Below are 55,000 nucleotides of genomic sequence, written 5' to 3' on the forward strand. Positions count from 1 at the left end.
CCGGAAATATCTTGGTGTAGGCCACCTGCGGAATGAAGGTCCAGTTGTTCAAACTGGGGTTGGCCATGTCGTCGGCGTTGTACTTGCCGGTGGGCGCCCAGATGTTCAGGCTGAGCGCCATGTGTGAGGTATCGGAAAAATGGTAGCCGGCGATGATGGGCGAGAAATACAGGTCGAAGAGACCCGACGCGGTGTCGCTATTGCCAACCGACCGGCCGCCCGGCCCCGTAAGGGTGGAATTCACCTTGGTCCAGACGTAGGGCAAGGTGAAGCTGGAGGCAAAGTTCCACGGCCCCGGGCCGGTATCCCAGGTTTTCAGGACAGTGGCCAACGTGAACGCTACCTTGCCGTTAAGCCCCAGCGACGTGCGCCCCGCCACCGGCACTTCGCGGCTACCGCCGATCTTGCCGTCCAGGTAGATCTGCGCAAAGTTCACGGCCCAGATCGGTTCGGGTGACACGATGCCCGCGTTGGGCTGCACATTGGTGCCGGTAACCTGCCGGCCCAGCGCGCCTTCCGTGGCAAAGGCGACGCCTGGCAAGGCCAGGGCCAGCAGCGAAGCTCCTACGCGCCGCATACCCGAACTTCCAACACGCCCACCCCAACCATCACACTGCCCATGCTGCTGTTCTCCACAAGGAATAACAAAAATGCAAAGACGCGCCGTCGATCTAGGAACAAACTTTAAACAAGCCGTGCTGGAAAATCAGGATAACTAAAAAGCCTTTCGCAATATTCTCACAGAGTTTTGCTTTGCCCAAGCTTGGCGTTACCAGGGAAAGTGCCCGCTATTATGCTTGCGTCCCCAGTTGGCTTTCCGGTCGGGCATGCACTTGATGAATACGCAGGCCGTCGCGGCGCGTGACCTCGAAATTCCATTCATGCAGGCGGATCGTGTCGCCGGCGTCGGGCAGTCGGCCCACCGCGCGCAACAGGCAGCCCGCCAGCGTGGCATCCGGGGAGTCCTCGACCAGACCAGGCTTGCCCAGCAAGCGCGCTGCCTCGCCCACCGACAAACCACCTTCCAGCAACCATGAACCGTCCGACAACTGCAACGCTTCGGGCTGGTCTTCGCTGTGTTCAGGCAGCTCGCCGCCCACGGCGGTCAACACGTCCATCGGCGTAACCAGGCCTTCGCAGACCCCGTGCTCGTCCACCACGATCAGCATGTGGTCGCGCGTGGCGCGCAGTTCTTCCAGCACCTTCAACACCGGCGTCGTCTCCATGACGTAGCGCGGTTCGCGCGCCAGCTCCACCAGGTCGATGGGGCCGGGGTTGCTCAATAGCGGCAACACATCCTTGAAGTGCAATACGCCCAGCACGTTGGAGGCATCGCCCGCGCAGAGCGGCAAGCGTGAATGGCCGCTGGCGAACTTGCGCACCACGGCCTCGGACGAATCCGCCACATCCAGCCAGACCATGTCGCCGCGCGGCACCATGATGGAACGGACATCGTGCCCGCCCACGGAAAGCACGCGCTCGATCATGGAGCTTTCTTCGGGCGCGAAGGCGGGCTCATCGCCCGCGCTGTCCACCAGCGCCACCATCTCGTCGGCCTGCTGGCCGGGTTGGCCGGCGCGGCCGGTATGCAGCAGGCGCAACACGGCTTGCGCGGTGCGCTGGCGGCGGCCCAGGGCATGCGTGCCCTTGGCGCGGTTACGCCGGGCCAACTGGTTGCACAGTTCGATCAGAATCGAAAAACCGATGGCGGCGTACAGGTAACCCTTGGGCACGTGGAAGCCCAGGCCTTCGGCAACCAGGCTGAAACCGATCATCAGCAGCAAGCCCAGGCACAGGATCACCACGGTGGGGTGACGACCCACGAACGCCATCAACGGACGGCTGGCCACCATCATGACGGCCATTGCCAGCACCACGGCAATCATCATGATGCTGAGTTCCTGCACCATGCCGACCGCGGTAATGACCGAGTCCAGCGAAAACACGGCGTCCAGCACGACGATCTGCAGGATGACCTGCCAGAAGATTGCGTGCTGCGGCTTCTGACCGGATTCGTGGCCAGCGCTGCCTTCCACGCGCTCATGCAGTTCCATCGTGCCCTTGAAGAGCAGGAACAGGCCACCCAGGATCAGGATCAGGTCGCGCCCGGATATCTCGCTGCCCCAGACGGTAAAGAGCGGCGCCGTCAGCGTGACCACCCAGGCAATACTGGCCAGCAGGCCCAAGCGCATCACCAGCGCCAGGCTCAGGCCGATCATCCGCGCCCGGTTGCGCTGCTCGGGCGGCAGCTTGTCCGCAAGAATGGCAATGAACACCAGGTTGTCGATGCCCAGAACAATTTCAAGAATCACCAGGGTCGCCAGGCCTAGCCAGGCGGTGGGGTCGTTCATCCAGTCAAAAATCATTATTCGTCCGCGGGTGTCGGGCGGACGCGCAACATGGCGCCGCCTTGCTGAAGGAGGAAAGCATGGAAATTCAAGGGGGAATGGGGAATGCGGGGCGGCGCGCGGCACGCAACTTGCGGCGGCGCGGCGGCGATGGAGTTTGAAGCCGCGCGACCTGTAGATGCCAGGGCGCGCTGGCGGATAGAAAGAAAAGGCGGGCGCCGGAGCGCCCTGCTAGGAGGGGGTTCTTGAGTCATAAAAGGCCGTGTTTACGGGGCTGCCTACGCAACCGCGGTACGCAAACACCGCCGGGCTCTCGTTCTTACAGGAAACTGAATAATACCTGAAACAGGTGTGCCCGCTGTCCACGGCCCGGCCCTGCCCGGCGCCTCAGCGTGTATCCGCACTGCCACCCGAGCCGGACGACGCGCCCGATCCAGGCATGCCGGTGCTGTCCGGCGCACCCGTCTTGCTGCCAGAACTTTTGCCGCCGCCGCGCGTATCCGCATCGGGGGCTTTCGGGCGCGGGCTGGCATCCCCCGGGCTGACATCCCCCTTGGGCGGAGCATTCGAGTCTTCGGACCGGGGCTTCGACGTTCCGGTCGTTTCTTCATTGGCAGGCATTTTCTTCTTGTCCGGGTTCAGCGTTCCTGGCACAGGCTCGCGAATGACGTTGGGCGGAGCCATCTTTTTGTCTGCCGTGGGCATGGGCATGGAAGGCGGCGGCGCGGCCTGCGCAACCAGTGTGGTCTGGGTGGTCTGCGCGGTGGTGGCATGCCAGGGCAATACCGCCAACATGGCGGATATCAGTAGCAGTTTGTGGCTTTTCATCGTTGTCTCCCAATTAAGAACAGTGACAAACTAAGCGCCAACGGATAACGAGTTGCTGCGGGGTCTCTATCAACTGCGGGGCAAGTGGCGTGCCTGCCCCAAAACTGGAGCGATGCATGGACGACCAATCCTCGAATGACGGTGCCGGGTCCGACCAGCCGGTCGCAAGCCGGCGTGGGCTGCTCAAGGCCCTGGCGGTGGGCGTGCCCGGCGCCGCCTGGGCCGCCCGCGCGGCAGGCGCACCCGCGGCGCCCGCCCCTGCCGCCGGCAACCCTGAAGGCCAGGCGGCCCTCTCGCCGTCCGCTGACCGCACCCTTCGGTTCTTCAACGCTCAGGAAGCCCAGGCGATGGACGCCATCGCGGCGCGCTTGATACCCGCCGACGATTTAGGCCCTGGCGCCAAAGAGGCCGGCGTCACCTATTTTCTTGATGGTCAGTTGGCAGGCGCCTGGGGCGCGGGCAGCCAGTTCTATCGACAAGGGCCGTTTGAAAAAGGCACACCCGAGCAGGGCTACCAGTTGTCATTCACGCCGGCCGAAATGATCCGACGGGGCTTGGCCGCGCTGGACGCGGCGACCCGCAAGCAAGACGGCAAACCCTTTGCGGAACTTGATGAAGCCAGGCAGGACGCCTGGCTTCATGACTTGCAACAAGGCAAAGTCGATTTTTCCCCCCTGCCGTCCGACATTTTTTTCCAGGCATTGCTGGATGGCACCGTCGAAGGCTTCTTTTCCGACCCGCTCTACGGCGGCAACATCGACATGGTGGGATGGAAGCTGGTGGGGTTTCCCGGCGCCTATGCCTCCTTTTCCAACGATATCGAACGCCACGGCGTGATCTGGGCGGGCAAGCCCGTATCCATCACCAACGCGGTAGGCCACAAGATGAAGTCGGGAGACGGACATGGCTAAAACGCTACCTCCCGTGGACGTAGCCATCATCGGCGGCGGCTGGACGGGTTCCATCATCGGCAAGGAGCTGGCTGCGGCCAAGCAACGCGTGGTGGTGCTGGAACGCGGCCAGGCGCGCTGGCCCTCGCCCGATTTCCAGGGCCCCAACGTGCATGACGAACTGAAGTACGCCCGCCGCCACGAACTGCACCAGGACGCCGCCACCGAAACGTTCACGTTCCGCAACAGTACGGACCAGAAGGCGCTGCCCATGCGCCGCTGGCAGTTTGCGTATCCGGGCACGCACCTGGGCGGCGCGGGCAACCACTGGTCGGGCGCGTACTACCGCTTCGACCCCACCGACTTCCGCATCCGCAGCCATTACACCGAGCGCTATGGCGCGAAAATTTTCGACAAGGAGCTGAGCTGCCAAGACTGGCCGGTCAGCTATGACGAGCTGGAGCCCTATTTCGACCGGTACGACTACTTGATCGGGGCCTCCGGCCAGGCCGGCAACATCAAGGGGCAAAAGCAGGAAGGTGGCAACCCCTTTGAACCCTGGCGCTCGCGGCCGTATCCGAATCCGCCCATGAAGGTGCCCTACGCGCCCGCGCTGTTCGGCGAAGCCGCGCGCAAACTGGGCTATCACCCCTACGTGCAGCCCTCGGCCCTCTGTACGCGCCCCTATGTGAATTCCGAGGGCCTGCACATGAGCGCCTGTGTGTACTGCGGGTTTTGTTCCAACTTCGGCTGTGAGCATTTCGCCAAGGCTTCGCCGCAGGTCTGCATCTTGCCAGTGGCCATGAAGATGGAGAATTTCGAGATCCGCACGGGCGCGCACGTGCTGCGCGTGGAACTGACGCCGGACAAGAAGCGCGCGCGCGGCGTGACCTATGTGGACGCGGCGGGTGAAGAGGTTTTCCAACCGGCCGAGATTGTGGTGCTGTGCGCCTTTGGCATCAACAACGTGCGCCTGCTGCTGCTTTCCGGCATCGGCAAGCCTTACGACCCCGCAACCGATACCGGTGTCGTGGGCCGCAACTACACCCACCAGACCACGTCGGGCGTGAACCTGTTTTTCGACGAGTCGATCAATATCAACCCGTTCATGGGCGCGGGCGCGGTCGCCGTGACCATGGACGATTTCAGTGCCGACAATTTCGACCACGGGCCGCTGGGCTTCGTGGGCGGCGGCTATTTGCAGATCCAGGTGGTCAGCGGCGCGCCCATCGGCTTTCACCCCACGCCCAAAGGCACCCCCACCTGGGGCGCCGACTGGAAAAAGGCCGTCAAGCGTTACTACAACCATTCGGCTTCCATCACCATCACCGGGTCCGCCCAACCCTGGCGCGGCGGCTACCTGAGCCTGGACCCCACCTACAAGGACGCCTGGGGCCTGCCGCTGCTGCGCATCACCTACGACTTTCCGGACAACGACATCCGCATGTCGGCGTTTCTTACCGACAAGGGCGACGAGATCGGCCGCGCCATGAAGGGCATCGTGCGCACCGAGCCCGGCCCACGCAAACGGCCATTTACCGCTACGGCCTACCAGTCCACCCACCTGACCGGCGGCGCGGCCATGGGTGACAACCCCGACACCAGCGTCGTCAATCGTTACGGGCAAAGCTGGGACGTGCCGAATGTGTTCGTGACCGGCGCGGCCTTATTCCCGCAGAACTCGGGCTACAACCCGACAGGCACCGTGGGCGCCACCGCCTACTGGATCGTCGAAAAAATCAAGGCGGACTATCTGCGTTCGCCGGGACCGCTGGTGTGATCATGATCGAACATCGCAAAGGCATATCCGTCGCCATCCTGCTGATCATGGCGCCGCCCTTGGTCACGTTGATCGCCACGGCGCACCAGATGATCGGCACGGGTGGCGATGGCCTGATCCGCGCCAGGGCCGTCACCGCATCGGCGCCGCCCGCGACACCGTCACCCGCCACGCCTGGCACGCCCGCTGCGCCCGCCACGCCTGCCACGCCTGCGGCGCCTGGCCCGGCGGCAGCCCCCCAGGCGGCGGCGCCACCATCCGCGCCGACAGCGTCCGCGCCACCCAAGCCCGCCACACCCGTGCCCGGCCGCAGCGCGCAAGATTTCAGCGCGTCGCGCCCCGAATGGGAGAAATTCCTGCGCGATGCCGACCCGCAAGCCGGCAAGCAGCTTGCCGCCAACGGCAAGCCCGCGGCGGGCGTGCAGGCTTGTGTGGCCTGTCATGGGCAAGCCGGCATCACGCCCACTGGCGGCATCTTCCCGAACCTGGCGGGCCTGAGCAGCGAATACCTGGCCAAGCAACTGGCCGACTTCCGCAGTGGCTCGCGGGTTCAACCGCTGATGAATACGGTGGCGCGCGCACTGACCGAGCAGGAAATCGGGCAGCTTGCGGCCTACTACGGCAGCCTGGCCGGCCCACCAATGCATGTGGGCGAATTCGGCGGCGAAGCGGCGCGCAAGCTGGATGTAGAAGGCGACGGCACGCGTGCCCTGCCCGCTTGCGCCAATTGCCATGGCCTGCGTGGCATGGGTGAAGGCCCGTTGCTGCCGCGCCTGGCCGGGCAGTCCCGGGAATACTTCATCGACCAGATGAACGCCTTTCGCAGCGGCTCGCGGCAGAACGATGATGTCGGCGTCATGCGCGCGTTTGCGCAGCGCCTGACCGCTGGCGAGATCGAAGCCTTGGCGGCCTACTACGCGGGGCCCGCGCCCAAGCCGCAATAAGCCGTTGACCTGGGTCGGGCCGCGTTCACCTGCATTCGCCGGGGTTCGCCCGTGTGCACACTCAGGCGGTGCGTCACTTGCCGGGGCTGGGGCTGAGCAGGTCCGACAATGCGTCGCCCAGTTCCTTGACGGCGCCGCTCACGCCCTCGGCGGCGCCCTCCGCGCCCACGCCGATGGCGCGTCCGAAGCCCTGCGCCACTTGTGCGGTGAAACCCCGGGTGACCGAGAATTTGGGGTTGTCCAGACTGCCGCGCAAGGCGAATTCGAACCGCAGCGCGCCGGTCTTGTCCTTCATGGCGGCCAGCACCGCCTTGCGGGGCAGCGAAAACACCGAACCGTCACCGCTGAACTTCAGGTCACGCAACGCCACGACGCCCGAGGCGCGCAGGTCACGCTTGGCGATGGCGGTGGTCATGTCCAGGTCCATCGCGCCGCCCGTCAGCGTGCCGGTGCCGTTTTCCGCCAGGTATGGCGCCGCGTGGCGGACATCCATATTGCGCACCGCGATTTTCATTTCTGAATCGGTACCGCCTATGGCTACCCAGCCTTGAGCGCGTACGGTTGACTCGCCGTTGCGGTTGTCTTCCACATCGCCGGCGAATTCGATATTGCTGCGCGCGCCGTCGCCGGGTATGACCACGGGACTCAATCGCGCCCGCACGTTCTTGAAAGGAATACGGTGCGCCGGCGCGGCCACGGCGGCATCCACGAAATCCAGGCGTCCGTCGCGCAGCACCAGCTCGGCGATTTCAATTGGCATGCGGCCGCGCGTTCGGCCCTCGCCCGCTTGCATCGCCGTCTTCAACGCCGGAGCAATCTGCATATCGCCGTCGTCGGTGCGCACCACGGCAAAGTCGAAGCCCTGGATGACGACGGTATGGAACACCGCCTCGTGCCGCAGGAAACCGCTCCACTTGGGTTCAAGGACGACCCGCTTGGCACGCGCTTCGGCTTGGCCCGCGGCGCCCGGCACCAACACGTCGGTCAATACCACCTGCCGGAATCCAACCTGAACATCGCCCACCTGGCTGCGCGGCCCCAACAAGCTAGAAATACGTTGTTCGACGATGCGAACGCCAGCAAATGCAAGAATCGCCGCCAGCGCAAGCAGCATCAACAGCACCGCCAGGGTGGTACCCAGGGCGGAGCGCTGGCGCGGTGCGGGGGCAGGCGAGTTCATGAGCAATCCTGGCTACGGTCAACATCGTCAGAGGGCATGGCCAATGCGCATGGTCAGAGCGCATGGTCCGAGATAAGGCAACATATTTCAATGGCCGAAAAGGATGATGGCAGCAAACCAGCGCCCCAAGCAAATGGCCCCGGCCGCGCCGTCAAAGGGCGAGGCCGGGGCCGTCGGGACGCGCGCTGCCGGTATGCGGTCTCAAGGCGCAATCAAGAGGCTAGCGTTGCGTCTTGTTTTGCTGGCCGGGGTTCTGGCCCTGCTGGCCTTGACCCTTGTCGATCTGCTGGCCGGGTTGTTGCCCCGACTGCTGACCCGGTTGCTGGCCCGATTGTTGGTTGCGGTCCTTGGGGTTTTCCTGGGCCTGTTGCTTTTGCGGCTGCTTTTGCTGATCGGGCTGGTTCTGATTGGACATTACAAGTCTCCTAGAGGGCGGAAGAGTTCCGCTGGACTTGCAGTCGCAACTGGCGTGCCCAAACGCCGAGCATGCACCGAAATAAGATCCCAATGAGAACGGGCTCGGCGTGGGCCAGCGTTCGTGTCGCAGCGGTTCGGGACGCGGCCGGTCCGGTAAGAATTACCGGGTTGGTCGGTTACTGCGTGGTCACGCGCACGGGCGGGCCGGGTTCAGCGTCAGCCCCGTCAAACGCCTCGATCCAGGACGACGCATAGCTGGCGGAGGCGGCCAGCGGCGCCCCGCCGTCGCGTTGCGTACGCAGCCGCAGCATCAGTTCGTCCAGCGTCATGGGTCGGCCCAGCGCAAAACCTTGGCCGTAGCGGCAACCCGCAGCCCGCAAGGCGGGGATGTCGGCCACGTTCTCGACCCCTTCGGCTACCACGCGCCACCCCATGCGCGTTGCCAACTCGGCGGCGCTGCGCAGCACTTCGAACGCCACCGCGCTACGCCGCATGCGCGTCACAAAGTACTGGTCGATCTTGACTTCTGAAAGCGGAATGGCCGACAGCAGCTTCAATGAGGCATGGCCCGTGCCGAAATCGTCCAGGCTGACTTCGCAGCCGGCGTCCTCTAGCTTCATGAGCGACGCGCGCAGAACATCAAGGTCCTTGATGGGCTGGTCTTCAGTTAGCTCGACACGCACCAGCGACGCCGGCAGCTCGGCCGCGCGGATACGGTCAAGCAGGAAGGCGACCGAGCGGTCATCGGCAAGCGTCGTGGCCGGCGCGTTGATCGCGATGGGCACCGCGACGCCCATCCGGCGCATGGTCAGCAGCACATCAATTACGCGCAGGCAAACGCGCTCGAACAGTTGCTTGTCCATGCCCATGCGATTGACGGCGGGAATGAACTCGGCCGGCATGACCAGCCCAAGGCGCGGATGCTGCCAGCGTGCCAGCGCCTCGGCCGACACGATCTTTCCGGTCAGCAAATCCATCTGGGGCTGCAACAACACACGCAGCCCATCTTTTCCTGCAATCATGGCGGCGATTTCATCATCGCTGACCACCGGGCCTGTGGAAGCCTCGTGATTCGGCGTCATGTCTACGCTCCTCGCATGTCCCTGGATAAGGCCTGCGCTGTCCGGGCGCAGATAGGGACACATTGGGACATGAGTTCACTCTTGGCTTGCCGCTATTGCGCCGCCGATATAACCGGTGACGCCGTCGCACCTGTTTTTTTATGCCATTTTGCGCAATTGTTCCAGGCAAATTTGCGTGCATTCGCCCGTTAATTCAGATTAATGTAACCAGCCGTATACGCCAACCGCCTTGTCGACATGCTAGGGTTTGCGTCCTGCGCATTCTCTGCCTGACTTCTGCCGTATTTCCAGCGTGACAAAACTGCTATCCCTCTGGCGCGCCTCGCTGCGCAACGTGCTGTGGCTGGATGCCCTGCAAGCCGCCGCCATCAGCGCGGCGCCCGTCATCCTGGCCGTGCTTGCGCATGAGCCCCGCCTGGGCTGGACCGCCATCGCCGCCTTCTGGGCCTGCTTCGGCGACCCCGGCGGGCCGCTACGCCAACGCGCCGGCTCCATGCTGGCGCTGGGACTGATCGGCGCCCTCTTCTGTTTCCTGGCCAGCGCCAGCGCCGACCACCTTTGGCTGCTGCTGCCGCTGACGTTCGCCTGCTGCACTTTCGGCGGGCTGCTGCGGGTACTGGGGCCCGCCGCGGCCATTGTCGGCACGCTGCTGTCGGCGGGTTTCGTGGTGGCGGCGGAACTGCCCGCGCCGACGCTGGCCGAAAGCCTGTCCTACACCCTGTTCTTCCTGGCCGGCGCGGTCTGGGCCATGTTGATGACAGCGCTGGTCTGGCGCAGGCGCCCCTGGAAAGACGCGACGCACGCCGTGGCGCACTGCTATCGCGGCCTGGCGGACTTTGCCGATGCCTTGGCGCGCATGTATTCAGGCCTGACGGTGTCGGGCGTGACCCCTGCCGGCGGGCCGCAAGCCTGGACGGCCGTTACCAAACCGCAGCGCAGCGCACAGCGGGCGGCGCTGGAAGCCGCCCGCGTGCGCATCCGTGAAGTGCAGGACACCCGACCGTCGCGCCGCGCACGGGCGCATCAATTGATGTATCTGCTGGACAGCGCCGAAGACAGTTTCATTGCGCTGGTCGCCGCGGCCGACCTGCTGGAATCCAACGCGCCGCGCTGGCTGGGCCGCAGCGCGGGCGCGCATCTGTCGCACGCACTGCACCGCTACGCGAGCGTCTGCAACGCCATCGCCAGCACGTCGGACGTCAGTGACGCCAAGCAGGCGCAATGCCTGCGGGAACGGCTGGCGCACTTCAGCGCGGGCCTGCACGACCTGCGCGGCGGCGCCATGGCCTATGCGCCTGATCTGGCCACGGTGGTGCCGGTGCTGGACCGCATGCTGCAGACGGCCCAATCCGTCATGCAGGCCCTGTTCGACCAAGGCGACGCGCCAACAGCGCCGATTCAGGCCCCAAGCCTGGCAAGCCGCGCCCGCCAGGCCGGACGCACCCTGCGCCAGAACCTGGGCGTGGAATCGGATGCCTTCCGCCATGCCTTGCGCGTGGGCGTGGGCGCGACGATCGCCGTGGCGCTGTCCAAAACCTTCGCCGTGAACCACGGCTATTGGATGTCGCTGACCCTGGTGTTCATTCTGCAGCCTTACTTCGCCACCACCTGGCAGCGCACCTTGGAACGGGTGATCGGCAGCGTGGCGGGCGCCATTGGCGCGTCATTGCTGGGCTTGTTGCTCACCACACCGCTGTCCGTGGCCCTGGCGGTGCTGCCCATCGCGCTGGGCACCTTCGCCGCCCGCACCATCCATTACGCCCTGTTCACCTTCTTCCTGACCTCGCAGTTCGTCCTGGTCAGCCACATCCAGCAACCCGAAATCCATGAACCCATGCTGGCCGCGTTGCGCGCCTTCAACAGCGTGCTGGGTGGCATCCTGGCCTTGCTGGTCGGGTTTCTGGTGTGGCCTGAAAAAGAGCCGCGCCAATTGGCCGACGCCTTGACTCGCGCCCTGGCGCGGCATGCCGCCTACGTCCTGGCGCTGATCCGGCTGAAAAGCCATGCCAAGGCGGATACCGCCGCCGTCGACATTGTTGGCCTGCGCCGCCTGGCCTGCCTGTCGGCCGACAATGCCGAAGCGTCCTTGCAGCGGCTGCAACAAAACCCGGTGCATCGTGACCGCAAGGTCGACACCGCCGTGAACCTCTTGAACGCGATGCGGCGCATTACCGCCGCCGGCACCGTCCTGGAAATCCAGGCGCCCTTGCCGCCCGAGGCCTCAACGGCAGCCACGGCGCTGCAAGCGTACGGGCTGGTCCTGGCGCACGCCTTGCACCCGCAGGACAACGCACCCGCTGCGTCCCCGCGCCAATTCGCGGTACCGGCCGCGGTATTGTCGGCCGACCCCGCGCTGGCCGGTCCGCTGGACCGCATCGCCCAGCAGGCACGCCAGGTGCGGCAATTACGCGACCGCGTGGAGAAGGAAGCGCCGCGTTAGCCAGCGATCACGCCGTCCACAAAAAGTGATAGTGGCTTGACGTGCGTCAAGGATCGGCCCGCCGGAACGCGCAACCATGGTCACATGGGACGCTTATCAAGGAGGCCCGCCATGTACCGACGCATTTCCGTCCACCTGGACCACGGATTCGATTGCAAACGCCGCACCGCATTGGCGCTGGCGCTTGCCAGACAGCATCAGGCGGATCTGGTCGGCATTTATGCCAGCGCCGCCCCGCCCCAGTATTACTACGGCGAATCCGTGCTGATGTCGCGCACCCTGGAAGTCATGAAGGGATTGCAGGCGCAGAACCGGGACGCCGTACAAAACGCCTTCCTGGAGGCCGCCGCCGCTGCCGATGTGCCCGCCGTGGTGCGCGCGGGCGACGCCGCGCCGAGCGCCACCGTTGCGCTGCACGCGCGCAGCAGCGATCTGGTCATCGTCAGCCAGTTCAACCGCGACGACGTCGAAGCCGCGCACGAAACCGAGTTCGTGGAACAGATGCTGCTGACCGCCGGCCGGCCCGTGCTGGTGCTGCCGTCAAGCGGTGATTTTTCCGGGGTCGGCAACCGGGTGCTCTATTGCTGGGACGGCAGCCGGGAAGCTGCCCGCGCACTGGCCGACGCCGCGCCCGCCCTGCACCTGGCCTCGCATCTGGTGGTGCTGACCATGGACGAAGGCGCCAGCGTTGACAAGCAAGAAGGCGTGCCCTTTGAAGACCTGGCCACCTACTGCGTGGCGCACGGCATGCCGGCGCCAGAGCATGTGCACCGCGCCATCAAGGGAGTGGGCGTGGGCAGCACCATCCTGAACGCCGTCGCCGACCACAGCGCCGATTTGATCGTGATGGGCGCTTACGGTCACAGCAAGTTCCGCGAATGGGCCATGGGCGGGGCCACCGCGTCCATTCTGAAAAGCATGACCGTGCCGATCATGTTCTCGCACTGAAGCGGGTGCGGCGCAGGCGGTCTGTTCAGGCCGCTTCCGCGTGCGCATCCCGCACCGGGGTCAGAACGGGCTTGCCGTCGAAATGCGCCGTGGCGTTTTGCAGGAACAGCGCCACGGTTGCGGCCACGGCCTCGGGCGAGCGCCCCGCGCTATGCGGGGTCAGCACCACGTTGTCCAACTGCTTGAGCGCAGCGGGAATGTGCGGCTCGCCGTCCACCACATCCAGGCCCGCCCCGGCAATGCGGCGGCTGGCCAGCGCGGCGATCAGGGCGTCGGTGTCAACGACGCTGCCGCGCGCGATGTTCACCAGGTAGCCGTCGGGCCCCAGGGCTTGCAGCACGTCGGCATCCACCAGATGCCGCGTGCCCGCGCCACCCGGCGTGGCAATGACCAGGAAGTCCGACGCGGCGGCAAGCGCGCGCGGGTTGTCGAAATAGGTGTAGCCCGATTCCGGGCGCGGCCGCCGGTTGTAATAGCCGACGCGCATGCCGAACCCGTTTGCACCCCGGCGCGCGATTTCAAGGCCGATCGTGCCCAGGCCCAGAATGCCCAGGCGCTTGCCCGTCACTTGCGGCCCCATGAATCCGTTCCAATGCCCTTGGCGCACCCAGGCGTCGGCCTGCGGCAGATGGCGGGCGGCGCCCAACAGCAGCGCCATGGCGTGGTCGGCCACCGATATGGCATTGGCGCCCGGCCCGTTGGTGACCACGATGCCGCGCGCGGCCGCCGCGGCAAGATCAATGTTCTCGTAACCCACGCCCAGCGAACAGACCAATTCCAGCTTCGGCATCGCGGCAATCTCGTCGGCGCGCAGGCCGGTGGCGCCGCGCGTCAGAACGATGCGGATATCACCAGCGTGGTCCTGAATGGCTTGTTCACGGGCTCTGTCGGTGGGCGCGTAGAGGGGCTGAAAGCCGCGCGCCTGGATCTCGGGCAGGTAGTCCTGCACGCTGTCGATCAAAATCAGTAGGGGAATGGTCATGTTGCTGCTGCGGGGTGGCGGGGGATGATGGCGGCGAACTAACGAGTTCCAGCCAAAAGCAAAGGCGAGGAAATCTTACGCCTGAGGCCCCGCACGCGCCACCCGCCGTCCAGGCAGCGGCCATTCCTTGCAAAAGCTGGCGGCCCGGTCCAGCGCGGCGCCGCCGGGCTGGACCGGGCCGCCATCAGAACGCTATAAGCGCCCCGTCAGCAGCATCACGATCAGCACGATCACGACAATGCCAAGCAGGCCGCTGGGGTAATAGCCCCAGCCTTTACTGTGCGGCCACGCCGGTACAGCGCCGATAAGCAGCAGGATCAGAATGATCAGCAGGATGGTCGACATGATGACTCCTCGTCGTTATTGATTCGAATTGTTGAGTGGCAAGCGGGCATCAGCGCTTTGGCGGTTCAATTTCCTTGACGGGCGGAGATAGCGGCGGCAGGTCCACCTCAGGCTCGTCGGTGTCCGGATCCACCGGCAGGTCTCCCGGCGGCGAGCCCGGCGGAATGGGCTCGGGTTTGGGCGGCACGTGTAGATACTGTGTGGCTTGCATGGCACTCTCCTGTAGGGATCATTCGCGGGCCCCGCCATACCGCACGGGTCCGAAACAATCGATTCGCGGACATTTGTCGCTGGACACCCTTCAGCAAGCGCCGTGCCCAAACTTTCAGCTTGCCGAAAGTGACATCCAGGCACAGCGCTTGCTACTGCTGCGCCCGCTGCGCGCGCCACTTTCCGGAGACAGCATGGCCACCCGCCCCCCAATTGCCGACGCAACGCCTGCGGCCGTTGATCCCCCCTTGGTCTATGTGGATGACACCCTGCCGGGCTATCGCCGCGTGCGGGTCAATGGCAGCACCTTTCACTACCTGGATACGGGCGGCAAGCGCATTACCGCCAACGCGGAAATTGAACGCATCCATAAGCTTGCGATCCCGCCCGCGTATGAACACGTGTGGATCTGCCCCTGCCCCATGGCCATCTTCAGGCTACCGGCCGCGACGCCCGTGGCCGCAAGCAATACCGGTATCACGCGGCTTGGGCGGCGTTGCGCGACGCGGGCAAATACCAGAACCTGCTCGCCTTCGGGCAGGCGCTGCCGCGCATCCGGCGCCGCGTGGCGCGCGACATGCGGGCGCGCGGACTGACGCAGGACAAGGTGGTGGCCACGCTGGTGCGCCTGTTGGAAACCACCTTGATCCGTATTGGCGCGCGCGAATATGCGCGGTCCAACAAATCATATGGCCTGACCACGCTGACGCGCCGCCACGCCACGGTGGCGGGCAGCAGTTTCCGTTTTCGGTTCGTGGGCAAGAGCGGCGTACCGCACGACGTCACGGTCCGCGACCGCCGGGTGGCGCGCATCATCAAGCGCTGCATGGAGATTCCGGGGCAGCAACTGTTCCAGTACCTGGACGAAGACGGCGCCAAGCATCCAGTGGACTCGGGCGCGGTCAATGCCTATTTGCGCGCGGCGGGCGATGGCGATTTCACCGCCAAGCATTACCGCACGTGGGCCGGTTCCGTGATGGCCTAAGCGGCGTTGCAAGGCCAGCCCCTGGAGAGCGCCACGCAGGCGCGCCAACAGGTGGCCGATGTGATCAAGCAGGTATCCAAGCGGCTGGCCAACACGCCCGCGGTGTGCCGAGCGTGCTACGTGCACCCGGCCGTGCTTGAAGCCTATCTGCAGGGCATGTTGCCGCCAAAGGGACGCGCGCCGGATGGCCCTCGCGGCCTGCAGGCCGATGAAAGGCGCCTGCTGGCGTTTCTGCGGGACCTGCCGCCCATGGACACGCCCGCGCCGCCCCAAGCTTCAAAGCAAGTGTGAGCGGGCATTCTTCGCGCGGGGCTGCGGCTTGCTGCCATCCGCCCAGTTCGATTCGGTCTTGTTGTCCACCACGGCACGCTTGTCGCGCGCGGCTTCGTCAGGGGTGGAGGCGTCTGGTTTGACCGGTTGTTTCGGCACATCGACGGGGCCGCGTGGCGGCAGTATCTTTGCGGAGTCATCGGTGCCGGCCGCCTTGTGGGCGGCGGTGTCGGGTTTCGAAGCGGATCGGGATTTCATGACACTGCCTCCTGTCTGGTTTCGAACTTTCATCCTACGGCCGCCAGCGACGCGAAACCGAGGTCAGTATCTTCAAATTGCAAGCGGATGTGCCCGGCGCAGGCCGGGCGCGCCTTTGCCAAGCACCCTGGGCACTCACAAGGAGATGCAATGCGAGACCCAAACTTCGAGCAATGTGTGCAAGCCTGCTACGAATGCGCGGTGGCTTGCGACCAGTGCGCCGCGGGGTGTTTGGAAACCAACGCCACGCGGATGAAGCGCTGCATCAGCCTGGCGACGGATTGCGCCAGCGTTTGCCGCCTTTGCGCCGCCATGCTGGCGCGCGACGGCGAATTTTCCACCGCGCTTTGTACGCTCTGCGCTTTGGTTTGCGATGCTTGCGCCCGCGCTTGCGCGCCTTACCAGGACGTGGAGCATTGCCAGATCTGCGCCGGCGCTTGCCTGGCGTGCACTCTGGCTTGCCAGGACATGCTCGAGGCTTGACGCTTCGACACGCCACGCGGCCGCACGGGCAGGCCAGCGTTGGCGCCTACCCAGCCCGATTGCCAGGAGCTTTTCGATGGCCTCTACGAACACCCCTTTGCCTTCCGACTTTCCCGAGAACGGCCCGGACAATCGTGGGTCGCGCAGCCGCGCGCGCCATCCGGAAAGTTGGATCGACGAGATCGAAGCCACCTTGCGCGATGCCGACCCAAGCGACCTGGACGCACTCAAGGAGCGCTTGGCCGATCAGTTGGCCGCTACCCGGCGCAGCCTGCGTGATGCGTCTGACAACGCCGGCGATCTGATGCGAGAAACGATCGATTGCACCGAGGAATATATCCACGCACGCCCGTGGCAGGCCATCGGGCTGGTGGCTGGCGCGGCGTTCTTGTTCGGCGTCGTCGTCGGACGCCAATAACAATCAACAAGCACCGCGCCAACCGGGTCCGGACCGGAGGCCTCGGCCGGATCTCGACCGAGTCCGGACCGAGGCAGGCGCTGGGTTTCAAACCCGGTTTTCAGGCCTTGCCCTTAATTTTCAGGCCTTGCCCTTGACCTTGTCCTCCACCTTTTCCTTCGCATCGCCATAGGTCGCCTGCGCCTTGCCCGCCACTTTCTGTGCGGTGCCCTTTGCCTCGGTGGATTCGCTGCCTGTTGCCTTGCCGGCCACTTCCTTTACCTTGCCGGTGGCTTCTTCAACTCTGCCCTTCACCTGGTCCTTGTTCATGGTTGTCTCACTTTCATCGCGTTGACGGAATGCCGGCGCCATGGTCGGCGCCGGTCAACCCTGCGCTCGCAAGTGACGTGCCCAAACGGCCGCGCACGGCCATCCGGGAACAAGGTTTGCTCCCTGCCATGCCAAGGCGCGTTCCGCGCCAAGTCACAAGGAGCCTAGCCATGAGCAAGCCGAAGAACACTGACACGGGCGCCCGCCCGCACCCCACCCCGCCCATGCCCGGACAGCATCTGGAAAAGCCCGGCAATGAATCGGACATGGTGCTCAAGCCGCAGTACCAGGCACCCGGCTACGAAGGCAGCGGCAAGCTGAAGAACATGGCCGCCATCGTCACAGGCGGTGATTCGGGCATCGGTCGCGCGGTCAGCGTGTTGTTCGCGCGCGAAGGCGCCGACGTTGCCGTCGTGTACCTGGACGAACATGAAGACGCGGAAGAAACTCGCCGCGTGGTCGAAGCCGAAGGCCGGCGCTGCCTGCTGATACCGGGCGACGTGCAAGACCCCAGCTTTTGCAAGGACGCGGTCGCGCAAGCCGTCAAGGATTTCGGCAAGCTCGACATCCTGGTGAACAACGCGGCCTATCAACAGCACACCGAAACGCTTGCCGAGATCAGCGACGACAAATGGGACAAGACCCTGCGCACCAACATCACCGCCTATTTCTACATGGCGCGCGCGGCGCTGCCACACTTGAAGACCGGCGCGTCCATCATCAACACCGGCTCCGTGACCGGGCTGCGCGGCAGCGCCAAGCTGTTGGACTATTCGTCGACCAAAGGGGCAATCCACGCGTTCACGCGCTCGCTGGCCGCCAACCTTGCGGCTGACGGCATACGGGTGAACGCGGTTGCGCCCGGCCCTGTCTGGACGCCGCTGAACCCGGCGGACCAAAGCGCGGAGGCCATCAAGGAATTCGGCAAGAAAACGGATTTGGGTCGGCCCGCGCAACCCGAAGAGATTGCGCCCGCCTATGTGTTTTTGGCGGCGCCAGTCTGCGCCAGCTATATCACCGGCATCGTGCTGCCCATCACCGGCAGCGCGGGCGACTGATCACCCTGGCGTCAGGGCGTTGGCGCAGGGGCCTCGACGGTCTCGGGTGGGATCAACGGGTCAAAGTCCTGCCACTTGCCGTCACGCCATCGACCTTGCGCGCGTTCGATGTCATGCCCGCCAGACTCGCGCAGCACACGCCGGGCCAAGGCCTCCTGCTCGGTCGACACATGCAGCGCCAACATGACGCCAGCCTGTCGCACGGCCGGATGGGATTCCTGCACCACTGGTGTCATCGAGCTCTTGCGCCGGCCCCGGCCCACAACCCACATGGCGCCGGCCAACGCGCCGATGTACGCGCCCACGCCGGCGGCGGCGATAACAATGAATATGGATGCCGCCATCTGGGCGGCGATTGCCCCGCCCAACAAGGCAAACAGCAGGCCCAAGGCCGATGCGCCCGCCACCGCGCCCACGTGCCCGCCCTTGGCGTCCGGGTCCGCCAGGCGGTCTCCCCCGAGCGGATAGCGCGAGTGCTCTCCTGCCGTATTGATGTAGAACGTATGAACGTCCTCTTCGGTAAAACCTTCCTTGAACAGGTTCTGCGTGGCGACGGAGGCCTGGTCAAACGTCTGGAACCTTGCGGCAACGATCAAAGACATAGCGTTCTCCCGTGTGCGGACAGACGCATGCCAGCAACTGGCATACCCGCGCACGTCGGCACGGCATTTGCTGAATTGTCCGAAGTGCGGTGCAGCCTCAGGACTGCCCCCCACCCTCTTTTGCAGCCACACCGGAGACCGTCATGCCCGCGACCTCACCCCCCGATATTCGGCACCCCGACGACAGCGGCCGCCCCGATCTGGGCCCCAGCGATTCGTCCGATTCCGCCAGCGACCTGCCTCCAAGCCGAACGCATACCGATAGCGACTCGCAAGCGACCGGCGAACGGGAAAGCGTTGATCCGGACCTGCGTGACGACGACGGCGACGACATCGCGCCCGACCACGTCACGGACGCCGACGACGCGGGCGTATCCCATACGCCGCCTGACCCGGTTCGCAATGGCGGTTGATCCCACGCACCCACAATCGGAGCATGCCAACCATGGACGTGTCGGGCAAAAGTGAAAATATTTCAGAACATCAAGAAGATTTTTCCGCGCGCCCGATAGGTCGCGCACGTGAACTGTCCTTCCTGGATTGGACCGCGTTGATCCTGGTGGTGGCGGGTGGCTTGAATTGTGGCTTGATGGCCGCCGTCAACCTGGATGTCTTCGCCAAGATCTTTCCCGAAGCCGCGGTGCGTGGCATTCAGGGCTTGATCGGGCTGGCCGCCCTGCATTGCGTCGTCATGCTGTTCCGATGGGGAGACGAACCGGGCTGAATGCCCGGCGCTCCTTGCTTGCCCGCCCTTCTAGTTACCCGACTTGCGGGTGCCCGGATACTGACCACCTTCCTCGAACTCTGGCCCGCGCGTGTGGGGCTTTTTGTCCGCCGGACGCTTGGCGGGCTCGCGTGCTTTCCCGTATCCCGGTTTATCCGCGCCAAACTGACCGCTGTCGCGCGCGGCTTCGGATTCGTCCTTGGGTTCGTTCGCTTTGGAATTCCCCGGATCCTGCTCAGTGTGCTGCGTCATCTCGTTCTCCGTATCGCGTAATGCGCCACCTGGTTGCGCAAGTGGCATGCCCGGGCTAGTGGACACGCCACGGCAAATAGCAGGCTGCGGACACGGTCAAGCGGCATTCCTGGAATCGCGCGACCCGGCGTCATCGCTGGGCAGCACGATTCCGGCGGCCGCGTATTCTTCCAGGCGGTTGTAGAGCGTCTTGGGGCTGATGCCTAGCATCAGCGCGGCCTGCTTCTTCACGCCATTGCAGCGTTCCAGCGTGGCCAGGATCAGGCGCCGATCCGCTTCCGCCAGCGTCTCGCCAACGGGCACACTGACTTCATCGCCCGCCCCATCGCCAGCTGGCGATACTTGCGGCACCAGCATGTCCACGCCCAGCACATCGCCATCGGCCATGATGAAGGCGCGGCGCACGAAGTTCTTCAGCTCGCGCACATTACCCGGCCATTCGTACTGCTTGAGCACTTCCGCGGCCTCGGGTGAAAACGCCTTGCTCTTGCCGGACTCCTGGTTTTGCGCCTGTAGAAAACGGCGCGCCAACAGCAGGATGTCATCGCCGCGCTCTCGCAGTGGCGGCAATTCAATCGGAAAGACGCTCAGTCGGTAATAAAGGTCTTCGCGCAGCTTGCCTTCCTGCACGGCCTGTTCAGGATTGCGGTTGGTGGCCGCCACAATGCGGATGTTGCAGTTGATCTCGCGATTCGTGCCCACCCGCATGAATTGCCCGGTTTCCAGCACCCGCAATAGCTTGACCTGCAGGTCCAACGGCATCTCGGTCACTTCGTCCAGGAACAGCGTGCCGCCGTCTGCCCGTTCGAAGTAGCCCTTGTGCTGACGGTCGGCGCCCGTGAAGCTGCCGCGCTCGTGCCCGAACATTTCGCTTTCGATCAGGTTCGGCGAGATCGCCCCACAGTTGACCGCAATGAACGGCCGCTGGCGGCGCGTGCTGAGTTCGTGGATGGCATGCGCGGCTAATTCCTTGCCGGTGCCGCTTTCGCCGATCAATAAGGTCGTGACGTTGGTGGGCGCGACCCGCCCGATCTGGCGATAGAGCTCGACCATGCGCGGCGACTCGCCGTACAGCTTGCCAAAGCGGCCAGGTTCCTCGAAGGGCATGCCAGGGACTTCGCCGCCTGCGTTCGTCACGACGCGCGTCAAGATTTCGTTCAGCCGTTCCATGCAGATCGGCTTGACCAGGAAATCGCTTGCGCCCAGGCGCAAGGCCTGCACCGCGTAATCCACGGTGCCATGGCCCGTCATTACCACGACTTCGGCGCTGGCCACGGCCGCATTCTTGAAGATGTCCAGACCGTTGCCCCCTGGCAAGCGGACATCGGTCAACACCAGATCCGGCGCTTGCCGTTCCAGCTGTATCAGCGCATCTTTGATGCTGCCTGCCACTGCCACCGAAAAACCGCAGTCGCGGCCCATTTCGGCCAGTGTTTCCCGGATCGCGTCGTCGTCGTCGACGACAAGCAGATGAGGCATAGCTTCTCCGTGTAGACGTGCGGTATAGGTGAATATCGTCACGCATTTGTCAGTACGAGCATAGACAGTCTGGCCGCATAATGCGTAAACAATCGATACTGTCGACTAAAGTTTTCGAATACTTGCAACTGGTCGCAATCGCGCGGCGTACGCGCCACTACGATTGTGCAGTCGCGTTAGGCCCCGGCGGCCCGAGGTATCAGTATGGCAAATCGCACCACCGCGCGGCGCGACAGTGCGCCCGTGTCCCCAGTTACTCCCATGGACGTGACCGGCATGTCCGCCGTCATGCAAAAATTGGCGACCCAACTGCAACTGGCGGCGGCGACAGACGCCAGTGTCTTCATCGTGGGAGAAAGCGGCTCGGGCAAAGAGATTATCGCCCGCGCGATCCACGACGGCAGCGACCGCCGTGGCGCGCCCTTCGTGGCCGTGAACTGCGGCGCAATCAGCGGCACCCTGGCGCACGCCGAACTCTTCGGCCATGAAAAAGGCAGCTTTACCGGCGCGGTGGCGCAGAACGCGGGCTACTTTGAATACGCCAGCGGCGGCACCTTGTTCCTGGATGAAGTCACGGAAATGCCGCCCGACATGCAGGTGCATTTTCTGCGTGTGCTGGAAGCCGGCACTTATCAGCGCGTGGGCGGCACGGATCTGCTGCGCGCCAACGTGCGCATCATTTGCGCCAGCAATCGCGACCCCGCCGTGTCTGTCGCCGATGGCCGGCTGCGCCAGGATTTCCTGCATCGCCTGCTGGTCATTCCCTTGCGCGTGCCGCCGCTGCGCGAGCGCGGCGATGACGCCGTGATCCTGGCCCAACAGTTCCTGGACGCCCTCAACACTCGGCACGAGACGCAAAAGACATTCTCCAAACGCATGCTGGAGGCTATCGCCCAGCATGACTGGCCAGGCAACGTGCGTGAGCTGCGCAATGTCGTCCAGCGCGCCTACATCCTGGCGGATACGCAGTTGGACGCCAACCTGCTCACCCGTCCCCCGGCCAGTCCGCAGGCCGAGCTGCGTGATGGCGGCATGAGTTTTCCCGTGGGCATGCCGCTGGACCAGGCGCAGCGCGCCTTCATCCTGGCCACCCTGGCCCATCATGGTGGCGACAAGCGGCGCACGGCAGAAACGCTGGGCGTCAGCTTGAAGACCCTATATAACCGCTTGGACGTCTACGAAAAGGAAGGCTTGGCTGACGGCTGAGCAGTTCTTACATTCCACTTGTAATACGGTGGCTGCCCCAGGCGACCGCCCCGTGTCCGCCCGCCCGCAAAACGGGCTGGCACGGATCTTGCATCAGTCTTGGAAGGTGCCGCCCTCTGGCGGCTTTCATCCAGGAGACTCGATTGGGCCACCCCTCGCAAGAATTGCGCCTGCGCCAACAAATGACGCTAGCGCCTCGCTTGCAGCAGTCTGTCAAGCTGCTGCAAATGTCGGCACTTGAGTTCACGACCGCGGTGGAACATGCGCTAGCCACGAATCCTTTTCTTGAGGATGGCGACGACCAGGACACCGAACCGGCATCGAACCTGGATTCGATCAAACCGGGCAGTTTTGGTGACGGTATCGAAACCGCCGGCGAGCCCGCGGCCGCCGCGCCCTCCCCGGAGACTGACGAACCCATGCCCGACGCGCCCGCGTATTCCGGCGACTACCCGACCCAACTGGCCAGCGGTGGCGACGGCAAGGACATGGGGCAATGGGTGTGCGCCACCGTATCCATGCGGGAACGATTGTCGGCGGACCTGGGCAACTATCACCTGGAGCCGCGCGACCGCCTGCTGGCCGAATTCATCATTGATGCCTTGGACGACGACGGTTACCTGCGTGTGCCCTTGACCAGCCTGTCCGACCCCGCCAACCCCGCGTTCAGCCCCCCGCCCGACGAGGGCGAATGGACCGCTGCCCTGCGCCTTGTGCAGCAACTGGATGCACCGGGCCTGGCGGCTCGCGACCTGACCGAATGCCTGTCGCTGCAACTGGCCGCCGCACAATCGGTGGCGCCGGTGGTGCGTGACCTGGCGTTGCGCATTGTGCGCGAACACCTGGACCGCCTGGGCAAGAACGACTCCGCGGGTTTACGGCGCCTGCTGGGGTCTTCCGACGATGCGATCCGCGAGGCCTGCGCCCTGATCCGCAGCCTGAACCCCAAGCCGGGCTCGCGCTACAGCGCCGAGGCGCCGGTCTATGTCGTGCCGGATGTGTTTGTCGACAAGTGGCACTCGCGCTGGCGCGTTCTGCCCAACCGCAACGCCATGCCGCAAGCGCGGTTGCACCGCACGTACGCGGACCTGTTCCGGCGCGCGCGCCTGGACGACCGCAGCCCGATGGCGCAAGAGCTGCAGGAAGCACGCTGGCTGGTGCGCAATGTCGAGCAACGCTATACGACGATCCAGCGCGTGGCGGAAGCCATCGTCAAGCGCCAGCAAACGTTTTTTGAGTATGGTGAAGTCGCGTTGCGTCCGCTGATGTTGCGCGAAGTGGCCGATGACCTGGACATGCACGAGTCCACCGTGTCGCGCGCCACCGTCGGAAAGTACATGGTGACCCCGCGCGGTGTATTCGAGTTTCGTCACTTCTTTTCGCGCGAACTCGCCACGGAATCGGGCGGCTCGTGTTCAGCCGCGGCCGTTCGCGCGCTGATCAAGGAAATGGTCGAAGCCGAAGATCCCGCGATGCCGTTGTCGGACGTAGCGCTGACCCAGCAACTGGCGGCCAGCGGCATTCTGCTGGCGCGGCGCACCGTGTCCAAGTACCGCGGACAACTGCGCGTGCCGCCCGCTGAACTGCGTAGGCAGCATTAAGGCCAACGCGCGCCCGGCCTGCGGGTCGCGGCCCGCCAGGCTGAGCACATAAAAAAAGGCTTCCCTCGGGAAGCCTTTTGCCTGGCCCTTACTTCGAGCCGCCGGTGTTCGGGTATCCCGGAGGAGGCGTCGCGCCAGCTGCCGGCGTACGCGGCACGTTCTCATTCGCCTCGCGTTTTTTATTCGACATCTGACCCGAATGCTTGTCCGAAGACATCTTGCCGCTCTTGTCCACATTGGGCGGCTGGGTTCCGGTCGAGGGCGTCTCGTTGGGCGCTGGCGCCATCTGGCCAGCAGGCAACGGGCGATTGGGCGGCGCGGCAGTCGTGTCGTTAGGCGTGTTGGACGGCGAAGTCGAGGGCGCCGTTTGGGCCATTACCGCGCCCGCGGACGTCAAACCGGCAACCAATGCGAAAGCGCAAGTCAAAGGACGGAATTTCATAGTCAGACTCCTTAGTGGGAAGTGCACACGTCTATAAGCAATCGCCGTTCCTGACCTGTGAACTCGCCCACCTTGCGCAATATGGCCTTCCAGCGCGCACGGCCGGGTATTTTTTACCTGCCTTTGCAACACCGTCACCCCCGGGCGGCCGTGCCCGGGGCCTACCCCGCGCGGCTACCGTCCCTTTCAAGTTCTGACTCATCCAGCATGCGCTGCACGCGCTCGCCCAACACTTCCAGCGAGAACGGCTTCACGATCAATTCGATACCGTGTTCCAGAAAGCCGGCTCCTCGAGCCGCGCTCTCGGCATAGCCCGTCATCAACAGCACCTTCAGCCCAGGATGCGCCGCCCGCGCCGCGTCGGCCAATTGCCGTCCATTCAAGGCGGGCAACCCCACGTCGGTCACCAGCAGGTCGATATCGGTCGTGTGCAGCACCAGTTCCAGGCCGGCCTCACCGTCCGCCGCCGTCAACACCTGCATGCCCTGTTCGGCCAGGAACTCACGCACCATGTCACGCACATTGGTGTCGTCTTCCACGACCACCACCACGGAAGGCTGCGTCGCATCTTGCGTCCGGTGCGCAGCAGGTTCGGGCCGTTGCGCGGCATCCGGGGCGCCTTCGTAACGCGGCAGCAGCAGTTTGACCGTTGTGCCCTGGCCCACCACGCTTTCCAACACCGCCATGCCGCCCGCCTGCTTGGCGAACCCGTAGATCATCGACAGGCCCAGCCCCGTGCCTTCGCCCAAGGGCTTGGTCGTGAAGAAGGGGTCGAAGGCATGGGCCAGCACGTCCGGCGGCATGCCGCAGCCTACGTCCGTGACGGAGACTTCGACGAACTCCCCGGGGCTTACGCCGGGATAGGGGCGTAGCGTGGCCTCGTCCAGGCGCGTATTCAAGGCCGCGACGGTCAACTCGCCGCCATTGGGCATGGCGTCGCAAGCATTGATGACGAGATTCAGCAGTGCATTCTCAAACTGGTTCCGATCGCACCGCACCGTCCACAAGTCTGGCTCCAGCTTGAACGACAGCCGCACGCCCTCGCCCGTGTAGCGGTGGAACAGGTCGGCCATGGATTGCAGCGTGGGCGCCGCGCTGAACGGTTTCGGGTCAATCGGCTGGCGCCGTGAGAACGTCAGGAGACGTTGGGTCAGATGCGCGGCGCGATTCGCCGAATCCATGGCGACGTTGATGAAGCGCTGCGCCTGTTCCGGCGTGCCGGCCGCCAGCTTGCGCTGAATCAGGTACAAGGCGCCGGTGATGCCTTGAAGCATATTGTTGAAGTCATGCGCGATGCCGCCCGTCAGCCGGCCCACGGCTTCCATTTTCTGCGACTGGCGCAAGGCCTGTTCCGTATCGCGCAAGGTCTCGGCCTGTACCTTCAAGTCGGTGTCGTCGCGTCCCGTCATGTACAGGTTGTCTTGCGACCAGGACATGCTCCAGGTGATCCAGCGGTACGTGCCGTCGCGCGTCAGCAGCCGGTTTTCCATATGGCGGACCGTCTGTGCCGGATTGCCTTGCGAGGCCAGCGCGATCGTGTCGCGCGTGGCGGCCAGGTCGTCGGGATGGATCAGTTCGTTCAGGCCCATCGACAGGAACTGCTCGGGGCTCCAGCCCAGGATCGGCCGCACCGCCGGATTGACGCTGACAAAGCGGTCCTGGCCGTCGATCACGGCCAACAATTCCGGTGACAGGCGCCAGATGCGATCGCGCTCCGCGATCGCGTCTTCCACGCGCTGTTCCAGGGTGCGGGCATATTGCGAGCGTTCGACGGCATCGCACAAGCGTTCGCAGACCTCTTCCAGAAACGCCACGTCGCCCGCCCTCAGCCGGCTGGTGGCCAGCGGTCGCACCAGCAAGGCTCCGCCCTGCCGGCCCCAGCGGCGCATCGGCACCACGATCGCGGACGGCCTGACTTCGCCGCCTTGTTCCGCCACCATGGGTTGCAGGTATGCCGTGCGGCCCTTGCGCATCGCCGCGTGAAAATCTTCGTCCATCTGATCAGGCTCTAGCGCCTGCTGCGCCGCCAAGTCTGCCTCGGACCGCCAACAGGCCGACAGCGTGACCGGTCCGTTCTCGTCCGGCCGTTCCAGCACGGCGGCCAGGCCCAGCGCAAGATGCTGGCCCAAACCCGCGCACGCGGCGTGTTCTATCTCGCGTTGATGATGCAAGGCGCGCATGCGGTCAACCAGCGACAAGAGGAAGTTCTTGCGATGCTGTCCTTCCCACAATTCCGTCTCGGCCAGCTTGCGGGCAGTCACATCCAGGAACAAGGCCATCATGCGGTCATCGCCCTCTTTGCGGGCGCGGGCCTCGTACCAGGCTTCTTTCGGCCCCGGCACGGCAAACTCAAACTGGATGGGCTCACCGGTTTCGACCACTTGGGCAAACGCATCCATGATCTGCCCCGGAACCCCGGGAATCATCTCGCGCAGCGTATGGCCCAGCGTGTCGCCCTCTTTCATGCCGCTTTGCCGCTCGAAGGCGGGGTTCACTTCCAGAAAGCGGAAGTCCACGATGCGGCCGTCATCGTCGCGCAAGGCCTCGCTAAGAAAGAAAGCCTCTTGCATGCCGTCGAACATCGCGCGCCAGCGCTCACCGCTGGTACGCAACGCGGCATCCGTCAGGTGGCGTTCGATCACCAGCGCCGCGCTGCGCGTCACCACCGCTATCGCTTCAATATCGTGGGCAGAGGGCGAGCGCGCGACGCTGTAATAGTTCGAGAACACGCCCAGCAAGCGGCCGTCGGGCGCTTTGATCGGTGTGGACCAGCAGCTGCGCAAGCCATGCGCGAGCGCCAGGTCGCGCCAGTTCTTCCAATCCGGGTGAGACGCAATATCTTCCACGTATACCGGGTTGCCGGTGTATGCGGCCGTGCCCCATGAGGCCACGTTGGGTCCGATGGCCGTGCGTTGCACCGCCGCGCTGAACTCCGAAGGCAGGCTGGGCGCGGCATTGTGGACCAGATAGGTGCCTGTCTCATCGACCAGCGCGATCGCCGCGCGCAGCTCAACGCTGGACTGGGCCTCGATGGCGTGCAAGACGTGTTCGAACACATGCGCCAGCGGCACACCGGCCGCTATGCGCTGCAACATGATCCGTTCTTCCTCCAGACGGGCGAGCGTATCGGTCCACGAATGGGATACGCGGTCCTGCTTTTTCAACATGTGTGCCCCTTTTCCTGCGTGTACTGTATTGCGGGGCTTCGACTCGATGCCGAAACGCAAGGTAACGCGACGCTACCGTTCCTGCCCCGTCTCCAAGCACTGCTGCGCGCAGCCGCATGGCGTTTGCTTCAAGGTGCAGAATACGCGCGGCCCGCGCGGCGATCAATTGGCTGCATTGCGACTGCGCTTGCCCGTAGGCGGCCAGCAAGGCCGCATATTCGCGCTACAGCGCTTGACGGTCTTGAGTGGAAATCATCCTCGCCGCGCACAGGGAAATCCATTACTGACGTGTCTGCGCCGCTTAAATATGATCACCGGACCATACCGGCACGCCAGCCCGCCCCGGGCCTGGAAAAGACGTTTCTGAGAACGCCGCGCGCCATTTCGCCCCGGTCGCGGCCGGTCCGCGGACTCTACGCAGTGGAGTGCCCGATGCCGAAATCCACCGAACTTCTGCGCGATATCCACGAAGCCAACCTCATGTATTTGCTGCTGCTGCAGCGCATTGCGCGACAAGGCAATGCCGACGAGGTAAGTGGCCTGCATATGTCGGCGCAGGCTTGCCGGTGGTTGGCAGACCTGGAGCCTGCGGCGTTGACCCGACTGGCGCGCAGCAGCGTGCTGCTGGCGCAATTGAAACTGGCGCCACACAGTTTGCTGTCAGCGCTGAGCCAAGGCATTGACGCCACCTTGGCCGAGCGCAACCCGTCTGTTTCGCCCGGGCCGCGGCCCCTCGTTCCGCGCTAGGCCGTGGGCTGCTCTTGCGGGCCGTGGCAACACACGCAGAGCTTGTTGCCCTCGGCATCGCGGAAATAGGCGCCGTAATAATTCGCGTGGTAGTCGGGCCGCAACCCGGGTGGGCCTTCGCACGTGCCGCCCAGCGACAAGGCCAACGCGTGGCAGCGGTCCACCGTCGCCCGGTCTGCCGCCAGAAATGCCGTCATCTGCCCGTTGCCTGGCTCAGCGGCTTTACCGTCATGGGGCGCGGTGATCACAAATAGCGGCCGGCCCCCGCCGGCGGGCTGCCACCCTGCCCAGGGGATCTGGCGCTCAATGAATCGAAGCTCGAGCCCAAGCGCCTCGGCCAGCGGCGAATAGAAGGAAAACGCGCGTTCGAAGTCGCGAATGCCGACGCATACATGAGAAAACATGAGGGACTCTCTGGAAGGGACGGAGGTTGAATTATGTCTGGTTTGGGACATGGTTTGGCGCCCCGCGCACGCCACTTGTCCGCCACGCCAACCCCGCGCTGATCGACAGCGCTATCGTCAATAGCCCGCCAGCCATTGCGGCAACGCCCGGCCATTGGTTGGCGGCCCAGAAGTGTCCGCCCCAGGCGCCCAGCACGCTGGACCCGACGTAATACACCAGCAGGTACAACGACGCGCCCAGCGCCTTGTAGCCACGCGCCATCTGGCCGACCCAGCCGCTGGCCACCGCGTGTGCGGCGAAGAAGCCGAAGGTGAACACCACGATACCGGCGATCAGGATGCCTAGCGTGTCCGACAGCGTCAGCAGCAGCCCGGCCAATGCCAGGCCGGTGGCGGCGGACAGCATGGCGCCTCGGCCGTGGCGGTCGGCCAGGCGGCCGAAAAAGGTGGACGCGAATATACCTACCAGGTAAACGACGAAGATGAAGCCGATGAAGGTCTGGCTTAGCGAAAACGGCGGCAGCAGAAGGCGAAAGCCCACGTAGTTGTAGACCGTGACGAAGGCGCCCATCAGCAGTCCACCCATGGCGAATAGCGCGCACAGCGGGCCGTTCTTCATGTGCGCGCCCACGCCCGCCCGCACATCGCCCAACACGCCGGCCCAGCCGCGCCCGCGTTGCGGCGTGAAGCGGCGCGATGCGGGCAGCAGCCACATGAACAGCGCGGCGGCCACGATGCCCACAACGCCCAGCGTGCCCAGCGCGGCGCGCCAGCCAAAATGGTCGGACACCAGGCCGGTAATGACGCGGCCCGACAGCCCGCCGAATGCGCTGCCGCTGATGTACAGGCCCATCACGAAGCCCAGCGTGTCGGGTTCCACTTCTTCAGCCAGGTAGGCCATGGCGACCGCCGGCACGCCGCCCATCGCCACGCCTTGCAGCGCGCGCAGCGCCAGCAGGCTGTGCCAGTCCGGCGCCACGGCGGCGATGGTGCCCAACACGGCGGACGCCAGCAAGGACCACGCCATGATGCGCTTGCGCGGCAGCGCCTGCGAAAACAGGCCGACGAAGAAAATCGCAATGGCCAGCAAGCCCGTGCACAGTGACAGCACCAGGCTGCTTTGCGCGGGCGATACGCCGAACGAGCCGGTGAACAGGGGCATCAGCGGCTGCACGCAATACAAGAGCGAAAAAGTGGAAAAGCCGGCGGCGAACAAAGCCCATTGGGCGCGGCGCAGTTCGGGGGTGCCGCGCGCCAGATAGTCGGCGGGGGTGGGCGTGGAAGAACTGGCGGAGGGGGTAGACATCTGGAAATCTCGAAGGGCAAACGGGCTCGTGACCCGTACAGGAAAAGTAGACTTTTCCCCTTCATATGTCCAATATATGAAACTTGCACTCACCATATTTTTAAACGATGGAACTACGACACCTGCGCTATTTCACGGCCGTGGCCGAAGAGCTGCATTTCACGCGGGCGGCGGCGCGCCTGGGTATCGGCCAGCCGCCATTAAGCCAGCAGATTCAACAGCTTGAGCGCGAAATTGGCACACCGCTTTTTTTGCGGCTGCCGCGAGGGGTGGACCTGACCGAGGCAGGCGCCCGGTTCCTGGAGGATGCGCGCGCCATTCTGGCCAGTGCCGACCGCGCCATCGACACCGCCCGCCGACTGGGGCGCGGCGAGCGCGGCGCCATCACGGTGGGCTTCACGGCGTCGGCTGTCTTTCACCCTTACCTGCCCCGCGCCATCCGCGCTTACCGCGACCGCTACCCCGACGTGCGCGTCACGCTGACCGAAAGCAACACCATTTCCCTGTTGCGCGGCCTGCGGCTGGGCGAGGTCGACGTGGCTTTTGTACGCCCACCGTATCTGCTGGACCCGGAGTTCGAGTCCGAGCGCGTGCTGGACGAGCCCATGCTGGTCGCCCTGCCCCCGGACCACCCGCTGAGCCGCCGCCGCAGCGTGCCGATTGCCGCACTGGCCGACGAAGACTTCGTGCTGTATCCACGGCCTATCGGCGCGGGTTTGTATGACGCCATCCAGTCGGCCTGCCAGCGTGCGGGCTTTGCGCCGCGCGTGATTCAGGAAGCGCCGCAAATGGCGTCCATCGTCAGCCTGGTCGCGGCAGGTGTCGGTATCTCGGTGGTGCCGGCCGCCATGCGGCACATGGGCGCGGAAGGCATTGAATACCGGCCGATCAAGGGGGACGCGCCGCACGCGCTGCTGGACATGGCGTACCGCCGCCACGACCGCTCCATCGCCGCCGTCAACGCCGTGGCAATGCTGCGCCAGCTTGCGCACCCAGAGCTCCCGCCCTCCGACGAATAGCGCGCGTATAGCCCTGTCGCGTTTGTCATGTTCTGTATAACCCTGGCCGACGGCGGAAGAGTACATTGCGCTACCGGTGATCCGTCCCTGAGAGATGGATGGATGCTTTGATACCTCCTCTTGATACCTCCTATTGATAGGTGACCCCGTGCGACGTACCCTTCTGGCCTTGGCCCTTGCAACCCTTCCCGGCTTGGGCGCCGCCGCCGCGCTCAGTTCCTCCATCGGTGCGGTCACCGTGTATCAGGACCGCGCGGTGGTGACTCGTTCCGCCAGCAGCGAACTCGCCGCGGGCGAACATGAACTGGTTCTGGAAAACCTGCCGGCGTCGTTGCAGGAAAATTCCTTGCAAGTGTCCGCCAAGAGCACCGGCCAGGCGTCATTGCTGGACGTCAAGGTGCGCGACGCCTTTCGGGCCGACGCCACCAACGAGCGCGTTCGCACCCTGCAAGAGCAAGTGCGCAAACTGGAAGGCCAGTTGGCCGGGCTGGACGATGAGGCCGCCGTGTTGGAGAACCAGCGCGAACTGGTGCTGATGATGCAGCGAGGCGCCACCGAGCCATCCAAGGACAGTGCCCGCCTGACGTTGGACGAATTGAAAGCCATCCAGACCCTTAGCGCCGACAGTCTGGGCAAGACGCTGGCGGGGCTGCGCCAGGTGGCCGAGCGCAAGGAAGCCCTGGAACGGGAATTGTCCGCGCTGCAAAGCCAGATGAACATCGTGCGAGGCCAATTGAGCAGGCGCAGCAAGACCGTCACGCTGCGCGTGAACCTGGCGCGCGCCGGCAAGGTGGACCTGGCGGTGTCGTATGCGGTGGGCGGCGCGCGTTGGACGCCCGCTTACGATGCACGCTTGCGCCCCGCCGACCGCAGCGTGGATCTGGGTTACTTCGGCGTCGTGCGGCAGAACACGGGCGAAGACTGGAACAGCGTGAAGCTGACCTTGTCGACCGCGCGCCCGGCGCTGGGCGGCGGTGCGCCCACCTTGACGCCATGGATCATCGACGTGGCGGCGCCGCCGCCACCGCCCCGCCCCGTGGCCGCGCCGGCTCCCGCCGTGAGCAGCGAGATGATGAGAAAGCGCGCTCCACTCGCAGGCAGCCAGGCGTATGCCGACGCCGCCATGGCCGAAGCGGTGCCGGAACCCATCGACGTGCAGACCGCGCAAGTGCAGAACGACGCCACCAGCGCGTCATTCCAGATCAAGACCCCGGCCACGCTGGCGTCCGACAATACGTCGCAGCGCGTGGCCATCACCACGGCCAAGCTGCCCGCCACCTTGCAGTACCAGTCCACGCCCGCGCTGCGCGAAGCAGTGTTCCTGACCGCTCTAGCCAGCAACAGCACCGACTTCCCCTTCCTGGCCGGCTCGCTCAATACCTTCCTGGATGACGCCTTCGTCGCGTCCGGTTCGCTCAAGGCGGTGATGCCGGGCGAAAAGGTCGAGCTTGCAATGGGCGCCGACGACGGCATCTCGATCAAGCGCCAACTGGTCAACCGCTTCACCGAAAGCACGGGGTTTTCCGGCAGCGGCAAGCGTGTGACCTACGAATACAAGATCAAGGTGAAGAACAACAAGGCCACCAAGGAACAGGTGGTGTTCAAGGACAGGCTGCCGGTGTCTCGCAACGAGAAAATCGTGGTCAAGCTGCTGTCGCCCGCCGACCGCGACGTCAAGCGCGAGGAAGATGGCAAGCTTGCCTGGGAATGGGAGCTGGAGCCGGGTAAGTCCCGAGAAACCGTGCTGAAGTTCTCGGTGGACTATCCCGGCGACATTGACGTGTCGGGTATTTGAAGCCTTGAAGCCTTGAAGCTGCCGCCGCCCGCTCAATGGCGGCGGCAGAAGTCGATGAATGCGTCCGGCTCCAAGGGAATGGACAGGCCATAGCCTTGGGCCACGTCGCAGCCCAGTTCGCGCAGCAGTTGCAGGTCGCGCTCTTGCTCCACCCCTTCGGCCACCACCCGCCGGCCCAGCACGCGACCCATTTCGATGGCGGCGGCCACTACCGCGCGGGACGCGGCTTCGCGGTGCATGTGCACAATGAAGTCGCGGTCGATCTTCAATTCGGTAAATGGCATGGCCGAGAACAGCCGCATCGACGCGATGCCGGCGCCAAAATCGTCCATCGCCAATTCAAAGCCGCGCACCCGCAGCAGGTTCAACACCGACGACAGCGCCAGCCAATCGTTGACGGGCTCGTCCTCGGTCAGTTCCACCTTCACCAATCGCGCCGGCAAACCCGCCCGCGCGACCCGTTTTTCCAGCACGGCGGGCAAATCCCGCGAACACAGCGTGGAAGACGACGCGTTGATGGCGATGGGCACGGCGATCTCTTCAGCGTGCAGGGTTTGCAGCACTTCGAGCACGCGATCCGTCACCCGCAGGAACAACATCCGATCCATGCCCAGACGATGCGCGGCGGGCACGAAATCAGCGGCCGAGATGGCGCCAAGTTCGGGATGGTCCCAGCGCGACAGGGCCTCGGCGGCCACGACCTGCCCCGTCGACAGGCTCATCTGCGGTTGCAGCACCACGCTCATGCCCTCGCCCGTGATCAAGGCGCGGCCCAACTCGGCTTCGATGACTTCGCGACGTATCGATTGTTGCCGGGGCGTCGTCACATCCTCCGCCGCCAGGCCCGCCTTGACCGCCTGATGCATGGACGTGCGCGACACCGGCTTGGACAACGCCTGCGCCGAGGGGCAGCCCGCCTGCAGCGCCAGCCGCACATGGGACTCCAGCAATTCGTCGCTAAGGCTGCTGATCCAGATGATGGGCGGCATGCTTTTCAGGCGGCCCACGTCGACCAGCCGCCGCAGTTCGTTGGGCAGATGCGTGCCGTCGCCGTCGCTCATGACGATGTCGCTGATCACCAGATCGTAGAACTGGCGGCCCAATGCACTGATGGCTTCCGTGCTGCTGCCCACGCCGGCAACACGCCGATACCCCAACGCCAGCAGCATGTTCTGCAGGTAAGCGCGTTCAACGGGATGATCTTCCACCAGAAGAATCCGCCGTGCGGCGCCAGCGTCTGTTTTGGGCATTACGTTCCGTCCTAATGGATAGGGCGCTATTTATAGGGCGGGCCTTCGCAGGCGACCGCTGGTTTTCTGCGGGTTCATGCTACGGCATTGCCGCGCGATCTGTCGCCATGGAGAAAGGGCTACGGCAATTTCCCCGCCGATAGGCGTAGGTTTGGGAACACCTGGCCGCTCTTGCCTCGATCCGTTGTCGATACGCAACGCCCATGGCTCCACCAGACGGTGGCAGCCCTCAGTCTGCGAGGCTGCGCGGCCAGTGCGATAATGGCGGCCATCACGCATCCAGCGCATTAGCGCATCTACGGCACGGAGCCCCCCTTGACCCGCATTGACGACCCCCAGCACGACCGCGAGGTCGGCACGGCCGACTCCACCCAGGACAACACGCGCACCGACGACACCCGCATCAGCGCCGTGCGTCCGTTGATTTCGCCCGCGTTGCTGCAAGACGAGTTACCCGTATCCCCCGCCATCCAGAATCTGGTTGAGCAAAGCCGCGCCGAGATCGCCAACGTGCTGCATGGCCGTGACGACCGCCTGCTGATCGTCGTCGGCCCCTGCTCCATCCATGACCATGGCCAGGCCATGGACTACGCGCGCCAGTTGCGGGCCGCGGTGGACCAGCACAAGAAAGACCTGCTGATCGTCATGCGCGTCTACTTCGAAAAGCCGCGCACCACCGTGGGCTGGAAGGGCTACATCAACGACCCCCGCCTTGACGGCAGCTTCCGCATCAACGAAGGCTTGCGCCGCGCCCGCGAACTGTTGCTGGACATCAGCGGCCTGGGCCTGCCCATTGCCACCGAATTCCTGGACCTGCTCAGCCCGCAATACATCGCGGACTTGATCGCCTGGGGCGCCATCGGCGCGCGCACCACCGAAAGCCCCAGCCACCGCCAACTGAGCTCTGGCCTGAGCTGCCCGCTGGGTTTCAAGAACGGCACCGACGGCGGCGTGCAGATTGCCGCCGACGCCATGGTGGCCGCCAGCGCCAAGCACGCCTTCATGGGCATGACGAAGATGGGCATGGCCGCCATTTTTGAAACGCGCGGCAATCAGGACACGCACGTGATCCTGCGTGGCGGCAAGCAAGGCCCGAACTATGACGCGGCCAGCGTTGACGCCTGTTGCGCCGCCCTGCGCGCCGCCGGCCAGCGCGAACAGGTCATGATCGACTGCTCGCACGCCAACTCCAACAAGTCGCATCTGCGCCAGATCGACGTGGCCCAGGATATCGCCGCGCAGCTATCCCAGGGCGATGCCCGCATCACCGGCGTCATGATCGAAAGCCATCTGGAAGAAGGCCGCCAGGACCTGAAGCCCGGCCTGCCCTTGCGCCGTGGCGTGTCGATTACCGACGCCTGCCTGGGCTGGACCCAGACGGAACCGGTGCTGGACACGCTGGCGCAGGCAGTGCGTCAGCGCCGCGTCATTGCCGCCCAGCGCTAGGAAATTCCTTAGCGCCGCAAGGCATACGGCGCCGGGTCCACGTCCGGCGCCTGGCCCGTGATCAGGCTGGCAAGCAGCTTGCCGGTCACGGGGCCTAGCGTAAAGCCATGATGCGCGTGGCCAAACGCCATCCATAACCCAGCGTGCCGAGGCGCCGGCCCGATCACCGGCCGCATATCGGGCATGCAGGGGCGGCATCCCATCCAGGGTTCTTTTTCAACCGCCGCGCCCAAGGGCAGCAATTGCCTGGCCAGTGCGCGCGTACGCTGAATCTGAATGGGCGACGGCGGCGCATCGCGCGCCGCGAATTCCGCGCCGGTAGTCAGCCGCACGCCCAGCGTCATGGGCGTTACGACGAAACCGCTGTCGATGTCCGCCACCGGGTGCGTCAAGGTGGCGCCGTCTTCCAGCGCGAAGTGCTGGTGATAGCCGCGCTTGACCGCCATGGAAATGCGGTAGCCCAAGGGCCGCAACACATCCGGCGACCACGGTCCCATCGCCACGACGACGTCGCGGGCTTCGATGCGCCCGTCGTCGCCTTGCACCTGCCATCCCTGGCTGCCGGCCGACTTGAGGGTGCGCGCGTCGCCTCGCAGCAGTTGCCCGCCGCGTTGCTGGAACAGCGCCGCGTACCCCCGCGTGACCGCGCCGGGGTCAGACACGTTGACCGGATCCAGCCAGTGCACGGCGCCCACCATGCGCGCGGACAGCGACGGCTCAAGCGCCGTCAACGCCTGCCGGTCCAGCACCCGGTAGTTCAGCCCGTACGGCGCCAATGCCTCGGCTTGCGCTACGGCGCGCGCCAGGCCCGCCTCGGACCGCACCCCATCGATCCAGCCCGTGCGGCGGAACAAGGGCGAGAGGTTCGCGTCGTCTTTCAGCGCGTCATGCTCGGCCACGCTGCGCTCGATCAGCGGCAGCATCGCTTCGGCCGCGCGCGCCAACCGAGCGGGCGACGAATGCCACCAGTAGCGCAGCAGCCAGGGCGCCACGCGCGGCAAAAAGCGCACGTGATAGCTCACGTCGGGCGTGTTGTTGCGCGCATAGCGCCACAGGCTGCGCCAATCACGCGGGAAAGCGTAGGGAATGACGCTGGCCCGTTCGATCAGGCCCGCATTGCCATAGCTGGTTTCCTCGCCGGGGCCGCGGCGGTCCAGCAGCACCACGGAACGTCCGCGCGCCAATAAATGCAGCGCCGTGCTGACGCCGACGATGCCCGCACCCAGAACCACAACGTCTGTTTTCATGCGCCGCATTCTGCGCCCGCCCCCCGTGTTCGGCAAGGGCGCGCCAGCGTAGAATCGCCGCTCTCGCGCTGTGCTTTGCCGCCCCTTGCCGCCCTACGGACGCCACCATGCCCCTACCGCCCTTGCACCCCGTCACGCTTCATGGCGACATCGTGCGCCTGGAACCCATGGCCGCGCACCATGTCGATGCGCTCGCGCAAGCAGGCCTGCATCCCGAACTCTGGCGCCTGCAACCGGAACCCATCGCAACGCTTGACGACATGCGGCGCTACGTGGCGCGCGCGCTGGAAGACGCGCAGGCCGGCGCCTGCCTGCCCTTTGTCATCGTGCAGCAAAGCAACGGGCAGATCATTGGCGCCACGCGCTACATGGACATTGCGCGGGCGCACAAGCGGCTGGAGATCGGCGCTACGTGGCTGACGCCCGCCTGCCAACGTTCGGGCGCCAACACGGAAGCCAAGTTCTTATTACTTCGGCACGCTTTTGAAACAATTGGTATCATACGCATCGTTTTCAAAACGGAACTGAGCAATGCCCAGTCGCGCGCGGCCATTTTGCGCCTTGGTGCGGTCGAGGAAGGCGTGTTTCGCAAGCATCTGATTTCACAGTCGGGACGCACGCGCGACATGGTCTATTTCGCGATCCTCGACGACGACTGGCCATCGGTCAAATCACGCCTGCTGGCGCGGTTGGCCTGGCCGCGCTAGGGCGTCGCGCCGGGTTCCGCGCTACGTTCCTTTTCATCGCCGGACCGTGTTGTCCGGAACGCCAATTTCAAGTCAGGTATGGATAGCACTCCCCTTATTCCCGCCGCTGTCTCCGCTGCGCGCCACAGCATTTTCATCTACACGGAAGAACAGCGCGGCAACCAACTGGTTGAATCGCCCGTCATCGGCATGCTTTCCGATATTTCGGGTTCCGACAAGCTCATCGTGGCGCAAGATCCGCACAGCGGCTTGAAGTTCATCTATCGGGTGGACCACGAAAGCAGCAACCTGGATGCCGCCGCCATCACCGAGCAGGAACCGTCTGCGTTCGACGGCAAGACCTCGGTCCAGATCAACGCCATGTCCTACCGCCTGGGCAGCGCCGAGAATGCAATGAAATTGCTGCGTGGCAAAAAGCAATGGATCCAGGACAAGGGCGCGGTGCTGTCGGTGTTGCTGCAGAATGCGGCCGCGCGCAAGACGCGGTTCGCCTCGGCGCGCATCGAACGCGACCGCATGCGCAAGGTGCCGGCCGGTGTACCCATCGAATATCTACCTACATAAATCGGATGGAACCAGACGCGGGAGTCTTATCCACAATTTCTGTGGATAAGGCGTGCGCCGATGCACGTCTTGCGGCCCTTCCCGGCACGCTGTCCGGCCTGCGCAAAATTTGATCAGGCACAAATTACGGTCAGCCGCGGATGGCATCCAGACCGCTTGCTGCACCGCCGCGACATCGATAATGATATTCTCCGCAGGCATCAACGATACGAAACGTTTCTCTCCGTACCGCCGCCTGGCCTGAGCCCGCGCAAGCGGACGCTTATCCCAAAAAGAACCCGTAGCATGTCAGGAGCGAAAAGCGTGTTTGCCCTTGGATCGCGTCGCGTGCGAACGCGGGCGGAGACCGCGCCGTGACGATTATTGTTGTGGATGATCACGGCGACTGGCGCGACACGATCGTCGAATACATCCAGGACCTGGGGCTGGACAAGGCCATCCTTACGGCCGGCTCGCTGGCGGAACTGGATCAACTGATGCTGACCGTGACGCCAGGCATCCTGGTGCTGGACGCCATGCTGCCCGACGGCGACGCGCTGACCCGCATTTCGCAATTGCGCACCCGTTATCCGTCGATGGGCATCGTGATGCTGACCGGCCGCCTGCTCAGCGAAGACAAGGTGTCGGGCCTGAGCCTTGGCGCCGACCACTACCTGACCAAACCCGTCAACATGGCTGAATTGGGCGCCACCCTGGTGTCGCTGTCGCGACGGCTGCGCGTGGTGCCGGCGGAGGCCGACGACGCCGCTGGCAACACCTGGCGCTTCGATCCCGCGCGGCGCACGCTGGTGTCGCCTGCACAAGTGTGCGTGGACATCACCGACACCGAAAGCCGGCTGATCGGCGCGCTGATCCAGTCGGCGCCGCTGCCCTTGTCGCGCGGCCGACTGGTTGAGGCGCTGGGCGCCAGCATCGACGCCTATGACACGCATCGGCTGGACGCCCACATGCATCGGCTACGCCGCAAGCTTCGGGCGCAGGCCGCTGGCGACCTGGGCATACGCACCGTGTATGGTGTCGGCTATGTGTGCACCACGCCCGTTCAGGTGGTGGGCAACGCCAAGCCCTGATTTTTTCCACGCTTTCTTTCCGGGCTTTCGCTTCCAGGATTTCTTTCCAGGCCTTCGGTTCCAGGCTTTCGCTCTCAGGCTTCTATCTTCATGCGCCCTGCCCTTCGCCCCCGCCGCTCCGTTCTCTACATGCCTGGCGCCAACGCGCGCGCCTTGGACAAGGCCCGAGGACTGGACGCCGATGTCCTGATTCTCGATCTGGAAGACGCCGTCGCACCCGACGCCAAGCCACAGGCCCGCGCGCAGGTCGCCGCCGCCTTGACACAAGGCGGTTACGGACGCCGCGAGTGCATCGTGCGCATCAATGCGCTGGACACGCCATGGGGCCATGACGACGTCGCCGCCATCGCGCAGGCCGGCGCCGATGCCGTGTTGCTGCCCAAGGTGCAGTCCGCCGCCCAACTGGCCGCGCTGGCCCAGGCGCTGGACGCGGCCGGCGCGCCGCCCGACCTGCCGTTATGGGCCATGGCGGAAACGCCGCTGGGTTTCCTGCGGCTGGACGCCATTGCGGGCGGCCACGCCCGGCTGGCGGCCATCGTGGTGGGCACGTCAGACCTGGTCAAAGACCTGCACGCGCGCCATACGCCCGGCCGTGAAGAAACCCTGCTGGCACGATCCCTTGCCGTCATGGCCGCGCGCGCCCACGGTCTGGCGGTCCTGGACGGCGTACACCTGGACTTGAACGACGACGCGGGCTACGCGGATGCCTGCCGCCAAGGGCGGGACTTGGGCTTTGACGGCAAGACCCTGATCCATCCCAAGCAGATCGCCGCCGCCAACGCCGCCTTTGCGCCCATCGACAGCGAACTGGCTCAAGCGCGCAGGCGTCTGGACGCCTGGCGCCAGGCACAGGCCGCCGGCCAGGGCGTGGCCGTGGTGGACGGCGCGTTGGTCGAAAACCTGCATGCCGAAGAGGCAGAGCGCGTGCTTGCCCTGGCCGCCGCCATCTGGGGAACGGCTTCCGGCACCTAAGCCGCTACCATCTGGAGCAACATCCCCCACCGAAGCCGCTACCATCTGCGGCAGCCCCCCCCGCGCCTACGCCGCCATCTCGCGCACTGCCTCTACGCCCAAGCGGCCGTCGCGACCGCGAAACCCGCTCGAACACCGCCCGTAAAACGTGCTTCGCCTGCGCCGATGCGCGCGGACCGGTACAATACCGCCCACGATTGGACGATGCCCCTTGCCTGGGACGTGTCTCTTCACCTTTTCGCGCCGATGTCCGCCTGCTTTTTCATGACCACGCGCGCGAACCATCCGGTTCCCTTTTTTGCGCCGCGCCTTGTGGCGGGAGCCTCGCCGCGCGCCTGCCGCGCCACCCCCTGCCCCAAGATTCATGATCCGCTTCCAACAAGTTTCACTCATGCGCGGCGTCAAGCCCTTGCTCGACAAGGTCGACCTGCTCTTGAACCCCGGTGACAAGATCGGCCTGATCGGCGCCAACGGCGCCGGCAAGTCCAGCCTGTTCGGCCTTTTGCGCGGCACGCTGCACGCCGACCAGGGCGACCTTGACTACCCCTCAAGCTGGCGCATGGCCTACGTGGCGCAGGAAACCCCCGCGCTGGACCGCCCCGCCATCGAATACGCGATTGACGGCGACGTCACCTTGCGCAAGCTGGAAGCGGAACTGGCGGCGTTGGAAGCCGAACCCGAAAGCGCCGAAAACGGCTTGCGCATGGGCGACATCTACGCCGCGCTGGCCGATGCCGATGCCTACACCGTGCATTCGCGCGCCGAACAATTGCTGACCGGCCTGGGCTTCACGCAAGAACAGATGCATCTGCCGCTGACCAGCTTTTCCGGCGGCTGGCGCATGCGCCTGAACCTGGCGCAAGCGCTGATGTGCCCGTCCGACCTGCTGCTGCTGGACGAGCCCACCAACCACTTGGACCTGGACGCCATCATCTGGCTGGAAGACTGGCTCAAGCGCTATCCAGGCACGCTCATCGTCATCTCGCACGATCGCGATTTCCTGGATGGCGTGGTGAATGTCATCGTCCATATCGACGAGCGCAAGCTCAAGCGCTATTCGGGCAACTACTCGTCGTTCGAACGCCAGCGCGCCGCGCAGTTGGAACTGGCGCAAGGCATGATGGAAAAGCAGATGCGGCAACGTTCGCACCTGCAATCATTCATTGACCGCTTCAAGGCCCAGGCCAGCAAGGCGCGTCAGGCGCAAAGCCGCATCAAGGCGCTGGCCCGCATGGAAGAAGTGGCGCCGCTGCGCGCCGCCGCCGAATTCTCGTTCGAATTCCGCGAGCCCCTGCGCGCGCCCAACCCCTTGCTGACCATGGACAAGGTCAGTGCCGGCTACCGCGTGGAAGACGAAGACACGCAGGCCGTGTCCGACAAGATCATTGTGTCGGGCATCAATTTTTCGCTTCAAGCCGGCCAGCGCATCGGCCTCTTGGGCATCAACGGCGCGGGCAAGTCCACCTTCATCAAGACCATTGCGGGCGACCTGGCCACGCTGGGCGGCGACACGCAGTTCAACAAGGGCCTGTCCATCGGCTACTTTGCCCAGCACCAGGTGGAAATGCTGCGTCACGACGAATCACCGTTGTGGCACATGATGAAGCTTGCGCCCACCGTGCGCGAGCAAGAGCTGCGCAACTTCCTGGGCAGCTTCAACTTCAACGGCAACATGGCCACCAGTTCCATCGCGCCCTTCTCCGGTGGCGAAAAAGCGCGCCTGGCGCTGGCGCTGATTGTCTGGCAGCGCCCCAACCTGCTGTTGCTGGATGAACCCACCAACCACCTGGACCTGGAAACGCGCGAAGCGCTGACCACGGCGCTGGCGCAATTCGAAGGCACCTTGATGCTGGTCTCGCACGACCGTCACTTGCTGCGCGCCACCACTGACGAGTTCATCATCGTGGCCGACGGCGTCGTCAAACCGTTCGATGGCGATCTGGACGACTACAAAGACTGGCTCTACAAAACCAAACTGGCCGCCAAAGCTGCCTGATCGCGTTACAATCCCGCGAATTGCCGGCAGGCGCCCTTGATGCGTCGCTTGCACGGCAACCTTCAACCCCGTCCCGCTGTACGCGGGACGAGTTTTTTCAGCGCTCGTAGATGACGATCAAAGACCAACTATTTCTCGCCAGCCAGTATCTTGCGCCGCATCACCTGGTGTCGCGCTTCTTCGGATACGCCTCAGACTGCCGGGAACCCGCGGTCAAGAATTGGATGATTTCGCGCTTTGTCCGCAAGTACGGCGTGGACATGCGCGAAGCCATGCAAGAAGACCCGTTGGCCTACGACTGCTTCAATGACTTCTTCACCCGCGCGCTGAAAGACGACGCGCGCCCGCTGGACGACGAACCCGGTTCGGTGCTCTGTCCGGCCGACGGCGCCATCAGCCAATTGGGCGCCATCGAGCAAGGACGCATCTTCCAGGCCAAGGGCCACAGCTATGGCCTGGTTGACCTGCTGGGTGGCGACGTGGAACGCGCCGCGCCGTTCCAGGGTGGTGAATTCGCCACCGTCTACCTGTCGCCCAAGGACTACCACCGCGTGCATATGCCGGTGGCCGGCACGCTGCGCGAAATGGTGCACGTGCCGGGTCGTTTGTTCTCTGTGAACCCGCTGACCGCGCGCAACGTGCCGCGCCTGTTCGCGCGCAACGAGCGCGTGGTCTGCATATTCGACACCGAGCTCGGCCCCATGGCGGTGGTGCTGGTGGGCGCGATGATCGTCGCGTCGATTGAGACGGTTTGGGCGGGCCTGGTCACGCCGTTCAAGCGCCGCGTGAAGTCGGTACGCTATGACGCCACGGCGCGCGCGCCGATCCATCTGGAAAAAGGCGCGGAGATGGGTCGCTTCAAGCTGGGTTCGACGGCCATCGTGCTATTTGGCCCGGACAAGATTCGCTGGGCCGACACGCCGTCGGTGCTGGGTCCCGTGCGCATGGGCGAACTGCTGGCCTTGCCTTCCGCTCGTCCCTGACCCGCCTTGGAAGACCCTTGCACGCCGCTTGTACGCCACTAGCACGCCACTTCCAAGTTGATTCCAAAAAGCGAATAGGTATTTCGCAATCTATTCGCTTTCATCGATAAAGCAGGATTGTTAGATTACGGGCTTTTAGCGGCCCGCCATGACTTCCAACGCCCTGCCCGTTCCTACGCCTGCCAGCACGCCGAGCACCAGCGCTACTACGCCCGTGCCGCGCGCGCTTGCCCGCATGCTTAGCCTGGATGACTTTGAAGCCGCCGCGCGCAAGCGCTTGCCTCGGCCTATCTTCGGCTACGTGGCGGGCGCCGCGGAAGACAACCAGTCGCTACACGACAACCGCCGCGCCTTCGCCCAATACAGCTTCGCGCCCCGCGTGCTGGTTGACGTGTCACGTCGCACGCAAAGCACGGAAATTCTCGGACGCCGCTACGCCTCGCCTTTCGGCATTGCCCCCATGGGCATCAGCGCCTTGTCGGCGTACCGGGGCGACGTGATTCTGGCCCGCGCCGCGCGCGAGCAAGGCATTCCCGCCATCCTCAGTGGCACGTCCCTGATCCCGCTGGAAGACGTGCTCCGCGAAGCGCCCGGCACCTGGTTCCAGGCCTATCTGCCGGGAGATCCCACCAAAATCGACGCATTGGTCGACCGGGCACGCCGCGCCGGTTATGAAACCTTGGTGTTGACGGTGGACATCCCCGTGTCCGCGAATCGCGAAAACAATGTGCGCACCGGCTTCTCAACGCCGCTCAAGCCCAGCCTGCGCCTGGCGTGGGACGGCCTGACCCGGCCGCGCTGGCTGGCGAGCACCTTCCTGCGCACCTTGCTGGCCCACGGCATGCCGCATTTTGAGAATTCATTCGCCACGCGCGGCGCGCCCATTGTGTCCGCGTCCGTGCTGCGCGACTTCACCGCGCGCGATCACCTCAATTGGGAACATGTGGCGCGCATACGCCGCCAGTGGCCGGGCACCCTGATCATCAAGGGCATCCTGCATCCGCAAGACGCGGCGCTGGCGCGCCAGCACGGCGCCGATGGGGTCATCGTGTCCAACCACGGCGGCCGCCAACTCGATGGCGCCATCTCGCCGCTGCGTGCGCTGCCCCGCGTGGTTGACGCGGCGGGCAGCATGACGGTGATGATGGACAGCGGCGTGCGGCGCGGTGGCGACGTCTTGAAGGCCCTGGCGCTGGGCGCGCGCTTTGTGTTCGTGGGCCGGCCGTTCAACTATGCGGCGGCGGTTGGCGGGCAAGCAGGCGTGGCCCACGCCATCCACCTGCTGCGCGCGGAAGTCGACCGCAACATGGCAATGCTGGGCATCAACAGCGTGCGGGAAATGAATGCGGACTTGCTATGGCGTGACGGGCCCGGCGGCCACTGAACGGCCTGATGCTGCACCGGACACGACCAGGCAGCGCGACGCGGCATAGAATGGCGGTTTCCTGGCCCGCCCCCCTTCCCGCCGTGTCCCTACGCCAATCCTCGTTCTTCCTGCGCTTTCTGACACTGGGCGCACTGGCCCACGTTTATGTCGGCGCGCGCTTGATCCCGGACGCGCAGTTGCCCGCCACCGGCGCGGCTGCCGCCATCATCGCCCTGCTGCTGTCGTGCATCCTGATTCCAATGGGGATGCTGGCCCGCTCTTCGGTGAACCCGCCTTGGGGCGACCGCATTGCGTGGGTTGGCCTGATCGCGATGGGGCTCTTTTCCTCGCTGTTCGTCCTGACCGTCATCCGCGACGCCGCCCTACTGTTGACCTGGCTGGTCACGCTGCTGGCCAACGCCAGCCTGCCCTGGCTGGACCTGCGCCGCTACAGCGCCTGGGCGGTTGCCGCGCTGGCATTGGCGGGCACGCTGGTCGGCTTCTACAACGCGCGCAGCCGGGCGCGGGTGGTGGATGTGGACGTGCCCATCGCCGGCTTGCCGCAAGACCTGGACGGCTTCACCATCGTGCAGATCAGCGACGTCCACGTCGGCCCGACCATCAAGAAGCAATACGTGCAGGCCATAGTCGATGCCGTGAATGAACTGCTGCCCGACGTCATCGCCATCACCGGCGACGTGGTCGACGGCAGCGTCGAGCACCTGGCCGAGCAAGCCAGCCCGCTGGGGTCGCTGCGCGCGCCCTACGGCGTGTACCTGGTCACGGGCAACCATGAATATTATTCAGGCGCCACGCCCTGGATCGCCGAATTCCGCCGCATGGGCCTGCTTGTGCTGTTGAACGAGCATGCGGTCATCCACCCGTCGGGCTTGCCGGTGGTGGTGGCGGGCGTCACGGATTTCAGCGCCGGCGCGTTTGATCCGCAGCACCGCAGCAACCCCAAGGCGGCGCTGGCCGGCGCCCCCGCCGACGCCTGCGCCAAGATTCTGCTGGCGCACCAGCCGCGCAGCGCGGCGGCGGCGGAACCGCTGGGCTACAGCCTGCAGTTGTCGGGCCACACGCATGGCGGGCAGTTCTTTCCGTGGGGGTTCTTCGTGCGCTTCCAGCAGCCATTCACAGCGGGCCTGCACCGGCTGGGCAAGATGTGGGTCTATACCAGCCGGGGTACCGGCTACTGGGGGCCGCCCAAGCGCTTGGGCGCGCCGTCTGAAATAACGCGCCTGCGCTTGCGCACGGCGTCGGGGCGCGCCTGAATGGCAACGCGCCGCCGCGCTCAGTCCGCCGGCGGCGCGGTGTCTGGCAAGGGGCCGCGTTCCAGGTAACTGGTCAGCGCGATGTCGCTGGTAGTGTTGGTGATGCCGTCAATCTGGTGGATGCGGGCCAGCAGCAGCTCAAGCGCCTGCGTGTCGCGCACCCGCACTTTCAGCAGCATGGCGCTTTTGCCGGTGATGGTGTGAATCTCTTCCACCTCGGTCAGCTCGGCCAGGCCCAGCACCTGTTGCGTGATCGTCCAGTTGGCGGTGTCCACATGCACGAAGGCCAGCAAGGGCCGGCCGATGCGCGCGCCATCCAGCCGGGCGGCAATGCCTTTGATTAGCCCGTCGCGCTTCAAGCGCTTGACCCGTTCATGCACCGCCGGGGCCGACAGGTTCAGTAATTTTCCAAGTTCGGCATAGCTCGGCGTGGCATCGTCCGCCAGCAACGTTAATAGTTTTCTGTCGCGATCGTCTAGGTCTGGCATCGGAATCAAGTTCTGCCTTACGGCATTCGGACTTTTATGGAATAAGGAAATACTGGCGTAATCCCTTATTTTATTCCAATAAAATTCGCGGCATGCAGAACCGTAGCAACCGACAACCACAACCCGCGTCCTCCGTGCCCGCCTTGATGTTTGCCGTCAGTGTCGTGGGGTCCAACGGCTTGGCGCTAAGCCCCATCCTGACCGACGTGGCGCGCTCGTTTTCAACGTCGGCGCTGACCATCAGCACCGCCATTTCGGCCTACGGCGCAGCCACCGCCGCAAGCGCCTTTTTCCTGGCGGCGCGCATCGACCGCATCGGCATCCGCCGTTCGCTCTTGGGCGCCATGCTGGTGCTGATTGCCGCCCTGATCCTGTCCGCCACCGCGCCGCACTGGCTCGTGCTGACCTTGGCGCAAGCCTTGGCGGGCGCGGCGGCGGGTGTCATCCTGCCCGCGGCCTACGGATCAGCATCGCTGGTGGCGCCCGTCGGGCAAGAGACGCGCACGCTGGGGCGCGTGATTGCCGGGTGGTCGGTGTCCCTGGTGGCGGGCGTGCCCTTGTCCGCGCTGATCTCGGACGCCGTCGGCTGGCGCGCTACCTACGGCACCCTGGCCCTGTGCGCCACGATTGCACTGCTCGGCCTACGCAAGCTGCCGGAACGCCGCGCGGAAAATCCCGCCCCGCTGCGCCTGTCGCGCTTGCTTGCCCCGCTTTCCTATCGCGACGTGCCCGTGCTGCTGCTGGCGTGCCTGGCTTTCTCGTCCGCGTTCTACGGCGTCTACGCCTTCCTGGCCGACCACGTCCGCACGCTGTTGGCGCTAAGCGCCGGCAAGGTGGGCTTCATTGCCTTTGCCTATGGCGCGGGCTTCATGCTGGCGGGGTTTGCCGGCGCGCCGCTGATCGAACGCCTGGGGCCGCGCCGTGCCTTGCCGCTGGCCTTGGCGACCATTGCCACGGTGTATCTGCTGTTGTTGCCCGCTGCCCAAGCCTTGGCGGCGGTGCTGGCCATTGCCGTGCTGTGGGGTGCCGCGTCGCAGATCAGTCTGAACCTGCTGGTGTTGCTGCTGTCGCGCGCACGGCCCGACGAGCGTGGCGCGGTGCTGGGCTTGAATACCTGCACGACCTATCTGGGCGCCAGCGTGGGCACGGCGGTCGCCGGCACGCTCTACACGCATGCGGGCTTTGAAGCCTTGGGGGTGTGCGCGGCGGCCGTGGTGGGCCTGGCCGCGCTGGGCCTGCATTGGCGTTTGAATGGCCGCCGCGCCGAACGGCGCGAGGCGGCCGCGTAGAGAGGCTGCTGGCCTACCAGGGGAACGTGATCAGGTCGCCGTACAAGCGCTTCAAGGTCGCTTTGACCTCGGGCGAGTTCTGGTAGATGGCAATGAACTTCAGCAGGCGCGGGTCTTGCGCCTTGTCGGGCGTGGTGACCCAGCGGATGGCGTAGCGGCGGATGCTGGCGGGGTCGGTATTGTCGAACGCCAAGCCATCTTTTTCATTCAGGCCCGCCTGCTTGGCAAAGGTCGTGTAGGTGACCGACGCCGTCACGTCATCAAAGGTGCGCGCGGATTGCGAGCCTTCAATCTGCACGAACTTCAGCTTCTTGGGGTTGGCCACCACGTCTTGCAGCGTGGCCTGATGCGCCACGCCGGGCTTCAGTTTGATCAAGCCAATCGATTCCAGCAGCAGCAAGGCGCGGCCCGTGTTGACCGGGTCGTTGGGCACGGCGATGGTGGCGCCGTCCGGCACCGTATCGCCCTTCTTCAGCTTCTTGGAAAACAGCCCGATGGTGGTGGAATAGCCATAGGCGATGGGGGTCAGGTTCGCGCCCCGGCGCTGGTTGAATAGCTGTAGAAACGGTTCGTGCTGGAAGAAATTGGCGTCAACCGAGCCATCGGCCACGGCGATGTTGGGCAGCACCCAATCATTGAATTCCACCAGTTGCACCTCCAGGCCCTCTTTCTTGGCCTGGGCAATGGCTTGTTCGGTGGCTTCGTTGGCCACGCTGGCAATCACGCCGATGCGCAAGGGCTTGTCTTGCGCGGTGGCCGTGGCGCAAGCCGCCACGCTCAGGGCCAGCACGGCCGCGCCGCGCGTCAGTGTGGAAAACAACGAATGCAAGGGCATGAAAGCCATCCATAGGAAATGAAAGCCGATACGCGCAAACAATAGGCGATCAGGGCCAACAGAAGGGTTGATCGGCGCGCAGCCGCTATTGTGCAGCAGCTTGGCCGCCTGCCCGGCAATAGCCATTGTTGCCCAATGGCGATGATTGACCCAGCACGCAAGCGAACGGCCAAGGTACTATCCGCCCAATGATGAACCCCACCGGAGCCCGCCGCGTGCAGAACCCTGTTGCCTTGCCTACTCAAATTTCCCTGATCGGCGCGCCCACGGATATCGGCGCGGGCGCTCGCGGCGCGTCGATGGGCCCAGAAGCCTTGCGCGTGGCGGACCTGGGTCCCGTGATCGAAGCGCAGGGGTTTGACGTGATTGACCGCGGCAACCTCTACGGCCCCGCCAACCCTTGGCTGCCGCCCCAGAACGGCTATCGCCATCTGGCGGAAGTGGCCGCGTGGAACAAGGCCGTGCATGACGCCGTCTACGCTGAACTCGGCCTGGGCCGCCTACCCATCCTGCTGGGTGGCGACCACTGCCTGGGCATCGGCTCCATCAGCGCCGTGGCGCGCCATTGCCGCGAAGCCGGCAAGAAGTTGCGGGTGCTTTGGCTGGACGCGCACGCGGACTTCAACACCCATGCGCTGACCCCCACCGGCAATATCCATGGCATGCCCGTGGCCTGCCTGTGCGGCTACGGCCCCGCCGAAATCACCGGCATGTCTGGTCAGACGCCCGACATCGAACCCGGCTGGGTGCGCCAGATCGGCATCCGCAGCGTGGACCAGGGTGAAAAGCAACTGGTCCACCAGGCCGGCCTGGAAGTGTTCGACATGCGCTATCTGGATGAAATGGGCATGCGCGCCACGATGGACGCCGCGCTGGCGGGCCTGGATGCCGACACGCACCTGCATGTGAGCTTCGACGTGGACTTTCTGGACCCCGGCATCGCGCCGGGCGTGGGGACCACCGTGCCGGGCGGCCCCACCTACCGCGAAGCGCAGTTGTGCATGGAAATGATTGCCGACACGGGCTTGATGCGGTCGCTGGACGTGGTGGAACTGAACCCCGCGCTGGACGAGCGCAACAAGACGGCGGAAGTGGCCGTGGACCTGATCGAAAGCCTGTTCGGCAAATCCACGTTGATGCGCCGGGGCAGTTAAGCGCAACGGCGCTTTCGCTTTGCGGGGTCGCCCCTGCGCTTTCACCTTTGCGCTTTCGCCTTTAATCGCCCTCTACCCCGCCCGGGCGCGCCGAATGGATTCCGCGGCGTGCTGCAAATGCGCCAGATTCTGATCCCGTGCTTCCCACACGCGCGGCGTCGGCCCGGCCATGCATAGCGCGTACCACTCCCCGCCCAAATCCAGCGCGACCGCCAGCCCCGTCAAGTCCGCCACGCTTTCGCCCACGTTCGCCGCCCAACCCTGCGCCTGGACGCGCGCCACCTCGGCCAGCAAGGCCTCGCGCGTCGTCAGCGTGCGCTCGGTATGTCGGGTGTAGTCAGCAGCCGCCAAGACACTGTCCCGTTCCGAAGCCGGCAACCGCGCCAGCACCGCCTTGGCCACCGCGCTGGTATGCAGGGGCCGCCGCTCGCCGGGTCGCGCGGCGTAATGCACGGGTCGGGTGGACTCCACCACGTCAAGAAACACCACGGCGCCGTCCTGGATCTTGCCCAGCATGACGGTTTCATTGGCCGCATCGCGCAAGGCCAGCAGATGCGGTCGCACCTGTTCCAGCCAGGGGTCGCCGGACTGGATCAGGGCGCTTAGCGCTTGCAGGCGCGCGGTAGGGTAATAACCGCCGCGCCGCCGCACTTCATACAGATAGCCGCGCGCAACCAGGGTGCGCACCAGCGCCAGACAACTGGACATGGGCGCGCCCAAGCCCTGGGCCAATTCCGTCAGCGGCATCGGCCGCCGGGCCTGCGCAAAAAGCTCAATCAGATCCAGCGTGCGGGCGACGAGTTTCACTTCCATGGTGGCAATTCCCGTGCGGCCTTACCCGAGCAAAAACCGCGAATCTGCTAGGTAATCCACTATGTTGACTTTTCAGGGGCGTAAACCTAAATTCTTGCACAGGAATTTAATTTCACATACAAGAATTCCGTTTCAGCCGGTCGGATAGCCGGCTGCCCCCTTAAGCGGTACCGCGTCATCACCAAGAACTCAAACAATCGGCTCGTTTCCGGGCCGGGGAGACAGACAGATGCGTATCAAACCCCTGTTGGCGGCCGCGGCCGCCACAATGGCCGCCTGCGCGGCGCAAGCTCAATCGGATGTGGTGCGCCTGGGCGTATCCAATGACCGCTCGGGCATCTACTCGGACTTGGGCGGACAAGGTTCCGAGATGTCGGTGCGCATGGCCGTCGAGGACTTCGGTGGCAAGGTGGCGGGCAAGACCGTGGAAGTGGTGGGCGCGGACAACCAGAACAAGGCGGACGTGGCCTCTGCACTGGTGCGCCGCTGGTTCGACACCCAAGGCCTGGTTGCCGTGGTGGACGGCGGCGCCAGTTCGGCGGGGCTGGCCGCGCAAGGCGTTGCCCGAGAAAAAGGCGGCACGGCGTTGATCAGCGGCGGCTTTGCCGGCGACTTCAGCGGCAAGCAATGCAGCACGCTCAGCACGCAGTGGGCGCCCGACACCTACGCCTTGTCGAACGCCGTGGTGAAAAGCGTAGTGGAAGCCGGCGGCAAGTCCTGGTATTTCATCACCACCGATTACGTGTTCGGCAAATCGCTGGAAAGCAATGCCACCCGTTTCGTGCAAGAAGCCGGCGGCAAGGTGCTGGGCAGCACGCGCCATCCGCTGGGCGCCCTGGACTTCGCCTCATTCCTGCTGCAAGCGCAGGCCTCGAAGGCCAACGTGGTGGGCTTGGCGAGCGCGGGCGGCGACCTCGTCAACCTGATCAAGCAAGCACAGGAATTCGGCCTGACCGGCGGCAAGCAGCGCTTGTTGACCTTCCTGACCTTCATCAACGACGTCCAGGCAATGGGCCTGCCCGTGGCGCAAGGCCTGACCTTTCCCACCGGGTTCTACTGGGATGCCGATGAAGACACCCGCGCCTGGACCAAACGCTGGCAACAGAAGATGGGCGTGACGCGCCCGCCGTCCATCGTGCAGGCGCTGAGCTACGTGGCCACCACGCATTACCTGCAAGCAGCGCAGGCGGCCGGCACCTTCGAGGGCGAAGCGGTCAATAAGAAGATGCGTGAATTGCCCATCACCACCAAGCTCATCAAGAATGCCCGCATCCGCCCCGAAGACGGCCGCGTCATCATGGACCTGTATCTGGTTGAAGTGAAAAAGCCCGCCGAATCCAAGTACCCGGGCGACTTCTACCGCATCTTGTCCACCGTGCCCGGCGACAAGGTGTTCGTGTCATTGGCCGACAGCGAATGCCCCCTGATCAAAAAGTGAATATCGCGCCGCCGCGCCCGGGTGTAGGCTGCTGGCTATAACAACCCAAAACGGAGACATCCCCATGAAGTGCTATTGCGTCGTCAACTTCCGCGAGCCCTTGCAGGAAATGGAACAGCCCACGCCTACCCCCCAAGGGACGCAAGTGCTGTTGAAAGTACGCGCCGCGGGCGTCTGCCACAGCGATATCCACTTGTGGGAAGGCGGCTACGACCTGGGCCAGGGCCGCACCCTGGCGCTAAAAGACCGTGGCGTGTCGCTGCCGCTGACGATGGGCCACGAAACGGTGGGCAGCGTGGCTTCGGCCGGGCCGGACGCACAAGGCTTGTCCAGCGACAAGAACTACCTGGTGTATCCGTGGATCGGCTGCGGCAAATGCACGCCCTGCCTGGCCGGCATGGAAAACCATTGCAGCGCGCCGGCCTGCCTGGGCGTGCATCGCGCCGGCGGCTACGCCGACCACATCGTGGTGCCGCATCCCAAATACCTGATCGACATCGGCGACCTGGACCCCGCGCAGATCGCGCCGTACGCCTGCTCGGGCCTGACCACCTATTCCGCGCTGAAGAAGATCGGCGCGGACATCTACCGCGAACATCCCGTGGTGATCTTTGGCGCGGGCGGCCTGGGGCTGATGAGCCTGACGCTGATCAAGGCATTGGGTGGCGCGGGCGCCATCGTGGTCGACATCGACCCCGCCAAGCGCGCAGCCGCGTTGGAGGCCGGTGCGCTGGCCGCCATCGACGGCGCCGCGCCGGACGCCGCGCAGCAAATCATCAAAGCCGCGGGCGGCAAGCCGGTTCAGGCCGCGATCGACCTGGTCGGCGCGCCCGCCACCACCTCGCTGGCGTTCGACTTCCTGACCAAGGGCGGAAAGCTGATCATCGTGGGCCTGTTTGGCGGGGCCTCGTCATGGCCGATCGCGTTGATACCCATGAAGGCCATGTCCATCATCGGCAGCTACGTTGGCAACCTGGCGGAATTGCAGGAATTGATGGAACTGGTGCGCGCGGGCAAGGTGCCGCCCATGCCGGTGCACCGCCACGCGCTGGCCGAAGCCGACAGCGTATTGGCGGCGCTGCGGGCGGGCAAGGTGGTGGGACGCGCGGTACTGACTACCGCTTGACGCCTGGCCAGGACATACAAAGGGGAGCCTTGTCGGCTCCCCTTTTTTTCACGTGGCTTTCAAACGCGGGTCATACACAAACCGTTCGCGCCGCACCACCACAATGTGTTCCGCATCCGCGTGCGCCGGATTGATCAGCAGGTTGCAGTCGGGCACGCCGCGATAAGGCACGATGGCGCTGGGCAATTCAAGCAGCGCCGAAACGCCGGATTCCACCCAGTTGTCGCCCACCGCCTGCGAGGCTTCGGCAAACGGCACTGCCTCCCAGAATGGAAAGTCCCGCTGCAACTGGTTCACCGTCAGTACCTGACGGGCATCGTGAATGGCGCGCGGTACGGCCACTTCAATCAGATAGCGATTGGCCTGTTCCGATGCCCGCACGGCGAAATGCACCACCGTTTCCAGCACCGCCAAGGCCACGCTGGATGACGTATACACCACCGCCGTGCCCGGGCTGTTGTAGCGCCCGCCCACCGCCGCCGCCCCCGCTCCGCTCAAGTCGTCCGCGCGGTACGTGCCGGCCGTGGTGCCGATGCGCCACAGGGAAATGAAATCGCTCATGCGTACACGCCGGCCGCCGCCCGGGCCAGGGTGTCTTCCACGATGCGGCTGCTGGCGTCTGACGTCAGCAAAGACAAAGGCTTGACGTTGCCCAGCGCGGGCACGGGCGTATTCAGCCACAGCACGGCCTCGTCGTCGCTGCCCAGCACCTGACGCGCCACGCGCGCGACCCTGGCCACGCGCGCCAGGCGGTCAGATTCACCCAGTGGCAGCATCTGCCCTTCCCGCGTCCAGCGCGACAGCGACGCGGCCTTGACCTCGGTGATGGCCATGATTTCGGACTTGGGCACCTGCAGGAAATCGGCCGCGTCGTCCACCATCTGCGCGGGCAGGCCCCGGCGCACATCGCGCGCCATATCGCTCAGCGGGCTGTCCACCAGCTCCTGGAATAACTGCTTGGCGCGCGCCGTCGCGCGGCGTGGCGGACGGGTGGCGGCAGCGCCGCGCTTGTCTGCCGACTTTCCGGGAATGGCGATGGTCATCATGCGCTCCTGTGGTCTTGATACCCTGTTCCAAACAGAATTTATAATATCCCATCTGGAAATTTTGCTGCAAGCGGGAACGCCACGCTTGTTCGCTCCGGCATGCACCGAAATTGGGCATATCATAGGCGGCGTTACACACGATCACTTATAAGGACTGGCAATGACGGACCGGCAGTTGACGATACTTGCGGCGTTGAATCTCATGGTGGCGGTGGGCGCGGGCGCTTTCGGCGCGCATGGCCTCAAGCGCATGCTGACGCCGGAATTGCTGTCCGTCTGGCAGACGGGCGTGCTTTATCACCTGATCCACGCGCTGGGCCTGTTCGTGATTGCACTGCTGGGCGCCCGCTTCGGTTCGCCCTTGCTGTCAGCCGCCGGCGTGGTGATGTTCGTGGGCATCGTGCTGTTCTCAGGCAGCTTGTACACGCTGTCGTTGACGGGCGTGCATTGGCTGGGCGCCGTCACTCCCTTGGGCGGAACCGCCTTCCTGGCCGCCTGGGCCATGGTTGCGCTGGCGGCCTACCGCGCCCAGGGCTGACCTTCACATCATTCGCTTGTCCCCTTCCCCCACGGCGGCAGGAACCGCCGCCCTTGCAGGTTTCCGATGTCTTCCTCATCTGTATTGCCCGCCGCCCGGGACCCCTCCGCTTTCGCAGGTATCGCCTGTGTGGTGGGCGGCATCTTTTTCCTGACGCTTAGCGACGCCAACGCCAAATGGCTGGGCGAGCACTACAACCCGCTTCAAATCCTGTTTCTGCGCGCGCTGATCGCGCTGCCTTTTGTGACGGCGCTTGCCTTGTGGCTGGGCGGGCGGCGCGTGATGCGCACCACGCACCCCGGGCTGCATCTGGTGCGCGGCGCCATCAACGTCGTGTCGGCCTGTTGCTTCTATCTGGGCTTGCGCGCGCTGCCCTTGGCCGAAGCCACGGCCATCGCCTTCGCGGCGCCACTGTTCGTGACGGCGCTGTCGGTGCTGATCCTGAAAGAGCGTGTGGACGGCAAGCGCTGGGTCGCGGT

The 55,000-nt window shown here is 64.9% G+C and carries 55 protein-coding genes and 1 pseudogene (2 of these 56 only partly in view); 31 read left to right on the forward strand and 25 right to left on the reverse strand.

Going from position 1 to position 55,000, the window contains the following annotated elements:
* The 3 genes from P8T11_RS05495 to P8T11_RS05505 form a co-directional block, all read right to left on the reverse strand.
* A protein-coding gene (locus tag P8T11_RS05495) for a SphA family protein (protein WP_268077884.1) crosses the window boundary here: on the reverse strand, window positions 1–577 show its 5' portion. Its footprint begins 368 nt before the window's first position; only the first 577 of its 945 coding nucleotides appear in the window; it begins with the start codon at window positions 575–577; its stop codon lies beyond the left edge, outside the window.
* Window positions 578–791: 214 nt separating this feature from the next.
* Complete coding sequence (locus P8T11_RS05500; protein WP_268077883.1) at window positions 792–2,366, reverse strand: TerC family protein; 1,575 nt, start codon at window positions 2,364–2,366, stop codon at window positions 792–794.
* Between the two features lie 369 nt (window positions 2,367–2,735).
* Complete coding sequence (locus P8T11_RS05505; protein ID WP_268077882.1) at window positions 2,736–3,176, reverse strand: hypothetical protein; 441 nt, start codon at window positions 3,174–3,176, stop codon at window positions 2,736–2,738.
* A 116-nt stretch (window positions 3,177–3,292) separates the two neighbouring features.
* Between P8T11_RS05505 and P8T11_RS05510 the strand changes: the two genes are divergently transcribed.
* From P8T11_RS05510 to P8T11_RS05520, 3 genes are read left to right on the forward strand one after another with little or no spacing between them, the layout of a single operon-like run.
* Entirely contained in the window at window positions 3,293–4,087 is a 795-nt protein-coding gene (locus P8T11_RS05510) for a gluconate 2-dehydrogenase subunit 3 family protein (RefSeq protein ID WP_268077881.1), read from the forward strand.
* The gene (locus tag P8T11_RS05515; protein WP_268077880.1) at window positions 4,080–5,846 is read left to right on the forward strand and encodes a GMC family oxidoreductase; all 1,767 of its coding nucleotides are present in this window, start codon (window positions 4,080–4,082) and stop codon (window positions 5,844–5,846) included. Before P8T11_RS05510 ends, P8T11_RS05515 begins: the two co-directional genes overlap by 8 nt.
* A gap of 2 nt (window positions 5,847–5,848) precedes the next feature.
* A complete protein-coding gene (locus P8T11_RS05520) occupies window positions 5,849–6,790 on the forward strand; it encodes a c-type cytochrome (protein WP_268077879.1) in 942 nt (313 codons plus the stop codon).
* Between the two features lie 73 nt (window positions 6,791–6,863).
* Here P8T11_RS05520 and P8T11_RS05525 read toward each other — a convergent pair whose 3' ends face one another.
* The 3 genes from P8T11_RS05525 to P8T11_RS05535 all read right to left on the reverse strand — a co-directional run bounded on the left by P8T11_RS05525 (window position 6,864) and on the right by P8T11_RS05535 (window position 9,469).
* Window positions 6,864–7,970 carry a DUF748 domain-containing protein gene (locus P8T11_RS05525; protein WP_268077878.1) on the reverse strand — a complete coding sequence of 369 codons (1,107 nt, stop codon included), beginning with the start codon at window positions 7,968–7,970 and terminating at the stop codon, window positions 6,864–6,866.
* Window positions 7,971–8,190: 220 nt separating this feature from the next.
* The gene (locus P8T11_RS05530; RefSeq protein WP_050444732.1) at window positions 8,191–8,385 is read right to left on the reverse strand and encodes a hypothetical protein; all 195 of its coding nucleotides are present in this window, start codon (window positions 8,383–8,385) and stop codon (window positions 8,191–8,193) included.
* A 178-nt stretch (window positions 8,386–8,563) separates the two neighbouring features.
* Window positions 8,564–9,469, reverse strand: a complete 906-nt coding sequence (locus P8T11_RS05535; RefSeq protein ID WP_268077877.1) for an EAL domain-containing protein — start codon at window positions 9,467–9,469, stop codon at window positions 8,564–8,566.
* A gap of 292 nt (window positions 9,470–9,761) precedes the next feature.
* Here P8T11_RS05535 and P8T11_RS05540 point away from each other — a divergent pair, with 292 nt between their 5' ends.
* Together P8T11_RS05540 and P8T11_RS05545 are read left to right on the forward strand one after the other, a co-directional pair.
* The gene (locus tag P8T11_RS05540; protein WP_268077876.1) at window positions 9,762–11,909 is read left to right on the forward strand and encodes an FUSC family protein; all 2,148 of its coding nucleotides are present in this window, start codon (window positions 9,762–9,764) and stop codon (window positions 11,907–11,909) included.
* A gap of 111 nt (window positions 11,910–12,020) precedes the next feature.
* Entirely contained in the window at window positions 12,021–12,857 is an 837-nt protein-coding gene (locus tag P8T11_RS05545) for a universal stress protein (RefSeq protein ID WP_268077875.1), read from the forward strand.
* 25 nt (window positions 12,858–12,882) lie between these two features.
* Here P8T11_RS05545 and P8T11_RS05550 read toward each other — a convergent pair whose 3' ends face one another.
* From P8T11_RS05550 to P8T11_RS05560, 3 genes are all read right to left on the reverse strand, one after another.
* Window positions 12,883–13,839 (reverse strand): 2-hydroxyacid dehydrogenase, encoded by a 957-nt coding sequence (locus tag P8T11_RS05550; protein ID WP_268077874.1) that lies wholly within the window; start codon window positions 13,837–13,839, stop codon window positions 12,883–12,885.
* A gap of 192 nt (window positions 13,840–14,031) precedes the next feature.
* A complete protein-coding gene (locus tag P8T11_RS05555; RefSeq protein WP_268077873.1) occupies window positions 14,032–14,184 on the reverse strand; it encodes a DUF3309 domain-containing protein in 153 nt (50 codons plus the stop codon).
* Window positions 14,185–14,233: 49 nt separating this feature from the next.
* Entirely contained in the window at window positions 14,234–14,395 is a 162-nt protein-coding gene (locus tag P8T11_RS05560; RefSeq protein ID WP_268077872.1) for a hypothetical protein, read from the reverse strand.
* 193 nt (window positions 14,396–14,588) lie between these two features.
* Here P8T11_RS05560 and P8T11_RS05565 point away from each other — a divergent pair.
* Window positions 14,589–15,670, forward strand: a pseudogene (locus tag P8T11_RS05565) (DNA topoisomerase IB).
* Here the strand turns inward: P8T11_RS05565 and P8T11_RS05570 are convergent.
* A complete protein-coding gene (locus P8T11_RS05570) occupies window positions 15,656–15,907 on the reverse strand; it encodes a hypothetical protein (protein WP_268077871.1) in 252 nt (83 codons plus the stop codon). The pseudogene P8T11_RS05565 and the gene P8T11_RS05570 sit on opposite strands and share 15 nt — an antisense overlap.
* A gap of 150 nt (window positions 15,908–16,057) precedes the next feature.
* Here P8T11_RS05570 and P8T11_RS05575 point away from each other — a divergent pair, with 150 nt between their 5' ends.
* Window positions 16,058–16,390, forward strand: a complete 333-nt coding sequence (locus P8T11_RS05575) for a four-helix bundle copper-binding protein (protein WP_268077870.1) — start codon at window positions 16,058–16,060, stop codon at window positions 16,388–16,390.
* Between the two features lie 76 nt (window positions 16,391–16,466).
* Window positions 16,467–16,808 (forward strand): DUF883 family protein, encoded by a 342-nt coding sequence (locus P8T11_RS05580; RefSeq protein WP_268077869.1) that lies wholly within the window; start codon window positions 16,467–16,469, stop codon window positions 16,806–16,808.
* Between the two features lie 120 nt (window positions 16,809–16,928).
* Here P8T11_RS05580 and P8T11_RS05585 read toward each other — a convergent pair whose 3' ends face one another.
* The gene (locus P8T11_RS05585) at window positions 16,929–17,117 is read right to left on the reverse strand and encodes a CsbD family protein (protein ID WP_268077868.1); all 189 of its coding nucleotides are present in this window, start codon (window positions 17,115–17,117) and stop codon (window positions 16,929–16,931) included.
* A 170-nt stretch (window positions 17,118–17,287) separates the two neighbouring features.
* On the opposite strand from P8T11_RS05585, the gene P8T11_RS05590 reads away from it, so the two are divergent.
* Window positions 17,288–18,175, forward strand: a complete 888-nt coding sequence (locus P8T11_RS05590; RefSeq protein WP_268077867.1) for an SDR family oxidoreductase — start codon at window positions 17,288–17,290, stop codon at window positions 18,173–18,175.
* 11 nt (window positions 18,176–18,186) lie between these two features.
* Here the strand turns inward: P8T11_RS05590 and P8T11_RS05595 are convergent, their stop codons facing one another.
* Window positions 18,187–18,777, reverse strand: a complete 591-nt coding sequence (locus P8T11_RS05595; protein ID WP_268077866.1) for a hypothetical protein — start codon at window positions 18,775–18,777, stop codon at window positions 18,187–18,189.
* A 143-nt stretch (window positions 18,778–18,920) separates the two neighbouring features.
* Here P8T11_RS05595 and P8T11_RS05600 point away from each other — a divergent pair, with 143 nt between their 5' ends.
* Together P8T11_RS05600 and P8T11_RS05605 are read left to right on the forward strand one after the other, a co-directional pair.
* Window positions 18,921–19,190, forward strand: coding sequence for a hypothetical protein (locus tag P8T11_RS05600; protein WP_268077865.1), 270 nt, complete (start codon window positions 18,921–18,923; stop codon window positions 19,188–19,190).
* 23 nt (window positions 19,191–19,213) lie between these two features.
* Window positions 19,214–19,501, forward strand: coding sequence for a DUF378 domain-containing protein (locus tag P8T11_RS05605; protein WP_268077864.1), 288 nt, complete (start codon window positions 19,214–19,216; stop codon window positions 19,499–19,501).
* Window positions 19,502–19,531: 30 nt separating this feature from the next.
* Here P8T11_RS05605 and P8T11_RS05610 read toward each other — a convergent pair whose 3' ends face one another.
* Window positions 19,532–19,753: a hypothetical protein gene (locus P8T11_RS05610; protein ID WP_268077863.1), complete on the reverse strand. Its 222-nt coding sequence runs from the start codon at window positions 19,751–19,753 to the stop codon at window positions 19,532–19,534.
* Window positions 19,754–19,849: 96 nt separating this feature from the next.
* On the reverse strand, window positions 19,850–21,232 hold the full coding sequence (locus P8T11_RS05615; RefSeq protein WP_268077862.1) for a sigma-54-dependent transcriptional regulator: 1,383 nt from the start codon (window positions 21,230–21,232) through the stop codon (window positions 19,850–19,852).
* A 261-nt stretch (window positions 21,233–21,493) separates the two neighbouring features.
* On the opposite strand from P8T11_RS05615, the gene P8T11_RS05620 reads away from it, so the two are divergent.
* Window positions 21,494–22,438 (forward strand): sigma-54 interaction domain-containing protein, encoded by a 945-nt coding sequence (locus P8T11_RS05620; protein WP_268082440.1) that lies wholly within the window; start codon window positions 21,494–21,496, stop codon window positions 22,436–22,438.
* A 182-nt stretch (window positions 22,439–22,620) separates the two neighbouring features.
* Window positions 22,621–24,039, forward strand: a complete 1,419-nt coding sequence (locus P8T11_RS05625; RefSeq protein ID WP_277550797.1) for an RNA polymerase factor sigma-54 — start codon at window positions 22,621–22,623, stop codon at window positions 24,037–24,039.
* An 88-nt stretch (window positions 24,040–24,127) separates the two neighbouring features.
* On the opposite strand, the gene P8T11_RS05630 is transcribed toward P8T11_RS05625, so the two are convergent.
* Together P8T11_RS05630 and P8T11_RS05635 are read right to left on the reverse strand one after the other, a co-directional pair.
* Window positions 24,128–24,481, reverse strand: coding sequence for a hypothetical protein (locus P8T11_RS05630; RefSeq protein ID WP_268077860.1), 354 nt, complete (start codon window positions 24,479–24,481; stop codon window positions 24,128–24,130).
* A gap of 161 nt (window positions 24,482–24,642) precedes the next feature.
* The gene (locus P8T11_RS05635; RefSeq protein WP_268077859.1) at window positions 24,643–27,648 is read right to left on the reverse strand and encodes a PAS domain S-box protein; all 3,006 of its coding nucleotides are present in this window, start codon (window positions 27,646–27,648) and stop codon (window positions 24,643–24,645) included.
* 432 nt (window positions 27,649–28,080) lie between these two features.
* Here P8T11_RS05635 and P8T11_RS05640 point away from each other — a divergent pair, with 432 nt between their 5' ends.
* On the forward strand, window positions 28,081–28,395 hold the full coding sequence (locus P8T11_RS05640; RefSeq protein ID WP_268077858.1) for a flagellar transcriptional regulator FlhD: 315 nt from the start codon (window positions 28,081–28,083) through the stop codon (window positions 28,393–28,395).
* On the opposite strand, the gene P8T11_RS05645 is transcribed toward P8T11_RS05640, so the two are convergent.
* Both P8T11_RS05645 and P8T11_RS05650 read right to left on the reverse strand, forming a co-directional pair.
* Window positions 28,392–28,799 carry a VOC family protein gene (locus P8T11_RS05645; RefSeq protein ID WP_268077857.1) on the reverse strand — a complete coding sequence of 136 codons (408 nt, stop codon included), beginning with the start codon at window positions 28,797–28,799 and terminating at the stop codon, window positions 28,392–28,394. The genes P8T11_RS05640 and P8T11_RS05645 overlap by 4 nt on opposite strands.
* A 31-nt stretch (window positions 28,800–28,830) precedes the next feature.
* Window positions 28,831–30,105 carry an MFS transporter gene (locus P8T11_RS05650; protein ID WP_268077856.1) on the reverse strand — a complete coding sequence of 425 codons (1,275 nt, stop codon included), beginning with the start codon at window positions 30,103–30,105 and terminating at the stop codon, window positions 28,831–28,833.
* 107 nt (window positions 30,106–30,212) lie between these two features.
* Between P8T11_RS05650 and P8T11_RS05655 the strand changes: the two genes are divergently transcribed.
* Window positions 30,213–31,124 (forward strand): LysR family transcriptional regulator, encoded by a 912-nt coding sequence (locus P8T11_RS05655; protein ID WP_268077855.1) that lies wholly within the window; start codon window positions 30,213–30,215, stop codon window positions 31,122–31,124.
* Between the two features lie 148 nt (window positions 31,125–31,272).
* A complete protein-coding gene (locus P8T11_RS05660) occupies window positions 31,273–32,919 on the forward strand; it encodes a mucoidy inhibitor MuiA family protein (RefSeq protein ID WP_268077854.1) in 1,647 nt (548 codons plus the stop codon).
* A 32-nt stretch (window positions 32,920–32,951) separates the two neighbouring features.
* Here the strand turns inward: P8T11_RS05660 and P8T11_RS05665 are convergent, their stop codons facing one another.
* A complete protein-coding gene (locus tag P8T11_RS05665) occupies window positions 32,952–34,169 on the reverse strand; it encodes an EAL domain-containing response regulator (RefSeq protein ID WP_268077853.1) in 1,218 nt (405 codons plus the stop codon).
* Between the two features lie 315 nt (window positions 34,170–34,484).
* Between P8T11_RS05665 and P8T11_RS05670 the strand changes: the two genes are divergently transcribed.
* Complete coding sequence (locus P8T11_RS05670) at window positions 34,485–35,615, forward strand: 3-deoxy-7-phosphoheptulonate synthase (RefSeq protein ID WP_277550793.1); 1,131 nt, start codon at window positions 34,485–34,487, stop codon at window positions 35,613–35,615.
* An 8-nt stretch (window positions 35,616–35,623) separates the two neighbouring features.
* Here the strand turns inward: P8T11_RS05670 and P8T11_RS05675 are convergent, their stop codons facing one another.
* Window positions 35,624–36,862, reverse strand: coding sequence for an NAD(P)/FAD-dependent oxidoreductase (locus tag P8T11_RS05675; RefSeq protein WP_268077852.1), 1,239 nt, complete (start codon window positions 36,860–36,862; stop codon window positions 35,624–35,626).
* A 107-nt stretch (window positions 36,863–36,969) separates the two neighbouring features.
* Between P8T11_RS05675 and P8T11_RS05680 the strand changes: the two genes are divergently transcribed.
* From P8T11_RS05680 to P8T11_RS05715, 8 genes are all read left to right on the forward strand, one after another.
* Window positions 36,970–37,569, forward strand: a complete 600-nt coding sequence (locus tag P8T11_RS05680; RefSeq protein ID WP_268077851.1) for a GNAT family N-acetyltransferase — start codon at window positions 36,970–36,972, stop codon at window positions 37,567–37,569.
* Between the two features lie 78 nt (window positions 37,570–37,647).
* Complete coding sequence (locus P8T11_RS05685) at window positions 37,648–38,133, forward strand: hypothetical protein (protein WP_268077850.1); 486 nt, start codon at window positions 37,648–37,650, stop codon at window positions 38,131–38,133.
* A 353-nt stretch (window positions 38,134–38,486) separates the two neighbouring features.
* Window positions 38,487–39,203, forward strand: coding sequence for a response regulator transcription factor (locus tag P8T11_RS05690; protein WP_268077849.1), 717 nt, complete (start codon window positions 38,487–38,489; stop codon window positions 39,201–39,203).
* Between the two features lie 90 nt (window positions 39,204–39,293).
* Window positions 39,294–40,175, forward strand: coding sequence for an HpcH/HpaI aldolase/citrate lyase family protein (locus P8T11_RS05695; protein WP_268077848.1), 882 nt, complete (start codon window positions 39,294–39,296; stop codon window positions 40,173–40,175).
* Window positions 40,176–40,539: 364 nt separating this feature from the next.
* Window positions 40,540–42,171 carry an ATP-binding cassette domain-containing protein gene (locus tag P8T11_RS05700; protein WP_083447187.1) on the forward strand — a complete coding sequence of 544 codons (1,632 nt, stop codon included), beginning with the start codon at window positions 40,540–40,542 and terminating at the stop codon, window positions 42,169–42,171.
* A 110-nt stretch (window positions 42,172–42,281) separates the two neighbouring features.
* A complete protein-coding gene (gene asd / locus P8T11_RS05705) occupies window positions 42,282–43,154 on the forward strand; it encodes an archaetidylserine decarboxylase (protein ID WP_268077847.1) in 873 nt (290 codons plus the stop codon).
* Window positions 43,155–43,302: 148 nt separating this feature from the next.
* Window positions 43,303–44,538 carry an alpha-hydroxy acid oxidase gene (locus tag P8T11_RS05710; RefSeq protein WP_268077846.1) on the forward strand — a complete coding sequence of 412 codons (1,236 nt, stop codon included), beginning with the start codon at window positions 43,303–43,305 and terminating at the stop codon, window positions 44,536–44,538.
* Between the two features lie 83 nt (window positions 44,539–44,621).
* Window positions 44,622–45,794: a metallophosphoesterase gene (locus tag P8T11_RS05715; RefSeq protein WP_268082438.1), complete on the forward strand. Its 1,173-nt coding sequence runs from the start codon at window positions 44,622–44,624 to the stop codon at window positions 45,792–45,794.
* Window positions 45,795–45,814: 20 nt separating this feature from the next.
* Here P8T11_RS05715 and P8T11_RS05720 read toward each other — a convergent pair whose 3' ends face one another.
* Window positions 45,815–46,282 (reverse strand): Lrp/AsnC family transcriptional regulator, encoded by a 468-nt coding sequence (locus tag P8T11_RS05720; protein WP_268077845.1) that lies wholly within the window; start codon window positions 46,280–46,282, stop codon window positions 45,815–45,817.
* 92 nt (window positions 46,283–46,374) lie between these two features.
* Between P8T11_RS05720 and P8T11_RS05725 the strand changes: the two genes are divergently transcribed.
* Window positions 46,375–47,571, forward strand: a complete 1,197-nt coding sequence (locus P8T11_RS05725) for an MFS transporter (RefSeq protein ID WP_268077844.1) — start codon at window positions 46,375–46,377, stop codon at window positions 47,569–47,571.
* A gap of 13 nt (window positions 47,572–47,584) precedes the next feature.
* Here P8T11_RS05725 and P8T11_RS05730 read toward each other — a convergent pair whose 3' ends face one another.
* Window positions 47,585–48,406 carry a MetQ/NlpA family ABC transporter substrate-binding protein gene (locus tag P8T11_RS05730; RefSeq protein ID WP_268077843.1) on the reverse strand — a complete coding sequence of 274 codons (822 nt, stop codon included), beginning with the start codon at window positions 48,404–48,406 and terminating at the stop codon, window positions 47,585–47,587.
* Between the two features lie 188 nt (window positions 48,407–48,594).
* On the opposite strand from P8T11_RS05730, the gene rocF reads away from it, so the two are divergent.
* Entirely contained in the window at window positions 48,595–49,560 is a 966-nt protein-coding gene (rocF, locus tag P8T11_RS05735; protein ID WP_418910249.1) for an arginase, read from the forward strand.
* A gap of 72 nt (window positions 49,561–49,632) precedes the next feature.
* Here the strand turns inward: rocF and P8T11_RS05740 are convergent, their stop codons facing one another.
* Entirely contained in the window at window positions 49,633–50,373 is a 741-nt protein-coding gene (locus tag P8T11_RS05740) for an IclR family transcriptional regulator (RefSeq protein WP_268077842.1), read from the reverse strand.
* A gap of 229 nt (window positions 50,374–50,602) precedes the next feature.
* Between P8T11_RS05740 and P8T11_RS05745 the strand changes: the two genes are divergently transcribed.
* Window positions 50,603–51,811 (forward strand): ABC transporter substrate-binding protein, encoded by a 1,209-nt coding sequence (locus P8T11_RS05745; RefSeq protein WP_268077841.1) that lies wholly within the window; start codon window positions 50,603–50,605, stop codon window positions 51,809–51,811.
* A gap of 64 nt (window positions 51,812–51,875) precedes the next feature.
* A complete protein-coding gene (locus P8T11_RS05750; RefSeq protein ID WP_268077840.1) occupies window positions 51,876–52,937 on the forward strand; it encodes an alcohol dehydrogenase in 1,062 nt (353 codons plus the stop codon).
* A 48-nt stretch (window positions 52,938–52,985) separates the two neighbouring features.
* On the opposite strand, the gene P8T11_RS05755 is transcribed toward P8T11_RS05750, so the two are convergent.
* Both P8T11_RS05755 and parS read right to left on the reverse strand, forming a co-directional pair.
* On the reverse strand, window positions 52,986–53,498 hold the full coding sequence (locus P8T11_RS05755) for an RES family NAD+ phosphorylase (protein ID WP_268077839.1): 513 nt from the start codon (window positions 53,496–53,498) through the stop codon (window positions 52,986–52,988).
* Complete coding sequence (parS, locus tag P8T11_RS05760) at window positions 53,495–53,980, reverse strand: type II RES/Xre toxin-antitoxin system antitoxin (protein WP_268077838.1); 486 nt, start codon at window positions 53,978–53,980, stop codon at window positions 53,495–53,497. Before parS ends, P8T11_RS05755 begins: the two co-directional genes overlap by 4 nt.
* Window positions 53,981–54,143: 163 nt before the next feature.
* Between parS and P8T11_RS05765 the strand changes: the two genes are divergently transcribed.
* Window positions 54,144–54,521: a DUF423 domain-containing protein gene (locus tag P8T11_RS05765; protein ID WP_050444688.1), complete on the forward strand. Its 378-nt coding sequence runs from the start codon at window positions 54,144–54,146 to the stop codon at window positions 54,519–54,521.
* Window positions 54,522–54,587: 66 nt separating this feature from the next.
* Window positions 54,588–55,000: the 5' portion of a DMT family transporter gene (locus tag P8T11_RS05770; RefSeq protein ID WP_268077837.1), read on the forward strand. 496 nt of this gene lie beyond the right edge of the window; the window shows 413 of its 909 coding nt (coding positions 1–413); its start codon is at window positions 54,588–54,590; its stop codon lies off the right edge, out of view.

The organism is Achromobacter spanius (assembly GCF_029637605.1).
Classification (GTDB): domain Bacteria; phylum Pseudomonadota; class Gammaproteobacteria; order Burkholderiales; family Burkholderiaceae_B; genus Achromobacter; species Achromobacter spanius_E.

What these genes read in the sequence shown, in the direction of transcription:
- P8T11_RS05500 (WP_268077883.1), bottom strand. Translation starts at nt 2,366, where the DNA reads ATGATTTTTGACTGGATGAACGACCCCACCGCCTGGCTAGGCCTGGCG.
- P8T11_RS05505 (WP_268077882.1), bottom strand. Translation starts at nt 3,176, where the DNA reads ATGAAAAGCCACAAACTGCTACTGATATCCGCCATGTTGGCGGTATTG.
- P8T11_RS05510 (WP_268077881.1), top strand. Translation starts at nt 3,293, where the DNA reads ATGGACGACCAATCCTCGAATGACGGTGCCGGGTCCGACCAGCCGGTC.
- P8T11_RS05515 (WP_268077880.1), top strand. Translation starts at nt 4,080, where the DNA reads ATGGCTAAAACGCTACCTCCCGTGGACGTAGCCATCATCGGCGGCGGC.
- P8T11_RS05520 (WP_268077879.1), top strand. Translation starts at nt 5,849, where the DNA reads ATGATCGAACATCGCAAAGGCATATCCGTCGCCATCCTGCTGATCATG.
- P8T11_RS05525 (WP_268077878.1), bottom strand. Translation starts at nt 7,970, where the DNA reads ATGAACTCGCCTGCCCCCGCACCGCGCCAGCGCTCCGCCCTGGGTACC.
- P8T11_RS05530 (WP_050444732.1), bottom strand. Translation starts at nt 8,385, where the DNA reads ATGTCCAATCAGAACCAGCCCGATCAGCAAAAGCAGCCGCAAAAGCAA.
- P8T11_RS05535 (WP_268077877.1), bottom strand. Translation starts at nt 9,469, where the DNA reads ATGACGCCGAATCACGAGGCTTCCACAGGCCCGGTGGTCAGCGATGAT.
- P8T11_RS05545 (WP_268077875.1), top strand. Translation starts at nt 12,021, where the DNA reads ATGTACCGACGCATTTCCGTCCACCTGGACCACGGATTCGATTGCAAA.
- P8T11_RS05550 (WP_268077874.1), bottom strand. Translation starts at nt 13,839, where the DNA reads ATGACCATTCCCCTACTGATTTTGATCGACAGCGTGCAGGACTACCTG.
- P8T11_RS05555 (WP_268077873.1), bottom strand. Translation starts at nt 14,184, where the DNA reads ATGTCGACCATCCTGCTGATCATTCTGATCCTGCTGCTTATCGGCGCT.
- P8T11_RS05560 (WP_268077872.1), bottom strand. Translation starts at nt 14,395, where the DNA reads ATGCAAGCCACACAGTATCTACACGTGCCGCCCAAACCCGAGCCCATT.
- P8T11_RS05570 (WP_268077871.1), bottom strand. Translation starts at nt 15,907, where the DNA reads ATGAAATCCCGATCCGCTTCGAAACCCGACACCGCCGCCCACAAGGCG.
- P8T11_RS05575 (WP_268077870.1), top strand. Translation starts at nt 16,058, where the DNA reads ATGCGAGACCCAAACTTCGAGCAATGTGTGCAAGCCTGCTACGAATGC.
- P8T11_RS05580 (WP_268077869.1), top strand. Translation starts at nt 16,467, where the DNA reads ATGGCCTCTACGAACACCCCTTTGCCTTCCGACTTTCCCGAGAACGGC.
- P8T11_RS05585 (WP_268077868.1), bottom strand. Translation starts at nt 17,117, where the DNA reads ATGAACAAGGACCAGGTGAAGGGCAGAGTTGAAGAAGCCACCGGCAAG.
- P8T11_RS05590 (WP_268077867.1), top strand. Translation starts at nt 17,288, where the DNA reads ATGAGCAAGCCGAAGAACACTGACACGGGCGCCCGCCCGCACCCCACC.
- P8T11_RS05595 (WP_268077866.1), bottom strand. Translation starts at nt 18,777, where the DNA reads ATGTCTTTGATCGTTGCCGCAAGGTTCCAGACGTTTGACCAGGCCTCC.
- P8T11_RS05600 (WP_268077865.1), top strand. Translation starts at nt 18,921, where the DNA reads ATGCCCGCGACCTCACCCCCCGATATTCGGCACCCCGACGACAGCGGC.
- P8T11_RS05605 (WP_268077864.1), top strand. Translation starts at nt 19,214, where the DNA reads ATGCCAACCATGGACGTGTCGGGCAAAAGTGAAAATATTTCAGAACAT.
- P8T11_RS05610 (WP_268077863.1), bottom strand. Translation starts at nt 19,753, where the DNA reads ATGACGCAGCACACTGAGCAGGATCCGGGGAATTCCAAAGCGAACGAA.
- P8T11_RS05615 (WP_268077862.1), bottom strand. Translation starts at nt 21,232, where the DNA reads ATGCCTCATCTGCTTGTCGTCGACGACGACGACGCGATCCGGGAAACA.
- P8T11_RS05620 (WP_268082440.1), top strand. Translation starts at nt 21,494, where the DNA reads ATGGACGTGACCGGCATGTCCGCCGTCATGCAAAAATTGGCGACCCAA.
- P8T11_RS05625 (WP_277550797.1), top strand. Translation starts at nt 22,621, where the DNA reads ATGACGCTAGCGCCTCGCTTGCAGCAGTCTGTCAAGCTGCTGCAAATG.
- P8T11_RS05630 (WP_268077860.1), bottom strand. Translation starts at nt 24,481, where the DNA reads ATGAAATTCCGTCCTTTGACTTGCGCTTTCGCATTGGTTGCCGGTTTG.
- P8T11_RS05635 (WP_268077859.1), bottom strand. Translation starts at nt 27,648, where the DNA reads ATGTTGAAAAAGCAGGACCGCGTATCCCATTCGTGGACCGATACGCTC.
- P8T11_RS05640 (WP_268077858.1), top strand. Translation starts at nt 28,081, where the DNA reads ATGCCGAAATCCACCGAACTTCTGCGCGATATCCACGAAGCCAACCTC.
- P8T11_RS05645 (WP_268077857.1), bottom strand. Translation starts at nt 28,799, where the DNA reads ATGTTTTCTCATGTATGCGTCGGCATTCGCGACTTCGAACGCGCGTTT.
- P8T11_RS05650 (WP_268077856.1), bottom strand. Translation starts at nt 30,105, where the DNA reads ATGTCTACCCCCTCCGCCAGTTCTTCCACGCCCACCCCCGCCGACTAT.
- P8T11_RS05655 (WP_268077855.1), top strand. Translation starts at nt 30,213, where the DNA reads ATGGAACTACGACACCTGCGCTATTTCACGGCCGTGGCCGAAGAGCTG.
- P8T11_RS05665 (WP_268077853.1), bottom strand. Translation starts at nt 34,169, where the DNA reads ATGCCCAAAACAGACGCTGGCGCCGCACGGCGGATTCTTCTGGTGGAA.
- P8T11_RS05675 (WP_268077852.1), bottom strand. Translation starts at nt 36,862, where the DNA reads ATGAAAACAGACGTTGTGGTTCTGGGTGCGGGCATCGTCGGCGTCAGC.
- P8T11_RS05680 (WP_268077851.1), top strand. Translation starts at nt 36,970, where the DNA reads ATGCCCCTACCGCCCTTGCACCCCGTCACGCTTCATGGCGACATCGTG.
- P8T11_RS05685 (WP_268077850.1), top strand. Translation starts at nt 37,648, where the DNA reads ATGGATAGCACTCCCCTTATTCCCGCCGCTGTCTCCGCTGCGCGCCAC.
- P8T11_RS05695 (WP_268077848.1), top strand. Translation starts at nt 39,294, where the DNA reads ATGCGCCCTGCCCTTCGCCCCCGCCGCTCCGTTCTCTACATGCCTGGC.
- P8T11_RS05700 (WP_083447187.1), top strand. Translation starts at nt 40,540, where the DNA reads ATGATCCGCTTCCAACAAGTTTCACTCATGCGCGGCGTCAAGCCCTTG.
- asd (WP_268077847.1), top strand. Translation starts at nt 42,282, where the DNA reads ATGACGATCAAAGACCAACTATTTCTCGCCAGCCAGTATCTTGCGCCG.
- P8T11_RS05710 (WP_268077846.1), top strand. Translation starts at nt 43,303, where the DNA reads ATGACTTCCAACGCCCTGCCCGTTCCTACGCCTGCCAGCACGCCGAGC.
- P8T11_RS05720 (WP_268077845.1), bottom strand. Translation starts at nt 46,282, where the DNA reads ATGCCAGACCTAGACGATCGCGACAGAAAACTATTAACGTTGCTGGCG.
- P8T11_RS05725 (WP_268077844.1), top strand. Translation starts at nt 46,375, where the DNA reads ATGCAGAACCGTAGCAACCGACAACCACAACCCGCGTCCTCCGTGCCC.
- P8T11_RS05730 (WP_268077843.1), bottom strand. Translation starts at nt 48,406, where the DNA reads ATGCCCTTGCATTCGTTGTTTTCCACACTGACGCGCGGCGCGGCCGTG.
- rocF (WP_418910249.1), top strand. Translation starts at nt 48,595, where the DNA reads ATGATGAACCCCACCGGAGCCCGCCGCGTGCAGAACCCTGTTGCCTTG.
- P8T11_RS05740 (WP_268077842.1), bottom strand. Translation starts at nt 50,373, where the DNA reads ATGGAAGTGAAACTCGTCGCCCGCACGCTGGATCTGATTGAGCTTTTT.
- P8T11_RS05745 (WP_268077841.1), top strand. Translation starts at nt 50,603, where the DNA reads ATGCGTATCAAACCCCTGTTGGCGGCCGCGGCCGCCACAATGGCCGCC.
- P8T11_RS05750 (WP_268077840.1), top strand. Translation starts at nt 51,876, where the DNA reads ATGAAGTGCTATTGCGTCGTCAACTTCCGCGAGCCCTTGCAGGAAATG.
- P8T11_RS05755 (WP_268077839.1), bottom strand. Translation starts at nt 53,498, where the DNA reads ATGAGCGATTTCATTTCCCTGTGGCGCATCGGCACCACGGCCGGCACG.
- parS (WP_268077838.1), bottom strand. Translation starts at nt 53,980, where the DNA reads ATGACCATCGCCATTCCCGGAAAGTCGGCAGACAAGCGCGGCGCTGCC.
- P8T11_RS05765 (WP_050444688.1), top strand. Translation starts at nt 54,144, where the DNA reads ATGACGGACCGGCAGTTGACGATACTTGCGGCGTTGAATCTCATGGTG.